The sequence below is a fragment of the Campylobacter concisus genome, from assembly GCF_015230015.1.
Taxonomy (GTDB): Bacteria; Campylobacterota; Campylobacteria; order Campylobacterales; family Campylobacteraceae; genus Campylobacter_A; species Campylobacter_A concisus_AF.
Genome location: NZ_JAAKZC010000003.1, coordinates 57,489 through 115,159, shown reverse-complemented (window position 1 = coordinate 115,159; position 57,671 = coordinate 57,489). Strand labels below are relative to the sequence as shown.

At 41.1% G+C, this 57,671-nt stretch carries 54 protein-coding genes and 1 pseudogene (1 of these 55 only partly in view); 15 read left to right on the top strand and 40 right to left on the bottom strand.

Annotated elements, in window-relative coordinates; genetic code table 11:
* Positions 1–161: 161 nt before the first annotated feature.
* The 8 genes from pyrF to G6W42_RS02750 are packed head-to-tail and all read right to left on the bottom strand — an operon-like array spanning position 162 to position 4,642.
* Positions 162–842 carry an orotidine-5'-phosphate decarboxylase gene (pyrF, locus tag G6W42_RS02785; protein ID WP_194172861.1) on the bottom strand — a complete coding sequence of 227 codons (681 nt, stop codon included), beginning with the start codon at positions 840–842 and terminating at the stop codon, positions 162–164.
* Positions 839–1,234, bottom strand: coding sequence for a transcription antitermination factor NusB (gene nusB, locus G6W42_RS02780; RefSeq protein WP_194172860.1), 396 nt, complete (start codon positions 1,232–1,234; stop codon positions 839–841). The genes pyrF and nusB overlap by 4 nt, the downstream gene beginning before the upstream one ends.
* A 1-nt stretch (position 1,235) precedes the next feature.
* A complete protein-coding gene (gene ribH / locus G6W42_RS02775) occupies positions 1,236–1,706 on the bottom strand; it encodes a 6,7-dimethyl-8-ribityllumazine synthase (RefSeq protein WP_194172859.1) in 471 nt (156 codons plus the stop codon).
* 46 nt (positions 1,707–1,752) lie between these two features.
* Positions 1,753–2,076 (bottom strand): DMT family transporter, encoded by a 324-nt coding sequence (locus tag G6W42_RS02770; RefSeq protein WP_194172858.1) that lies wholly within the window; start codon positions 2,074–2,076, stop codon positions 1,753–1,755.
* The gene (locus G6W42_RS02765; RefSeq protein WP_087581773.1) at positions 2,073–2,402 is read right to left on the bottom strand and encodes a DMT family transporter; all 330 of its coding nucleotides are present in this window, start codon (positions 2,400–2,402) and stop codon (positions 2,073–2,075) included. The genes G6W42_RS02770 and G6W42_RS02765 overlap by 4 nt, the downstream gene beginning before the upstream one ends.
* Positions 2,403–2,406: 4 nt before the next feature.
* Positions 2,407–2,925: a hypothetical protein gene (locus tag G6W42_RS02760; protein WP_194172857.1), complete on the bottom strand. Its 519-nt coding sequence runs from the start codon at positions 2,923–2,925 to the stop codon at positions 2,407–2,409.
* Positions 2,926–2,940: 15 nt separating this feature from the next.
* On the bottom strand, positions 2,941–3,741 hold the full coding sequence (gene kdsA, locus G6W42_RS02755) for a 3-deoxy-8-phosphooctulonate synthase (protein WP_194172856.1): 801 nt from the start codon (positions 3,739–3,741) through the stop codon (positions 2,941–2,943).
* 10 nt (positions 3,742–3,751) lie between these two features.
* Positions 3,752–4,642 (bottom strand): DMT family transporter, encoded by an 891-nt coding sequence (locus G6W42_RS02750; protein ID WP_021086097.1) that lies wholly within the window; start codon positions 4,640–4,642, stop codon positions 3,752–3,754.
* Between the two features lie 152 nt (positions 4,643–4,794).
* Between G6W42_RS02750 and der the strand changes: the two genes are divergently transcribed.
* From der to G6W42_RS02715, 7 genes are all read left to right on the top strand, one after another.
* Positions 4,795–6,183, top strand: a complete 1,389-nt coding sequence (gene der / locus G6W42_RS02745) for a ribosome biogenesis GTPase Der (RefSeq protein WP_021090549.1) — start codon at positions 4,795–4,797, stop codon at positions 6,181–6,183.
* Positions 6,164–6,685, top strand: a complete 522-nt coding sequence (locus tag G6W42_RS02740; RefSeq protein ID WP_194172855.1) for a shikimate kinase — start codon at positions 6,164–6,166, stop codon at positions 6,683–6,685. The genes der and G6W42_RS02740 overlap by 20 nt, the downstream gene beginning before the upstream one ends.
* A gap of 7 nt (positions 6,686–6,692) precedes the next feature.
* On the top strand, positions 6,693–6,845 hold the full coding sequence (locus tag G6W42_RS02735) for a hypothetical protein (protein ID WP_194172854.1): 153 nt from the start codon (positions 6,693–6,695) through the stop codon (positions 6,843–6,845).
* Positions 6,846–7,105: 260 nt separating this feature from the next.
* Positions 7,106–8,071, top strand: a complete 966-nt coding sequence (trpS, locus tag G6W42_RS02730; protein WP_194172853.1) for a tryptophan--tRNA ligase — start codon at positions 7,106–7,108, stop codon at positions 8,069–8,071.
* 8 nt (positions 8,072–8,079) lie between these two features.
* Positions 8,080–8,520 (top strand): copper resistance protein CopD, encoded by a 441-nt coding sequence (locus tag G6W42_RS02725; protein ID WP_194172852.1) that lies wholly within the window; start codon positions 8,080–8,082, stop codon positions 8,518–8,520.
* A 10-nt stretch (positions 8,521–8,530) separates the two neighbouring features.
* Positions 8,531–9,775, top strand: a complete 1,245-nt coding sequence (gene serS, locus G6W42_RS02720) for a serine--tRNA ligase (protein WP_194172851.1) — start codon at positions 8,531–8,533, stop codon at positions 9,773–9,775.
* A complete protein-coding gene (locus G6W42_RS02715) occupies positions 9,775–12,141 on the top strand; it encodes a tetratricopeptide repeat protein (protein WP_194172850.1) in 2,367 nt (788 codons plus the stop codon). The genes serS and G6W42_RS02715 overlap by 1 nt, the downstream gene beginning before the upstream one ends.
* Before the next feature lie 62 nt (positions 12,142–12,203).
* Here G6W42_RS02715 and G6W42_RS02710 read toward each other — a convergent pair whose 3' ends face one another.
* The 16 genes and pseudogenes from G6W42_RS02710 to selA form a co-directional block, all read right to left on the bottom strand.
* Positions 12,204–13,457, bottom strand: a complete 1,254-nt coding sequence (locus G6W42_RS02710) for a DUF2920 family protein (protein WP_194172849.1) — start codon at positions 13,455–13,457, stop codon at positions 12,204–12,206.
* A 31-nt stretch (positions 13,458–13,488) separates the two neighbouring features.
* Positions 13,489–14,070, bottom strand: coding sequence for a hypothetical protein (locus G6W42_RS02705; protein WP_103558944.1), 582 nt, complete (start codon positions 14,068–14,070; stop codon positions 13,489–13,491).
* Positions 14,071–14,079: 9 nt separating this feature from the next.
* Entirely contained in the window at positions 14,080–14,574 is a 495-nt protein-coding gene (locus G6W42_RS02700; RefSeq protein ID WP_021084538.1) for a TlpA family protein disulfide reductase, read from the bottom strand.
* Complete coding sequence (locus G6W42_RS02695; protein ID WP_009294897.1) at positions 14,564–15,253, bottom strand: ABC transporter ATP-binding protein; 690 nt, start codon at positions 15,251–15,253, stop codon at positions 14,564–14,566. Before G6W42_RS02695 ends, G6W42_RS02700 begins: the two co-directional genes overlap by 11 nt.
* A 1-nt stretch (position 15,254) precedes the next feature.
* Positions 15,255–16,397: an ABC transporter permease gene (locus G6W42_RS02690; protein ID WP_103598595.1), complete on the bottom strand. Its 1,143-nt coding sequence runs from the start codon at positions 16,395–16,397 to the stop codon at positions 15,255–15,257.
* Complete coding sequence (locus tag G6W42_RS02685; RefSeq protein WP_009294899.1) at positions 16,384–17,676, bottom strand: ABC transporter permease; 1,293 nt, start codon at positions 17,674–17,676, stop codon at positions 16,384–16,386. Before G6W42_RS02685 ends, G6W42_RS02690 begins: the two co-directional genes overlap by 14 nt.
* Positions 17,673–19,052: a Fe-S-containing protein gene (locus G6W42_RS02680; protein WP_194172848.1), complete on the bottom strand. Its 1,380-nt coding sequence runs from the start codon at positions 19,050–19,052 to the stop codon at positions 17,673–17,675. Before G6W42_RS02680 ends, G6W42_RS02685 begins: the two co-directional genes overlap by 4 nt.
* 51 nt (positions 19,053–19,103) lie before the next feature.
* Positions 19,104–19,625, bottom strand: coding sequence for an iron transporter (locus tag G6W42_RS02675; RefSeq protein ID WP_004317727.1), 522 nt, complete (start codon positions 19,623–19,625; stop codon positions 19,104–19,106).
* Positions 19,626–19,645: 20 nt separating this feature from the next.
* Positions 19,646–21,589 (bottom strand): FTR1 family iron permease, encoded by a 1,944-nt coding sequence (locus G6W42_RS02670; protein ID WP_194172847.1) that lies wholly within the window; start codon positions 21,587–21,589, stop codon positions 19,646–19,648.
* Positions 21,590–21,904: 315 nt separating this feature from the next.
* Entirely contained in the window at positions 21,905–22,465 is a 561-nt protein-coding gene (gene fdh3B, locus G6W42_RS02665; protein ID WP_012001220.1) for a formate dehydrogenase FDH3 subunit beta, read from the bottom strand.
* 10 nt (positions 22,466–22,475) lie between these two features.
* Entirely contained in the window at positions 22,476–25,142 is a 2,667-nt protein-coding gene (locus G6W42_RS02660) for a formate dehydrogenase subunit alpha (RefSeq protein ID WP_346010458.1), read from the bottom strand.
* Positions 25,143–25,190: 48 nt separating this feature from the next.
* Positions 25,191–25,385, bottom strand: a pseudogene (locus G6W42_RS10730) (hypothetical protein); the annotation flags it as partial.
* A 77-nt stretch (positions 25,386–25,462) separates the two neighbouring features.
* Positions 25,463–25,669, bottom strand: coding sequence for a twin-arginine translocation signal domain-containing protein (locus G6W42_RS02650; RefSeq protein WP_004317725.1), 207 nt, complete (start codon positions 25,667–25,669; stop codon positions 25,463–25,465).
* Between the two features lie 280 nt (positions 25,670–25,949).
* Positions 25,950–26,657 (bottom strand): thioredoxin domain-containing protein, encoded by a 708-nt coding sequence (locus G6W42_RS02645; protein WP_021089397.1) that lies wholly within the window; start codon positions 26,655–26,657, stop codon positions 25,950–25,952.
* 53 nt (positions 26,658–26,710) lie between these two features.
* On the bottom strand, positions 26,711–28,531 hold the full coding sequence (selB, locus tag G6W42_RS02640) for a selenocysteine-specific translation elongation factor (RefSeq protein ID WP_194172846.1): 1,821 nt from the start codon (positions 28,529–28,531) through the stop codon (positions 26,711–26,713).
* Positions 28,528–29,853, bottom strand: coding sequence for an L-seryl-tRNA(Sec) selenium transferase (gene selA, locus G6W42_RS02635; RefSeq protein WP_194172845.1), 1,326 nt, complete (start codon positions 29,851–29,853; stop codon positions 28,528–28,530). The genes selB and selA overlap by 4 nt, the downstream gene beginning before the upstream one ends.
* Positions 29,854–30,007: 154 nt before the next feature.
* Here selA and G6W42_RS02630 point away from each other — a divergent pair, with 154 nt between their 5' ends.
* The 3 genes from G6W42_RS02630 to G6W42_RS02620 all read left to right on the top strand — a co-directional run bounded on the left by G6W42_RS02630 (position 30,008) and on the right by G6W42_RS02620 (position 33,118).
* On the top strand, positions 30,008–31,681 hold the full coding sequence (locus G6W42_RS02630; RefSeq protein WP_194172844.1) for a 4Fe-4S binding protein: 1,674 nt from the start codon (positions 30,008–30,010) through the stop codon (positions 31,679–31,681).
* Positions 31,674–32,387: a TorD/DmsD family molecular chaperone gene (locus tag G6W42_RS02625; protein ID WP_194172843.1), complete on the top strand. Its 714-nt coding sequence runs from the start codon at positions 31,674–31,676 to the stop codon at positions 32,385–32,387. Before G6W42_RS02630 ends, G6W42_RS02625 begins: the two co-directional genes overlap by 8 nt.
* A 131-nt stretch (positions 32,388–32,518) precedes the next feature.
* Positions 32,519–33,118 carry a DUF6803 family protein gene (locus tag G6W42_RS02620; RefSeq protein ID WP_194172842.1) on the top strand — a complete coding sequence of 200 codons (600 nt, stop codon included), beginning with the start codon at positions 32,519–32,521 and terminating at the stop codon, positions 33,116–33,118.
* 17 nt (positions 33,119–33,135) lie between these two features.
* Here the strand turns inward: G6W42_RS02620 and rmuC are convergent, their stop codons facing one another.
* Together rmuC and G6W42_RS02610 are read right to left on the bottom strand one after the other, a co-directional pair.
* On the bottom strand, positions 33,136–34,668 hold the full coding sequence (gene rmuC, locus G6W42_RS02615; protein WP_194172841.1) for a DNA recombination protein RmuC: 1,533 nt from the start codon (positions 34,666–34,668) through the stop codon (positions 33,136–33,138).
* 257 nt (positions 34,669–34,925) lie between these two features.
* A complete protein-coding gene (locus tag G6W42_RS02610) occupies positions 34,926–36,137 on the bottom strand; it encodes a saccharopine dehydrogenase family protein (RefSeq protein WP_194172840.1) in 1,212 nt (403 codons plus the stop codon).
* 93 nt (positions 36,138–36,230) lie between these two features.
* Here G6W42_RS02610 and G6W42_RS02605 point away from each other — a divergent pair, with 93 nt between their 5' ends.
* A complete protein-coding gene (locus G6W42_RS02605; protein WP_194172839.1) occupies positions 36,231–36,953 on the top strand; it encodes a tetratricopeptide repeat protein in 723 nt (240 codons plus the stop codon).
* Here the strand turns inward: G6W42_RS02605 and G6W42_RS02600 are convergent.
* Complete coding sequence (locus G6W42_RS02600) at positions 36,946–37,587, bottom strand: non-canonical purine NTP pyrophosphatase (protein WP_194172838.1); 642 nt, start codon at positions 37,585–37,587, stop codon at positions 36,946–36,948. The two genes, G6W42_RS02605 and G6W42_RS02600, sit on opposite strands and share 8 nt — an antisense overlap.
* A gap of 112 nt (positions 37,588–37,699) precedes the next feature.
* On the opposite strand from G6W42_RS02600, the gene G6W42_RS02595 reads away from it, so the two are divergent.
* A complete protein-coding gene (locus G6W42_RS02595) occupies positions 37,700–39,001 on the top strand; it encodes an MFS transporter (RefSeq protein ID WP_194172837.1) in 1,302 nt (433 codons plus the stop codon).
* Positions 38,998–40,134: an NAD(P)/FAD-dependent oxidoreductase gene (locus G6W42_RS02590; RefSeq protein ID WP_194172836.1), complete on the top strand. Its 1,137-nt coding sequence runs from the start codon at positions 38,998–39,000 to the stop codon at positions 40,132–40,134. The genes G6W42_RS02595 and G6W42_RS02590 overlap by 4 nt, the downstream gene beginning before the upstream one ends.
* Before the next feature lie 55 nt (positions 40,135–40,189).
* On the opposite strand, the gene carB is transcribed toward G6W42_RS02590, so the two are convergent.
* The 12 genes from carB to G6W42_RS02530 form a co-directional block, all read right to left on the bottom strand.
* The gene (gene carB, locus G6W42_RS02585) at positions 40,190–43,450 is read right to left on the bottom strand and encodes a carbamoyl-phosphate synthase large subunit (RefSeq protein WP_194172835.1); all 3,261 of its coding nucleotides are present in this window, start codon (positions 43,448–43,450) and stop codon (positions 40,190–40,192) included.
* Positions 43,450–44,205, bottom strand: a complete 756-nt coding sequence (mreC, locus tag G6W42_RS02580) for a rod shape-determining protein MreC (protein WP_035142556.1) — start codon at positions 44,203–44,205, stop codon at positions 43,450–43,452. Before mreC ends, carB begins: the two co-directional genes overlap by 1 nt.
* Complete coding sequence (locus tag G6W42_RS02575) at positions 44,195–45,232, bottom strand: rod shape-determining protein (RefSeq protein WP_002939972.1); 1,038 nt, start codon at positions 45,230–45,232, stop codon at positions 44,195–44,197. The genes mreC and G6W42_RS02575 overlap by 11 nt, the downstream gene beginning before the upstream one ends.
* Before the next feature lie 9 nt (positions 45,233–45,241).
* On the bottom strand, positions 45,242–46,474 hold the full coding sequence (gene clpX / locus G6W42_RS02570; protein WP_021088133.1) for an ATP-dependent Clp protease ATP-binding subunit ClpX: 1,233 nt from the start codon (positions 46,472–46,474) through the stop codon (positions 45,242–45,244).
* Positions 46,474–47,262, bottom strand: coding sequence for an acyl-ACP--UDP-N-acetylglucosamine O-acyltransferase (lpxA, locus tag G6W42_RS02565; protein WP_194172834.1), 789 nt, complete (start codon positions 47,260–47,262; stop codon positions 46,474–46,476). Before lpxA ends, clpX begins: the two co-directional genes overlap by 1 nt.
* Positions 47,263–47,288: 26 nt before the next feature.
* Positions 47,289–47,735: a 3-hydroxyacyl-ACP dehydratase FabZ gene (fabZ, locus tag G6W42_RS02560; RefSeq protein WP_194172833.1), complete on the bottom strand. Its 447-nt coding sequence runs from the start codon at positions 47,733–47,735 to the stop codon at positions 47,289–47,291.
* A 110-nt stretch (positions 47,736–47,845) separates the two neighbouring features.
* Positions 47,846–48,922 (bottom strand): epoxyqueuosine reductase QueH, encoded by a 1,077-nt coding sequence (locus tag G6W42_RS02555; protein WP_194172832.1) that lies wholly within the window; start codon positions 48,920–48,922, stop codon positions 47,846–47,848.
* Positions 48,923–48,948: 26 nt separating this feature from the next.
* Positions 48,949–49,698, bottom strand: coding sequence for an ATP-binding cassette domain-containing protein (locus tag G6W42_RS02550; protein ID WP_194172831.1), 750 nt, complete (start codon positions 49,696–49,698; stop codon positions 48,949–48,951).
* Complete coding sequence (locus tag G6W42_RS02545; RefSeq protein WP_194172830.1) at positions 49,695–50,375, bottom strand: ATP-binding cassette domain-containing protein; 681 nt, start codon at positions 50,373–50,375, stop codon at positions 49,695–49,697. Before G6W42_RS02545 ends, G6W42_RS02550 begins: the two co-directional genes overlap by 4 nt.
* Positions 50,372–51,172, bottom strand: a complete 801-nt coding sequence (locus G6W42_RS02540; protein ID WP_194172829.1) for an ABC transporter permease — start codon at positions 51,170–51,172, stop codon at positions 50,372–50,374. Before G6W42_RS02540 ends, G6W42_RS02545 begins: the two co-directional genes overlap by 4 nt.
* Positions 51,169–52,107 (bottom strand): ABC transporter permease, encoded by a 939-nt coding sequence (locus G6W42_RS02535; RefSeq protein WP_103646345.1) that lies wholly within the window; start codon positions 52,105–52,107, stop codon positions 51,169–51,171. Before G6W42_RS02535 ends, G6W42_RS02540 begins: the two co-directional genes overlap by 4 nt.
* Before the next feature lie 12 nt (positions 52,108–52,119).
* Positions 52,120–53,652 carry an ABC transporter substrate-binding protein gene (locus tag G6W42_RS02530; RefSeq protein ID WP_194172828.1) on the bottom strand — a complete coding sequence of 511 codons (1,533 nt, stop codon included), beginning with the start codon at positions 53,650–53,652 and terminating at the stop codon, positions 52,120–52,122.
* Positions 53,653–53,827: 175 nt separating this feature from the next.
* On the opposite strand from G6W42_RS02530, the gene G6W42_RS02525 reads away from it, so the two are divergent.
* Positions 53,828–57,148 carry a DUF748 domain-containing protein gene (locus G6W42_RS02525; protein ID WP_194172881.1) on the top strand — a complete coding sequence of 1,107 codons (3,321 nt, stop codon included), beginning with the start codon at positions 53,828–53,830 and terminating at the stop codon, positions 57,146–57,148.
* On the opposite strand, the gene G6W42_RS02520 is transcribed toward G6W42_RS02525, so the two are convergent.
* Positions 57,145–57,549: a hypothetical protein gene (locus G6W42_RS02520; RefSeq protein ID WP_194172827.1), complete on the bottom strand. Its 405-nt coding sequence runs from the start codon at positions 57,547–57,549 to the stop codon at positions 57,145–57,147. The genes G6W42_RS02525 and G6W42_RS02520 overlap by 4 nt on opposite strands.
* 114 nt (positions 57,550–57,663) lie before the next feature.
* Between G6W42_RS02520 and G6W42_RS02515 the strand changes: the two genes are divergently transcribed.
* A protein-coding gene (locus G6W42_RS02515) for a tautomerase family protein (RefSeq protein ID WP_194172826.1) crosses the window boundary here: on the top strand, positions 57,664–57,671 show its start. It continues 196 nt past the right edge of the window; only the first 8 of its 204 coding nucleotides appear in the window; it begins with the start codon at positions 57,664–57,666; its stop codon lies off the right edge, out of view.

The following is a 57,671-nucleotide window of genomic DNA, read 5'->3' as shown; positions in this document are numbered from 1 at the left end:
TTCTTTTAAACTCCGCCAAACTTGCCGCTTTAAATGAAATTTTAAATTTCATCTTGCTACTGCGTTCAATCGCCTCACGAAATAATTTTATTAAAATTTTCTCGCACAAAAAAAACCACCCTTAAAATGATTTCGCGTCAAATTTCACGCAAACGCGGGCGCTAAATTTGCTCCAAAATGCGTTCGCAAATTTCTCTTGGATTTGCGTTTTCGTAGATCGGTCTGCCAACAACAATAAAGTCGCTGCCCTCTTGCTTTGCGCTAACTAAATTTGCAACCCTCTTTTGATCGCCCGCACTCTCGCCAAAAGGCCTAACTCCAGGGCAAAGCGTGATGAAATTTTGATTTGTCACGTCTTTTATGAGCTTGCTTTCAAAGACCGAGCAGACCATGCCGTCAAGCCCCGCTTCAAAGCTCATCTGGCTAAATTTCCTAACCGAGCGCGAAAGTGTATCGTTATAAACCGCTTCAAATTCGCTCTCGCTAAAGCTAGTTAGTGCCGATACAGCAAGTACTAAAGGGCGATTTTGTAGCGCATTAAGACGCTCCATTACAGTTTTCATTGCACGTACGCCAGCGCTTGCGTGCAAATTTATCATATCCACGCCTATCTTTGAGACGACCTCAGCGGCATCTGCCATCGTGTTTGGGATATCATAGAGCTTTAGATCAAGAAAGATTTTAAACTCCCCTGCCCCTTTTAGCTCCTCTATAAATTTAGCCCCATCACGCAGGTAGCTTCTAAGCCCCACTTTTAGCCAAAGATCAAGCCCTTTTAGCTCACGAATGAGGGCTAAATTTTCATCCTTGCTCGCCATGTCAAGAGCGACGCAGAGCTTCATAAAGCGCCCTTTATCTTATCTAGCACGCCGTTTATAAATTTTGGCGCCTGGTCACTTCCAAGCTCTTTTGCAAGCTCGATCGCCTCGTTTATGATGACGGCTTTATCTGTCTGGCTAAATTTCATCTCATAAAGCCCAAGTCTAAGAATGGCAAGCTCTGTTGCGCCAACCTTGCTAAAGTCGCCATCTTTTAGGTGTGGTTTTAAAATTTCATCTAGCTTTTCTTTGTTTGCAAGCACTGCTTTAAAGGTCTGCAAAGCCTCGTTTTTGCGCTCGTTTCTTATCTTTTTCTCTTCTAAAAATTCCTCTTCAAACTCAGAAGTTACGGGATTTATCTCGTTTGAGTAAAGTAGCGAAACGATCGCTTGTCTGACCTGATGACGTGTGGCCATTTTACGCTCCAAGCTTTTTGTATAAATTTAGCATCTCAATAACGCCTGTCATCGCTTCAAAGCCCTTGTTTCCAGCCTTGCTGCCAGCTCGCTCGATCGCTTGTTCGATGCTATCTACCGTTAGCACGCCAAATGTGACTGGTTTTGCGTATTTTAGCGTTACGTTTGCGATGCCTTTAGTGGTCTCTGCGCTTACATAGTCAAAGTGCGGCGTTGCACCTCTTATCACCGCTCCCACGCAGCAAACCGCATCAAATTTACCGCTTGCAAGCACCTTTTCGAGTGCCATAGGTATCTCAAACGCGCCAGGAACTAGCACTAATGTTAAATTTTTCTCATCGCCGCCGTGGCGTAAAAATGCGTCTTTTGCGCCCTCTACCAAGCGGTCTGTGATGATGTGGTTAAACCTTGCGTTGATGATCGCTATCTTCTCATCGCCTTTTAAAGCTAAATTTCCCTCGATTATTTTCATATTTGCTCCTTTTTTTGTGCAAGTTTAGCAAAAGCTTGTTTAATCATCAAACTATTTTTAGCATGATGACGCTAAAGATGATAAGAGTTAAAAACAAGGCTTTTTTAAAATTTATCTTTTCACCTTCAAAAACTACGCCAACCACGACTGCTCCGATCGCTCCGATACCTGTCCAGATCGCATACGCCACCGACATAGCGATAGTTTGCATCGCATAGCTAAGCAGCGTTAAAGAAAGGGCGAAATTCCCAAGCAAAAGGATGAAATTTGCCCACTTTTTTACGCCTGTGCTTTTTGAAAATTTCGTGATAAAAAAGACGCCAGAGACCTCGCAACATCCAGCTAGCAAGAGCGCTAAAAAGTGGATCATTCTTTTATGCCTTTTAGCCCAAGCACGCCTAAAATGAGCGTCGCTATGAAAAATAGCCTAATGAAATTTGGCATGATCCCACTTGCCACGTAGTCGCTAACGATCTCAGCTATGACGATAAAAACTGTCCCAAAGCCCACAAATACGGCATAAGAGATGCTTACAGGCAGATACTTTAAAGCCTTCATAAACGAGACAAAACTTATGCTTACAAGCGCAGTCGTGAGCAAAAACTCGCCTAAATTTGAAGCGTGTTTTAGCCCATACGCCCAGCCGCACTCAGCCACCGCGCCAAGAAATATCCACAAAAAGCCTCTATTTGACATAAATTTACTTCATGCCTTTTATGGTATCAACGATCTCTTTTACATTTGCGCTAATCGCCTTATTTTCAAGGCTATCATCGTTATTTTGTCCAACTATCCCCTTTAAATTTCCAAAAAATCCAGGGTCAAACCTTAGCTCGCTAGAGCAATAATGTCTCAAAACTTTGCCATTTCTAATAACTTCTACCTCGTAAGTAAGGTAGATATTGCCCATTCTGTCGCTTTTAGCAAAGGTTGCTTCGCCTATAAATTCCCTGCGGTGAGTTATCTTTATCTTTAGCTCATCGCTAGAATTTGGATCAAGCAAATTTTCTTTTGTAAGCGCCTCTGTGATTTGCTTATTGTACTTTTTCTCGACCATTTTTGGGCTTTGGTAGAGAAATTTGGTCGGCTCGTGGTGTTGCACATGAGCGTACTCTATGCCCTCAAATTTATACTTACCCGCAAGCGGCACCTTTGGTTGAGATGAGCTACAACCCACTAAAAACAGCACTCCTAAAAGTAGCGTTAAAATCCTTTTCATCACTCTCTCCTTAGTTTAAAAATTTAAAATTTCCTCTATCTTTAGCGTATCACTTACGACCTTTTCAAGCTCATCTAAATTTAGCATATTTGGCCCGTCACATAGCGCCTCACAAGGGTTTATATGTGTTTCATAGAAAAATCCATCTACCCCAACGCTAGCTGCCGCTCTTGCAAGATACGGCACAAACCTAGCGTCGCCACCGCTTTTCTCGCCTAGAGCTGATGGCATCTGCACGCTGTGAGTCGCGTCAAAAATGACTGGCGCAAATTCTCTCATCAGCACCAAATTTCGCATATCAACGACTAAATTTCCATATCCAAATGTGCTTCCACGCTCTGTTAGCCAGACACCATTTGCCTTTGCGACCTCGTATCCGTCGCCACTCACACCCCTTGTTTCAAGCACCTTTTTAACAGAGTGCTTCATAGCTGACGCTGCTAAAAACTGCCCTTTTTTGATATTTACGACCGCTTTTGTCTTTGCAGCTGCTACTAGAAGGTCTGTTTGACGGCACAAAAATGCAGGGATCTGCAGCACATCAGCCACCTCGCCAACAGGCGCCGCCTGATAGCTCTCGTGGATATCGGTTAAAATTTTAAAGCCAAATTCTTTTTTTACCTCAGCTAAAATTTCACACCCCTTTTCAAGCCCAGGCCCACGAAACGAGCTAATGCTCGTGCGATTTGCCTTGTCAAAGCTTGACTTAAAGTAAAAGTCAATTTTTGGATTTTCACTAAATTTAACTAGCCTTTTTGCCACTTCAAAAATAAGCTCCTTGCTCTCTATAACGCAAGGTCCAGCGATTAATATCATATTTTCTCCTTTATTTTTCTTTAACAACTAAAATTCCACTCACTACGACAAGTACAATACCTGCGAGTGCCAAGTGATTTGGCAACGCATCACCCATAAAATAGCCAATAATAAGCGTAAAAATGACGTCTGCGTAGCTAACAGCAGCGATGACACCAGCCTTTTTACCAACTGCAAATGCCTTTGTCATAAACGCCTGAAAATAGTAGCCACTAAGCCCCATTAGCAAGATAAAAACGACGTTGTGCCAGCTTGGCATAGTAAATTTAGAAAATAAAAAATCCAGAGGCTCGTATGTAAAAAACTCAGCCATCCCCATGCAAATAAGCGGCAAAAACGAGCCCCAAAGCATGAAGCTTAGCACGATGATATTTGTGCCGTAGCTCTTGTTTAGCTCCTTGACGCTTGTGTAGGCAATAGCCGCTCCAAGACCGCTCCAAATGCCGATGATATCGGTTTTATTTATGCCTAAATTTGGCTGAATAACAAGCAAAATTCCGCCAAATCCTAAAAAAACTGCAAACCAGCCAAGCGAGCTTAGACGCTCCTTAAAAACAATAGCTGCGAGAATGGCCGTAAATATCGGGTTTGTCTTTTGAAAGGTAAAGGCTGTGGCTAAATTTACGTGTGCGACGTTGTAAAAAAAGGCAAAAAGCGCCACCGTACCCACAAAACCGCGAAACATCAGCAAGAAAAAGTGTCCGCCAGTTTGCTTAAATGGAAATTTATAGATGGCGTAGATGACGATGAAAAGTCCTATTAAATTTCTAAAAAAAACAACTTCGATAGAAGGCATATCTTTGCTCAGATACTTTGCAAATGCGCCAGTCACGGCAAACATAAAGCAAGCAAAGAGCATGTAAAAAATGCCAAGATGTGAAATATAAAACCTTTTTAACATCGCAAAACCTCTAAATTTAAAGCACTCATTTTAATAAAAAATGGCTTAAATTTTGGTTGATTTTTTCTTTTATTTCGGCGCTTTTAAGCGTAATTTTATACTTTATATAAGAGAAAAATTTGTATAATCAGCCATCATAAAAAGGACAAAATTTGCAAAAAGTAATATTAGTAGGCAAGCCAAATGTCGGCAAAAGCTCACTTTTTAACCGCTTAGCAAGAAGACGCATCGCCATAACAAGCGACGTTAGCGGCACTACAAGAGATACAAATAAAGCTAAGATCGAAGTTGAGGGCAAAGAGTGCATATTAATCGACAGCGGCGGCCTTGATGATAGCAGCGAGCTTTTTAAAAACGTAAAAGCAAAGACTTTAGCAGAGGCTAAAAACTCAGACGTTATCCTCTACATGGTCGATGGCAAAATGATGCCAGATGACGAGGATAGAGCCATTTTTTACGAGCTTAGCAAGCTAAATTTACCAATCGCTCTAGTCATAAATAAAATCGACAGCAAAAAAGACGAGCAAAGAGAGTGGGAATTTGTAAGTTTTGGCGCAAAAAACTCATTTGGAATTTCAGTAAGCCACAACACCGGCGTCGATGAGCTTAGCATCTGGCTAGCAAAACACTTAGAAGCGAAAGTGCAGATAAAGGCCGATACGAGTGAAGATTTTGATGATTTTTTAGAAAACTATAACGACGAGGGCGAGCTAAGCGACGAGATAGACTATGAGAGCAAAAACATCAGAGTTGGCATCATAGGCCGTGTAAATGTCGGCAAAAGCTCACTTCTAAATGCTCTTGTAAAAGAGAGCCGTGCCGTTGTTAGCGACGTGGCAGGCACTACGATCGACCCGGTCAATGAAATTTACGAGCATGATGGCAGAGTTTTTGAGTTTGTCGATACTGCTGGTATCAGAAAGCGTGGCAAGATCGAGGGCATCGAGAGATACGCGCTAAATAGAACTGAGAAAATTTTAGAAGAGACAGACGTGGCGCTACTTGTGCTTGATAGCTCTGAGCCACTAACTGAGCTTGATGAGCGCATAGCCGGCATCGCTTCGAAATTTGAGCTTGGCGTCATCATCGTGCTAAACAAATGGGACAAAAGCAGCGAAGAATTTGACGAGCTTTGCAAGGAGATAAAAGATAGGTTTAAATTTCTCTCATACGCGCCGATCATCAGCGTTTCGGCACTTGGTGGCAAAAGAGTGCATAAAATTTACCCACTCATAGTTGAAATTTATAAAAACTACACCCAAAAAATCCAAACTTCAAAGCTAAATGAAGTGATCGGCGAAGCGACCAAGGCGCACCCACTGCCACGAGATAAAGGCAGGGTCGTGAAAATTTACTACGCAGTGCAGTTTAAAACCGCACCTATCATGATAGCACTCATCATGAACCGCCCAAAATGCCTGCACTTTAGCTACAAACGCTACCTGACAAATAAGCTTAGAGAGAGCTTTAGTCTAGCTGGCGTGCCTATCGTGCTAATCCCTAAAAAACGTGGAGAGAGTGATGAAGACAAAGAACAATAATATCGTTTTGATAGGGTTTATGGGCGTTGGCAAGGGCACGACTGCAAGGGCGCTAAGCAAGGCGCTAAAGACGATGAACCTTGACTGCGACGACTTGCTAGAGAGCTCACAAAATATGAAGATAAAGGCTATCTTTGATGAATTTGGCGAAGAGCATTTTAGGCAGCTTGAAAAAGATCTGGCTAAATTTCTAGCCACAAGTGTCAAAAATGCGATCATCTCGACAGGTGGGGGCTTTGCGAAAGTTAAAAATTTAAACAAAATAGGCACCGTGATCTATCTAAAAGCAAGCTTTAATGCAATCATGCAAAGGCTAAAAAATAGCAAAAATAGCGAGAAAAAGATCGCTAAACGCCCACTTTTAAGCGACTTAAAAAAGGCTGAGGCACTGCATCTGGAGCGCGAGAAGCTTTATGAGAAAAAGGCTGATTATATCGTTGAAGTGGAGGGCAAAACTCCAAAACAGATCGTAAAAGAGATAAGGATACTTTTAAAAGTTTAGTTGCAAAGTGGCGAGGGCTGCTTGCAACGATAAATTTCAAAATCAGGCTAGATGGCTGTCTGGCGTGGTGTTGGAATTTGTGATGTTTGAGCCAAATTTAGCGTTTTGTAGTGAGAAATTTTGGCGAAATTTTGAGATGAATTTTGCTTCACTTTGTTAGAGCGTTAAAGCGACAAATGTTGTGCAGTCAAATTTTATCAAGACTAGGCATTTAGCCTGCGAGATAAATTTTAACATCAAGCTAGACACACAAAGTCTAACGTGATGTTAAAATTTAAACGTTTTGGCGAAGAATTTTTTGTTTAGGCGAGGCGAAATTTTGTTTTTAAGTGAGGGCTAGACACATGGTCTGCCGAGCTTGAAAACAAAATTTCAACGAAGTATAAGCGAAAAAGTCAAAGCCAAATTTGAAAGGATAAGATGAGAGTATTAACCGGCCTCCAACCCTCCGGCAAACTACACCTTGGCAACTATTTTGCCTCGATAAAGCAGATGGTTGATATGCAAGAGCAAAATGAGATGTTTATGTTTATAGCAAACTACCATGCGATGACCAGCCTTAGCGACGGCAAAGCGCTAAAGCAAAACACTTTTGACGCTGCGTGTGCCTTTTTGGCGCTTGGGATCGACCCAAACAAGAGCATTTTCTGGGTGCAAAGTGACGTTAAAGACGTGCTTGAGCTTTACTGGGTACTAAGCCAGCATACGCCTATGGGCCTACTTGAGCGCGCGCACAGCTACAAAGACAAGGTCGCAAAGGGCCTTAGCTCGCACCACGGACTCTTTAGCTATCCGGTTTTAATGGCGGCTGATATCTTGCTTTATAACGCGCAGGTCGTGCCTGTGGGCAAAGACCAGATCCAGCATGTAGAGATTGCGCGTGATATTGCGATCAAATTTAACAACGAACATGGCGAGATTTTCACTCTGCCTGAGGCAAAGATCGATGAAAACGTCGCTACCGTGCCTGGCACAAACGGCGAAAAGATGAGCAAAAGCTACGGCAATACGATCGATATCTTCGCAGACGCCAAGACGCTTAAAAAGCAAATTTCTAGCATCGTGACTGATGGCACGCCGCTTGAAGAGCCAAAGCAGTGGCAAAACTGCAACGTCTATAATATCGCTAAACTTTTCTTGGACGAGAGCGGACAGCGCGACTTGCAGGCTAGATATGAGCGCGGTGGTGAGGGACATGGGCACTTTAAAGCCTATCTAAATGAGCTTGTTTGGGACTATTTTAAAGATGCAAGAGAGAAATTTGAGCACTATCAAAACAATCCTGACGAGGTGGCTAAAATTTTAGATCTAGGCGCTCAAAAAGCTCAAAATGTGGCTCACACAACGATAAAAAAAGTGCGTGAAGCGGTTGGAATTTACAGATAAGGAAAAATATGCAAAATTTATACCCCTACGCGCAGATAATTCACCTTTTTTGTGCGATCATTTTTGTTGGTTATCTATTTTTTGATGTGATCATCTTAAGAGCGGCGAGCAAAAAGCTACCACCAGAGCTTGCGCAAAAGGCAAAGCAAGCCATCGGCTCAGTAGCTGTTAAGATCATGCCTATTTGCGTGCTACTTTTAGTTTTAACTGGTGGCATGATGATGAGTAACTGGGTCGGCAGCAATGCTGGAGGCTACTTTGAGACAAATTTACAAGTCGCTTTTATGATCAAATTTTGCTTAGCGATGGTGATCGTAGCTGCGGTGATAGTAAATTTAAGCTGCAAATTTATATTTAAACGCCCTAGCCCACTTGGCAACATCCACCCTATCGCGCTTACGCTTGCGGTGCTAATCGTCCTACTTGCAAAAGTTATGTTTATGGTTTAAGGAGAGGATAATGATAAATTTAAAACTACTTGAGACAAACTACGATGAATTCGTAAAAAAACTAGAGGGCAAAAACGTTAAAGCCAGCTTGCTAGACGAGCTTTTGCACACTTTTAACGAGCTAAAGCAAAAGCGCAAAGCGCTTGAAAATTTCCAAGCGATCCAAAACGCAAAGAGCAAAGAGCTTGGTGTAAAAGCAAGAGCTGGCGAGGACGTAAGTGAGCTAAAAAATGAGCTAAATTTAAACAAAGCTGCCCTTGCTGACGCTGACGAGATCGTTAAACAATATGAAGAAAAGCTTGAGCAAATTTCATTTAGCGTGCCAAATATCACTGACGATGACGTGCCATTTGGCAAGGACGAGGACGATAATGTCTGCATAAAAACGGTACTTGAGCCAACTAAATTTGACTTTAAGCCAAAGGAGCACTGGGAGCTAGGCGAGAGCCTTGGCTGGCTTGACTTTGAAAGAGGCGCAAAGCTCTCAGGATCTCGCTTTACCGTGCTTCGCGGCATGGGAGCAAGGCTTAGTAGAGCGCTTGTTAATTACATGATCGACTTTAACAGCGCGCGCGGCTTTGAGCTTGTAAATGTCCCCTATCTAGTAAGCTCAAACACGCTTTTTGGTACTGGTCAGCTGCCTAAATTTGAAGAGGATCTTTATAAGGTGCGCGACGAAGACCTCTATCTCATCCCAACAAGCGAAGTGCCTGTGACAAATTTATACAACGACACCATTATTGAAGCCGAGCAGTTACCTATAAAGATGACTTGCTACTCAGCATGCTTCCGCCAAGAGGCAGGCTCAGCAGGACGTGACACGAGAGGCATGATCCGTCAGCACCAGTTTGAAAAGGTCGAGCTTGTAAGCATCACAACGCCCGATCAAAGCGAGGGCGTGCTTGCTGAAATGGTAGCGTGCGCGAGCGACCTACTAACTAGCCTTGGGCTGCCTCACCGCCACATGCTACTTTGCAGCGGCGATCTAGGCTTTAGCGCCGCAAAGACGATAGACCTTGAGGTTTGGCTACCAGGTCAGGGCAAATACCGCGAGATCAGCTCTATCTCTAATACTCGTGATTTTCAAGCAAGACGCGCAAAAATTCGCTTTAAAGATGGCAAGAAAAATATGCTTGTAAATACCCTAAATGGCTCGAGCTTGGCTGTGGGTAGGACGCTAATAGCGATAATGGAAAACTACCAAAAAGCTGACGGCACTATCGAAATTCCAGAAGTTCTTAAAAGGTATATGTAGTGGCTGATGACGAGGTTGTAGTTCTAAAACCACCTGGCGAGCAAGCAGAGCAAGCGCCTGAGGAGGCAAAAACCGAGGCGCCTGAAGAGATCGTCTCACTTGATAGCATCGCAAATGACGGCGTGCTGCAAGATGAGAGTATCCCAGAGCCAATACCAGTAAAAAAGAGCAAGAAAAAGCTCTTTATTATCATCGGTGCGGCTGCTTTGGTGCTTGTCATCTTGATCGCTGTTTTGCTAATTGTTTTGCTAAAAAAAGATAAAAAAGAGGAGATAGACACTACTGCTATCGTAAAAAATATAGAAAACAACTACCAAACGCAAAATTTTGGCGCTTCAAAGATCGATGAGATGATAAACAAGGCAAACCAGCTTTATGAGCGTGGCAATAAATTTGAAGCGTTAAAAATTTATGAAAACATAGCTGTTTATAACCAGTCACTTTCAAACTACAATCTTGGCGTTTCGCAGATGAAACAAGAAAAATGCGACGAGGCGATCATCTCGTTTAACAAGGCGATAACTGATCGTGAAAATACCGCAGTTAGCGCCATAAACGCCGCTGTTTGCTCGCTTGAGCTAAATAACACTAAAAATTTCAACTACTACATAGGGCTTGCAGACTCCTTTTTGCAGTATGAAAACAGCTCGCCGCTTTATAGCTACTACTATGCGCTGGTTAATTATTACAAGGGTAATTACTACGAGGCGTTGCAAGCTCTCTCTCACCCTAGCACAGATGACTATAAGGGCGAGTATGCCTACTTGAGCGCCAAAATTTTATCGCTTCTTGGAGATGACGAGAGAGCCATAGCTAAGCTTGAAGGGCAAAAGGCGTTTAAGGCTGACTTTACGCTAGCGCAGCTTTACGCAAGGCTTGGCAAATACGACAAGGCAAGGGACTATCTAACAAAGGCGTCTAAAAATACGCCAAATATCGACCTTATCAAGATGACTGAGGCGTTAATCGATCTAAAGACTGCCGACTACGGAGACGCAGCGGCATTTATCAAAGATGTTTATGACTACAACGCCTCGATGCCAAGCAAAATTTACAAGATAAAGACCATACTAAAGCCAGATCTCTTTGACGTCAGCCTAGCTCAGGCGCACTTTAGTGACGATATGTTTTTTGATAGAACAAGGCGCTATGAGACGCTATTTTACTTCGCGCCGTATAAGGTTTTTGACGCGAAACAGAGCATCGAGCAGATAAGAAAAGGCGGAGTTAGCGTCTTTTTAGATGATACCTCAGCGGCAAATGACTACCTTAGCCAAAGCGCCGCCGCCTCAAAGGTCAATGCAAAACTTAGTGAAGCCATCGCAAAGGCACTTAACTACCGATTAAAAGAGGCAAACAAGGACTTTGAAGAGCTTGCCAAGGCCTATCCAAACCACTCGATCTTGCAGTATAACCTGGCTCTAAGCTACGCTCAGCTTGGGAATTTTAGCCTTGCAGCAAAGCACTTTATAGCAAGCTATCATCAAGATGTAAATAACCATCTTTCAGGCATCTTTGGCGCGATCTGTATGGATATAAATAGAAATTTAAATCCAAAACTAGTTGAGGAGATCGGCGAAAATTTAGAAAACGACAAAAGCCTAAAGCCTGTAAATTTATATGCCTCGCTTTTAAGCCTAGTTAGTGGCAACCAAAGTGCGATGATAAGGTGGCTTGAAGAGCCAAAAGAGCCTACGACGCTAAATTTAGCCTTTGATATCATCACCGCTAAAATTTCAAACAACGATGAGCTAATGTCAAAAAAAGCTGATGAGCTCATGAAAATCTTGCCAAACGACATCATCGCAAATATATTAAATTTCATCTCTAAAAACAAAGATCAAAACATCAAAGAGTACGCAAAAGCGATACAAATTTACTTTAACGATAAAAATCTCGACTCAAATGCCTTTTATCACGGCGCTGATATCATTAAAAAGCAATACATCAAGCTACTTCAGATCTCAGGCTTGCTAACAAGGGAGCGCGATAAGCTAAGAGCCGAGCTAAAGAGTGCGCCAAAAAATATAAATTTGATCCAAACTCTAGCCTACGTGGATATCTTTACAAACGACTTTGACGAGAGCTATAAGCTTTATAACGAAGTCATAGACGAGTTTAAGATGAATGACGCTGGAACGCTATTTTTAGCCTCTGTGGCTGCGACTGGAGCGAACAAAATAGCAAATGCGATCGCACTTTTGGAGCTTACAAAGCTAAATGACCCAAGTGCGGTTGAAAACAGAGCCGCCCTTGGCTTTATGTATCAGCAAATCGATAACATAAAAGCAGCTCTTATACAATATAGCAAAGTAGGAAACGTAGGATATAACAACGAATTTTATGATTTTATGATAGATAACTAAAGAAATTTAAAGCTAGGAGCTTAAATTTAGCCTCTAGCTTTAGATAAAAACGGCTCTAAAATTTAAATATTAGCAACCTCAAGCCTTATCTGATCTGAGACTTCACTAAATTTATAAAGCAAATCACCGCATTTATACTCTATGCATTTTTCATTGATCTCATCTTTTTTATCCTTTTTAGACAAAATTTTCTTCACAACGCCAGGAAGCTCTCTTTGCAAAAGCAGTTTATAAGACATCCCCATGCCGTGAGTTAGAGACTTTATAAATTTGCCATCAACCTCACTCTCATCTTTTATCATATGAAGCGTCGCGTCAAATTTAAGCTTTTTAAGAGTCTCGTAAAGCTCAGTCTTATCCTTTGCGGGAGCTACATCTTTGTCATAAATGCAGTGATAGCTAACATAAACTGGTTTTTTATAGCTGCTTTGAACATTTAAATGATCTAAATTTAGGATGTTTCTTATCTCTTCTCTTGCGTCACTAAAATAATATGGTGATTTATCATTAAGAGTCCAATAGGTTTTATCGAAGAAGTAAAGATTTAAATTTTTATATAAATTTCCAGTGCCACAACCAAAAAACCTAGTAAAATCAATCTCCTTGCCAAAACCAATAAGTTTCCATAAAAATATAGCGTAAGAGCTATTATCTATCACTCCATCAACTAGCCATGGAGCGATCTTAGCGCACATATGTGCCAGATATCCACCATGTGAGCTTCCTACCATTATCACTGGCAGATGTTCAAATTTGGCACTATTTATATATTTTTTTGTATAAAGAACGGCATTTAGCACATCCATTGCCTGCATAACGCCAAAATTTTGATATTCGTTTTTTGTCGGCAGCATAGTCATACTGATATCTAAACTAAAATCGTCTGGCAAGACCCCGCTCTCTTTTCTAATAGCGATCTCCTCGTTAAGACTTTTAAGTAAAACGCGGGTTTTATCATAGTTATCAACTATTTTTAAATCAATAGGTAAAGTTATACCAATCTTTGCCAATTCTCTTATTAGTATCGCACTGTCTATATCATCAAGTCCAAATTTTGCCCCAAGCTGTGGGCGGTTGCCTATACAGTGATAATCCACACTAATACAAGCCACATCATACGCTTCTGTCATTGTCTTCATAAGATGAGTTCTATAGCTAGAGCCAGAGTCTTCTCCAAAACCAGAAATGATGACTAGAAGTGCTTTTGCCTCCTTGACATCGTCATAACAGGTATAAAAAGACAAAGCAGAGCTTCTTTTTATGCCAAGCTCCACATCATCACAAGATAAAATTTCGTAGCTTCCATCAACTAGCATCTTAACTCCTTTTAAATTTTGCTAAATTCCTCTACCTTTGTGAGACGTTATAAAAAAAGCTAACGATCTGTTTTGCTAGGCGCTCTTTGAAAAATGGCCAGATATAGCTTGGCGAATAGACATTGCCAGCTTGCATAAGCGAGATATTTGTCGCTTTCTCGCCACCATCTTTTGGGCGCACTAGCACGCTTACTTGCATGTAGTAAGCATAGCTATTTGTGCTAAAGTCGTCATCATAATCATCATAACCAAATGGGAAAAACATCGAGTAGCCAAAGCCAAAACTTGGTCTGCCAAAGCCATATCCCATGCCCATTGAAAATCTAGGATCTCTTTTGGTTGTCCTAGAAAAGCTTTGCACGTCGCCAAGGATGATGAAGTCAGCATTTTTGATATTTGGCTCATTTCTAAAGCCAGCCTTTGCAAATTCGCTTAAAATTTCAGCATTTACATCTTGTCCAGTCGCGCTATTTTTAAAATTTACATAGACGCTTTTGTTTGCTTCACCAAGCGTAAAAAAGATCGGATCGCTCGTTTTTACCGAGATATTTGGCGTGCTACTAGCACATCCGACAAAAAATAACGCTAGGACAAATAAAAATAAATTTCTCATCTTTCACTCCTATAAGAGCGATCTTATAGCACCTTCAAGCACACTTTTTGGTGTAAGACCGATAAATTTTGATCGCATCTTACCATCTTTATCAAAAAAATAGATAACTGGCACGCCCATAACGCCACCAACTGCCTTGCTGAAATAATCCACCGAGACCTTGTCGCTTGTAGTTTTAAAGGTGATGTTGTGTTCTTTTAAAAGCTCTATATCCTTATCAAAGCCCTTGCTAGGTCCTAAAATGCCAATAAACTGAACCTCTTTGCCATACTCTTTTTCAAGTGCGTTTAGATCAGGGATCGCAGCCTTGCACACTCCGCAGTCCGTGCCAAAGAAAAAGAGCATATATGGCTTGTCACCTATCTTTAGGCGCTTTTCGGTCGGGAAGAACTGCGTGTCGATGCCACTTGAGTCATTTAGCGTGATGTGGTGCTTCTCATACTGCTTGACGCAGCCCAAAACTAGGGCTGAGACTAGACATAAAAGTAAAATTTTATATCGCATTTGGCACCTTTGGATTTTCTATAGTGCGGATATTCTCTAGCTTGCCATGTCTTAGATAGACGATCTTATCGCCATACTCGCCTAGATCTGGATTGTGAGTGACTAGAAGTATCGTTTTGCCCTCTTTTCTTAGCTTGCAAAAAAGATCAAGTATGATCCTCTCATTTGCCTCATCAAGGTTACCAGTTGGCTCATCTGCTATTAAAATTTCAGGGTCATTTATGAGCGAGCGCGCGATACAAAGGCGTTGCTGCTCGCCGCCACTTAGTTGGCTTGGTCTGTGTGTGAGTCTGTGAGACAGTCCAACTGCCTCAAGTGCCTTTTTAGCATCCTCTTCATCAACTGAACTATGATAATACTGCGCTATCATCACGTTTTCAAGCGCGCTAAGATATGGCACTAGGTGAAACTGCTGAAAGACAAGTCCGATCTTTTCACGTCTAAATTTAAGCGTATCATCGGCATTTAGATTGCTCGCATCATCGCCGCCAAGCATATATACGCCGCTACTTGGAGTATCCATTAGAGAAAGGATATTTACAAGCGTACTCTTACCACTACCACTTGGCCCCATGACGCTGACCCACTCGCCCTTTTTAACCTCAAAACTTATATCATCAAGTGCTTTTACATCGCCAAAAATTTTACAAATATTTTTAAGTTCTAGTGCATTTTGCATATCATTCTCCTCTTAGTGTATCTGCCATTTTGTTATTAAGTGCCCGCTTAATCGGGTAAAACGCTGCGATCGCTGCAAAAAGAAGTGATATGACCACAGCTACTGGGATGCTTAGAATTCTAAAATCAATACTAGAATCAAATATCGCATAACCTAAAATTTGAGCTAGTAGATAACCTAAAAACGCTCCAACTAACGCTGAAATAAGCGCTGTCACAAATGTCTCAAAGCCAAATAACCTCAATACATCTTTTTTGCTTGCACCTATAGCTCTAAGAAGTGCAATCTCACGTGATCGAGAGAGCAAGATAGCACTAAGCGTTGTATTTACGCACATTGAAGTAATGAGTAAGATGACAAGGCTCACAAGAGCCATTAGAAGTTTGATCTTCTCTAAGATGTAGCCCTCAGACTTTGAAACCTTTGCCACTGGTTTTGCGACTATTTCGTCGTTGCTTATAGTCTTTGCAAGCGATGTTATCTCGTCAAAATTTCCAAGCACAACAGCTTCAGCATAGTTTATCTTGCCAGCTTTGTTTGAAATTTTCTGAGCCAAAGATAGCGACGTGATCAAAAGGGCGTCTTCTTTGTCGCCACTTGCCACTACGCCTTTTATCTTTACATTTATGCTCTCATTTGAGCCAATGGCGCGAATTTCTATATCATCGCCTGCTTTAAAGCCAGCTTGACGAGCAAGATCGACGCCTATTAGCACGTTTTTATCGTCAAAATCGACATTTATCATAGTTCCATCTCTAACATCTAAAAATGGCTTAACTTTTTTTAGATTGCTAAATTTTGTCCCCATGACGATGGCATTAGTTGGACCGATATTTGCCTGAGCAAAGAGATAACCGCTCTCGCCAAGAAGCTTGTCTTTTGGCACTTTAGCGATCATTTCATTATAAGTTTTTTCACTCATATCATCACTTGTCGCCATATCTTTTGGAGCAAAGATCATGTTCGCTCCATAAGTTTTTAGCTCGCGTGAGACCTTTGAGTCGATGTCAAGATAGACATTGACAAATGCCGCACACACGCATGCTCCAAGCAAGATCGAGATGACGATGACCATAACCCTTGATGAGCCATTTTTTAGGCTTTTGTAGATTAGATTGTAAAAGAATTTGCTATTTGCGGTCATATAGCACCTCCGCAGGTAGTAAATTTATGACGTTTCTCATTGGCATTAGCGAGCCAACAACTGAGATGAGCAAGGCAAATGCCACGCTAATTGGCAGCACGATCCATGCTATGCCTATGCCGTGAGAGAAGATGATGTAAGACATCACGTAGCTTAGCGCGTATCCTAAAAACGCCCCCGTAATGCCTGCGAAAAAGGCAACCACAAGGCTCTCGCTAGCAAAAAGGGCGTAAATTTCAAAGTTACTTGCGCCTATGGCTTTTAAAAGGCCGATCTCCTTTTTGCGGCGGTAAATTTCACTTGTCATTAGCGACGTTATGCCGATGGCTGAGACCACAAGAGCGATGATACTAACGATGCCCATTAGGCTTTGAATTTTCTTTACGATATTACTCTCAGCATCACTTACTTGAAGGCTTGCTTTTGCGCTAACGTTTGGTAAATTTTCTTCTATCTGAAATGCGATCGATCCCGCATAAGCTGAGCAGTACCATTTATCGTACTCTGCGCTATCAAGATTGTCTAAATTTCTTCTTGCTTTTAGTGATAGGTCGTTTTCTGGGATCGTCATGGCTGAGACCTCAGCTTTTGTGTATGAGCCAGCGTGTCCTGAGAGATCGCCAGCAAGTTTGAGCGAGCCTATTAGCTTATGTGCCTCATCGCTTGCCCCTTTTAAGATGCCAACCACGCTAACCTCTTTTGTGCCGTTTTTGCCCACAAGGCTAAGCTTGTCGCCAACTTTTAAATTTTTAGCCTTTGCAAGCTCATCTCCTACTAAAATTTCATCCATGCTCTCATCTTTTGGCCAAGCGCCCTCAACACCCCAAAATCCATACAAGCTCTTAACACCTGTGCTAAATTCTGGCTCATCTTTTAGTCCGATATTTTTATCAAAATATGTCCCCTCAAAGCTAAACTCATCGCCCTTAGCGTCTTTCACCTTTGTCTCTAAAAACGGAGCAAAAGCAACGATATTATTTCTCCAAAAGATCTCTTTTATCTTGTAGATATCAGCCTCTGGGAGTAAATTTTGTGATTTTAGTGGGGTGAAATTTTTACCCTCGATCTCGATGCTTAGGCTCTCACCGCGTGGCAAAACGACGATATTTGAGCCATATCCTCTAAGCTCGCTTGCCACTTGATCGCCGATTTTTAGCGTGATATTTAGCATGCAAGCTATCAAAAGAGCAGCTAGCAAGATGGTGATAAACGCCATCGTCTTTTGCACCTTTGAGCCAGTGATCGAGCTTTTTATCATTCTTAGTTGCATATTTTTCATTTTAACGTTCCATTTGTTTCTACATATTTTTCTGGATTTGCTTCAAATTTCGCCTGAGTTTCGTTGCTCTCAAAGAAATATGTGCGTCCGTAGTATAAATATGATCTTGAATCAAGATTGCTCACCTTTTTGTGGCTTACAGGATCAAGCACCATCTTTTCGACAACCTTACTAAAGTAGTTTGCCCCTGCGACGATCGTTTTATAATCAACTATGATATTTTTACCATCAAAGGTAAATGCCATAGGGATCGGGTTACAACCACCCTCTTTACCAACTGACGGCAAGAAAATTCTAACATTACAAGAGATACAAATAAGATCATTTCCTCTTTTTATGTAGCCCATATCGCCGCATATCATACATGAGTCAAAGACGATGACAGGAGATGGGCGGTCGCTAAAGCGGTTTAGCAAGAAAAATCTTATCTGCTTGCCCTCATCTGTGATGTAGGCAAATCTGTGAAGTTCATTATCTTTTAACATATCAACATCAAATATAAATTTATCTCCCACTGGCTCAACCAATATTGGCTCTGAAATTTGAGGTGGGCGAGATGCGTAAAGATCATAATAAAGTGAAAAGCCAAGCGCTATTAAAACGCTGCAAAATGCAAATTTTGCATTGTCAAAGACATTTTCTCTAATGGCTTTTGTAAAGCGGTATTTGATAGAGCCAAATGCGTTTTTATCGATACTTTTTGGCATAAAGCAAAGTGCTATTATGCATAAAAGTAGGATCACTACTATGTAAAAATAGGCACTAAATTCTGTGACATAGATGCCTTTTGCGCTGATAGATAAAATTTGAGAATTTAGCTCGCTACTTATCTTTAAAGCGCCTGCACGTAAAAGCTCGAGTGCAGTTTGCGAGCTTCTATCAACTAGTAAAAATATTAATGTGATAAGAGCTAAAATTTTAGCTACTAATGATGGGATACTAGCTTTTAAATTTGAAATAAAGAAAAATAAAAATAGTATCAAGATCATCGCAAAGATCATCAAAAAGAAGCTAATGACCGAAAGCGTGTCAAGCAGCTCGCCACCAAAAAGTGGGAACAAGGCGCTACTTGAGCTATAACCAAAACCAAAGCCGATGCCTAAAATAAAAAATGTTACGATTTTTGCTATCTTAAGCTCGAAAAATATCCATAAAATGCTAATTAGTAGAAAAACCAGTGTCACTGAATCGATGAAAATTTTAAACTGGTCATCAACAAGCGCATGACGAGCAGCTTTAAAGATAAGCACACCGGCAACAACGCCAAGAAATGATGGTAAAAAGATCGTTTTTAAACTTTTGCCATTGTTATTTAAGGCAGCAAAAAGCGTAAATCCAAGGAGGGCTAAAAAGACCTGATAGAAGTAAATTGACATAACTAAACCCTATGAGAATTTTTAAAAAGGGGCGAAAACGCCCCAAAGTGATTATTTAACAGGACCACCTGTCCATTGAAATTTATAAGTTGTTGTGAAAGGCTCAAACCATTTACCAACACCAGTCTCTTTGTCAGCGTGGCGACCAAAGCCTTGTTTTTCTGGATTGTCGATGTGGAATTTAAGCTCATAGTTACCAACACCTGTATCCATTTTTACGTTAGCACCGTAGTGTGGGCCATCGCTTGCAACCATAGGCATAAATGTACCTTTTTTAGTTTTACCATTATCAAGGTTTTTTAGCTCATAGTTGATCTTTAGATATGGGATCCACTCGCCTTCGCCAAAGCCGTTTTTGTTGCCTTTTATAGCGTGGATGTCAGCTTCTAAGTGAAGATCAGCCAAGCTTGGAGCTAGATCAACGCCTTTTGGCTCCATGTCGATTGGCTCAAGATAAACTGCAGCTATCTCCATGCCATTAGCCTCTACAGGCTCGCCGATTGGGTGCTCTCCAGCAAGTGCAAAACCAGCTGCTAAGCTAAGTGCTAGAGCTGAACTAAGAATTTTATTCATATCCTCTCCTTTATATAAGATTAGTTTTTATTTTGTTTTGATTTCATGATAACGATGCCTATAATTAGGGCAAGCACCATAATGATCTGAGGCACTAAGCTCTCGTAATATGGCATAAGTCCTAGCCAGTCTCTCATCCAGTCAGGAAAATTTAGTCCTTTTATGATAGTTGGGATGAAAATTTTGCCCTCAACTAGCTCGCCAACGCCCTTGCCAACAAAGACGATCGACATATAAAAGATGATCGCTGATGTAAATATAAAAAATGGCTTAATAGGAATTTTAACAGCGAAAATTTTAAATAAGAAATAGACTATTAAAAGAACTATAAGACCTACGACAAAGCCAGCTGCGATCATTGAGTAGCCAGCAGAGTCTTTTGCGTCAAAGATAAGTGCTTGATAAAATAGCACTGTCTCAGCGCCCTCTCTAAATACCGCTAAAAATACAGTCCACCAAAGCGCTGTGCTTGAGCCACTTGAGATAGACTCAGATACGTGTGATTTGATGTAGTCGTTCCATTTTTTAGCGCCAGCATTTGAAAGAAGCCAGAAGCCAACGTAAAATAGAAGTCCCACTGCAACAAGCATCGTGATGCCTTCCATAAGCTCTCTTTTTTGACCTGCTGCCTCACCAAAGATGATGTTCATTATCCAAGCCATAACAAAGCTTAAGATGACAGCCACGCCAACTGAGCTATATACGACTTTGCCCATAGATTTTGCATTGCCAGTTTTTACAAGATATGCAACAACGGCTGCAACGATGATAAGAGCTTCAAAGCCCTCTCTTAAGATGATAGTTAGCGCCCAGATAAATAGTGTCCAAGGTGAGCTTGAACCGCTAGTTTTCTCAAGTGCCGCTGCTAGCTGAGATGACATCTTGCTAGCGCTTTCTTCAAGCGTTTTTTCGTCTGCGCCTGATTTCATAAGGGCTACAAGGTTACCAAATGTAGCTTCGATAGCTGTTTTTAAATTTACATCTATCGCACCTACTTTGTTCTCCATGCCGCTACCTTCAAACTCATCAAAGTAGATATCTTGGATATCGCCCATAGCTTTAGCGCTATTGCCGCCTTTGTAAAGCGCGATGGCTGCTTGAATTTTGTCATTTATGTTTTTAACAGTTTGAGTGTAGTCTGTGCCACTATCTTCGCTGCTATCGCTAGATGCTGCACTACTCATATCAACTTTTGCTAGTTTTACTGTTTCAGCTGGAAGTTTAGCGATAGCGTCATACGCTAGCTTTTTGATCTCTTCTAGTTTTGTTTTAAAATCATCTTTTGTTATGCCATTTGTGATGCCGCTTATTGCTTCGCCCATCTTTCTTTGGATGTCAGCATCTATGCTTTTACCATTTTCTATATATTGGCGAACGGCGATTTCAAGTTGGGTGTTTCTATAATCATTAAATTTAGCATCTTGGATAGAATTTTTAGCATCATCTTGTTTGTCACCCTCGTAGCTTGCTATAGCTTTATCAAGAGTTGCTGATAAATTTTCAAATGCCACCTTCCACTCAGGGATAAATTTAGAAGTATCATAGCCACTTGCAGCAGCTTGTGCTGGGCTGTCTGAGTACTCACCAACAAGCTTATGTCCATTTAAAATAACTGGCAGAACTTCAGCGATTTCGCTATTTATCTGATCTATTCTTTTTTGCACGTCATCTGGTGCTTCGCCAGCTTTTATCGCCTTTCTGATCTCGCCAAACTGCTTCTCCATTGAGTAAGCTTTTTTCTGACCTAAATTTATTCTGATGCCAGCTTCGACATCTTCAAACAGACCAAAATAAGCATTTTGAGTATCGCTAACTGCTTGCTCGACGTTGCCAGCTCTATACTCTGTTATTACTTTTTGTAATGACTCTTTTATCTGAGCTGCGACTTGTGTGTAGTCGTCATTTTTTGCCACAAGCCAGATAGGCAGTAGCATGATAAGCATAAATTTAAAAAATTTATTCATTAATTAAACCACCTGTGAGATTATTTTAAAGCGAAATATTACCAAGGCTTTACTTTGATTAAAATAAAAACGATTATCATAAAAGAATGTAAATTGAAAGCACAAATAATATTTTTTACAATCTAATAATCAACTTTACGTAAATTTAGGGCTTTAGAGGGTTAGGGTTAAATTTCATATCAAGATAAAAAAGTTATATATTTTTGATAATTTTAATAGATAAGAAAAATTATTGATGAAATTTTAGATTATAAAAATCATAAAGATAATTTAAATTTTATAAATTTAAAAGGAGAGCAAGCGCCCTCCTTAGTGTTATACGTTTAGTCCTGTATTTCTTAGCATAACGCGTTTGCGATATACATTTGAAACCTCAGCAGCGTCGCCAACTAAAAGCGCGTTTGTAGCACAGATAGCCGCGCACATAGGCACTTTGCCCTCAGCCATTCTATTTTGGCCGTAAAGCTCTCTCTCCTCGTGTGAGTTAGTTGGCTCTGGACCGCCTGCACACATAGTACATTTATCCATTACGCCTTTTACGCCAAATGCCCCGTCTTTAGGGAACTGCGGCGCACCAAATGGACAAGCATATAAGCAGTATCCACAGCCTATGCACTTGTTTTTATCGTGAAGCACGATGCCATCAGCTCTAATGTAGAAGCAATCAACCGGACAAACTTGCTCGCAAGGTGCGTCGGTGCAGTGCTGGCACGCGATAGTAGTTGAAACCTCTTTACCCTCTATGCCATCGTGAAGCGTGATAACCTTTCTTCTATAAATTCCAACTGGAAGCTCGTGAGCAGAAGAGCAGGCGACTTGACATCCAAAGCAGCTGATACATCTATTAGTATCTACAAAAAATTTCATTCTTGCCATTTTTCTCTCCTTACTCTTTACCTAGGGCGTCTCTCTCGCCATACTCGTGAAAAAACGACGTTTTAAAGGTATTCTCTTCAGCTTTTTCTATACGGCAAAGACCTGCGTTAAATTCTGAAATTTGAGTAACAGGGTCAAATCCGTAGTTAGTAACTGTGTTAAAGCTCTCGCCGATAACATAAGGCTTAGTGCCCTCTGGGTAGCGAGCTGAGAGATCGACACCTTGCATAACGCCAGCGAAGTTATAAGGCATACAAATTCTATCTGGAGTTACCATATAGCTGTGGTAGCATCTTACTTTGATCTTCGTGCCTTGTGGGCTGTGGATCCACATCATATCGCGATCTTTTATGCCGTATTTTAAAGCAAGCTCAGGATGGACGTTAGCAAACATCTCAGGTGTGATAGCTGAGAGGTATTTACTTGTTCTTTCGATCATTCCCGCACCACTTAAATTTACGACGCGTTGCGTGCTAAATACGATAGGGAATTCTTTTGACCAGTCTTTTGCTTGTTGCTCTGACTTAAATTTAGTAGAAACACGGAAATTTCTAGCTTGATCATCAAATGTCGGATACTTTTGGACAAGATCCCAGCGTGGTGAGTGGATAGGCTCTCTATGTTTTGGGATAGGGTCAAGAAACTCCCAAACGATAGCTCTAGCCCTTGCGTTACCATACGGCACTACGCCTTTTTCACGGCATTTTTCTAAGATGATACCGCTGTAGTCCATACTCCAGCTAGCTCCTATCTTAGCTCTCTCTTCTTCAGTTAGAGTGATGCCTAGGACTTTTTCTATATTATCTTTAGTTATTTGTGGGTAGCCACCTTTTATAGCTGAGCCAACAAGTGTGCTCTCTTCGCTAGCTAGCTGGCTAACGCCGTTATGCTCTAAGCCAAAGCGGTTTCTAAAGCCAGAGCCGCCCTCTGCATAAGGCTTGCTCATATCGTAAAGTATCGGTGTGCCAGGGTGTTTTTCATCCCATGCTGGCCATGGCTTGCCGTAGTACTCGCCTTTTACCTCGCCACCAAGACCTATTAGCGTATCTGGGTCAAATTTATCCCAGTTTGCTTGGTGACATCTAAACATCTCAGCAGTTCTGCCGCCAAGACCTATAGAATTTCCAACCCTTGCTATCTCATTTGTCGCATCATCTGGCCATACAAAGTCATCTTTAACTTGTTTTAGCTCTCTATCTACAACAGCCATCTTCATGCCTTTTACGTATTCATCGTAAAAGCCAAATTTCTTAGCAAATGCAAACATTACTTCGTGATCGCCCTTGCTCTCATAAAGTGGATCAACGACTTTTGTTCTCCACTGACCTGAGCGGTTTGTAGCGTTTAGGTGACCTTCGTTTTCAAAGGCAGTTGCCACTGGCAAGATATAAACGCCATCTTTTCTATCTGAAAGGATAGAAATTTCATTTACAAATGGCTCAGCAACTACGATCATATCTAGTTTTGAAGCCGCTTCTTGAATTTTAGCTAGGTGCGCCATAGATGTAAGGCCAGTTCCTTGAACCCAAAGAACTCTTAACGCACCACTGCTAAAGGTATTTTCCTCTTTTAAGACGCCTTGCCACCATTTTGAAAGTGACCAGCCTTTTTCATTTCTCCAGTTTCTATCCTCTGGGTTTTTAGGATCGTGGTAGTAATACTCTTCAAAAACAGTATTTTTAACTGGCGTACCGCCTTGTTTTGGTTCTTTGGTTGAGACTGCAAAGCGTTTGATAAATTCGTCATAATCAACGCCCCAGCCTTGGCAGTAATACTTCCAAGCCGCGTCAGTTAGTCCGTAGTACATCGGCAAGCTATCTGAGAGGTTACACATATCGGTTGAGCCTTGAACGTTGTCGTGACCACGGATGATGTTACAGCCGCCGCCTGGTTTGCCCATGTTGCCTAGGATTAGTTGCAAGATAGGTAAAATTCTAGTATTTGAGCTACCAACTGAGTGCTGAGTGATACCAAGCGCCCAAACCACAGTGCCTGGTTTTGTGTGAGCTAGGATATTTGCAGCCTCTATCAGCTTATCAACTGGCACGCCTGTAACGTCAGATGTGACCTCTGGTGTCCAGTGCTCAGCCTCTTTTGCTATCTCGTCGATACCGTAAGTTCTATTTTTTATAAATTCTTTATCTTCCCAGCCATTTTTTAAGATGATATGGATAAGTCCATAAACAAGCGCTATATCAGTACCTGATCTTTGTCTTAGGTATAGATCAGCATGAGCGGCTGATTTTGTAAAATTTGGATCAGCTACGATCACTTTTGCGTTGTTTCTATCTTTTGCTTGTAAAGTATGCTTCATACCGCCAACTGGATTTGCCACAGCTGGATTTGCACCTATTATAAATATACATTTTGAATTTGCAGCCATATCTCCAAAGTGATTTGTCATCGCGCCATAACCCCAAGTATTCGCCACACCGGCGACTGTTGCGCTATGTCAAATTCTTGCTACGTGGTCGTTGCTGTTTGTGCCCCAAAACGCAGCAAATTTTCTAAAGTAATATGCTTGCTCGTTGTTAAATTTCGCAGATCCTAAGAATATAACGCTATCAGGACCATCTTCTTTGCGGATCTGAAGCATCTTATCACCGATCTCATTTACAGCTTGATCCCATGAAATTCTCTGCCATTTGCCATCAACTTTTTTCATAGGATATTTGATGCGCTGTTTGCTATGCGTAAGGTCGATCTGATCGATACCTTTTGAGCAGTGTGAGCCTTGAGATATCGGGTGAAACATCGCCATATCTTGACGAACCCAAACACCATCTTGTACCTCAGCTTCGATACCACAGCCTGCTGAGCATATAGAACAAATAGTTCTAACCTTTTTTGAGCCAGGGAAAGGATCTTTTATCTCCTCTGCGCTAGCGTGTCTTATCGTATCATTTTGTCCAAAAGCCATTGTAGTGCCTGCACCTAGTGCGGCTAGCTTTAAAAATGAACGTCTTCCTATACGTGCATCACTCATGGTTATCTCCCTTAGTATGCGATTTTATAGTAGGTTTCCCAGTTCTTGCTTTTTTTATAAAGCACCTCTTTTTTGTTAGACTTGCCTACGACAACGCCATTGTCATCAGGAGCCAAGTCATCGCTAGTCACTTTTGCTACGGCTGAGACTGCGAGTACTCCGCTGGCAGCACCGACTTTTAGAGATTTTTTAAGAAAATCTCTTCTTGATCCTTGCATTTTTTCTCCTTATGCCTCAAAAATTTTTGAGAAATTTGGTTCATTAATATGTAAAATTTGCATATTTAGAATTTCTAAAATATCGCAAATAGCCCATTTTAGGGCATTTTAGTACCCTAAAGTTAAACTATGTAAATTTAGCATATTTATAAGTTAAGCAAAGTAAATATAAAAGTTTAATTACGAATGTTAAGTATTTATTAAAAATATAGTTAAATATACTTTAAATTTATGAAATTTATTTGTAGTAGAAATTCTAGGGAGAGCTCCCTAGAAAATATTATTTTAGATCGCTTTTATTTACGATAAATGGTACTGATCTAACGCCAGCTGCAAAGTATTTTTTGCGGAGATTATCGATCTTTGCGACATCTTCTTTGCTAACGCTCTTATCATCTACGTTGTAGTCTTCAGCGTAGTATTTTCTTAAAATTTTAACCTTATCGCTGTCACTCTTAGCAGCTTTTGCATCTTTGTAGATTAGTGAGCTTTTTTGAAGTGATGAGATGTCATGCACTGGAGTTAGGACGATCTCAACGTTGCTATCTTTTAGTGTTGTCTCGATCTTTGCTAGCTCAGCTCTGCAGTATGGGCACTCAGGGTCTGAAAACATTATGATAGTTGGCTTTTTAGGATCGCTACCAAGAACGATGATGTTTGCCTTGTCCTCATCTTTATAAATTTTAGAAATTCCCTTTGCGATGACCTCTTTTTTCACTTCAGCTAGGTATGATTTTTGCTCTTTTAGATCGATCACGTCTGGGAAGATGAAGTCGCCTTTTGTAAATACTATCTCATCTTGCGAGTTGCCATCTTTGCTTAACTTCACAACGACAGCTTCGATGTCGCCTGCCACTTTGTGACGGTCAGCTACCTTTACTTTTACGCTGCTATCAACCATTTGAGAGTAGAACTCCTCTATTTGCTTATCGCTTGCTGCCATTAGGCTAGTTGCCGCGATGATTGAGGCTAAGATCACTTTTTTCATTTTTATCCTTTTTAAAAATTTGGCGGATTATATTTGCTTTTTGTAAATGAATACTAACTGCGAAAAACCCTATCATTTCCCTGCTTCATTATGTCACTCTCAAGATCGAGCTGCTCAAGGTAGGCGATTATATATTTTCTACTTAAATTTAGCGCATCCTTGGCGTTTGTGACATTTACAAAGCCTTGATTTTTTATGATCTCTCTTAGCTTATCAAGTGCCATTTTTAGCGAATTTCTAGTTATAAAAAGGTTATGCTCTAGCCTTATGACCCTACCCATTGCGGTTAGTTTTTTTAGCGCATTATCGCCACTAACTCTATCGATCTCAAGATCATCATATATGTTATATGGCGCTGCTGGAGCGAGCTTACCACTTTCTAAAATTTCATAAATTTTCTCTTCAAGCCTTACTTTTAGTTTGCTAAGATCAACACCTTTTTTGGTATAAACGCCACTATCTTTTGAGATCAAATTTATACTTTCAAGCTCATCAAGCGCTTTTTGGGCTAAATTTAAGCTAGCCCAAGTAAGTTTTAGGCTGATGCTTTGAGCTGAAAATACAGCAAATTCATTCTTTTCTATCATAAATTTAATGGCTGATTTTATCCGCTCAACCGCGCTTAGATCGTAGATGTTTAAAGCCTTTTCATCGACAAAAACGTTTGATACTTTTTTGGCGATAGCCACGGCCTCTTCGTGATTTAGACCAAATCTTTGATAAGAAGAGATGATGCCAAAGCCATTTTTGTGAGCCTCTTTTAAGATAGAAAATGCCTCAACAAAATCATGCTTTAAAAGTGCAGCTAAAAAGAGAATTTTGCCAGCTTTTTTTAGTGGCTCAAGCACAGGGTTTAGCACCCTACCACCGCCTATCACGCGCGCATCTGAGATGAGCACAAAGGCCTCGTCAAATTTCAAAAACATATCGCTTTGAAATTTAAAGCTCACGAAGTAGCTATCATCTTTTTGACTAAGGATTAGCACCTTTGCAGGCACGTTTTTAGCGCCCACACAAAAAGTTACACTTTGAGAGTGGATGAGATTTTTAGCAGTTACGACCGCATCAACCTCTCTAAATCCCCTAAAAAAGCCCTTTTTGCTAAGTAGCTGACCCTTTTTTAGCTCACTAAGCTCTATGCCAGTTAGATTAAGCGCCACGCGGCTGCTTACCCCTGCGCTATCAACGAATTTATCGTGGCTTTGCACGCTTCTTACTAGCACCTCCTTGCCAGCGTCGTAGTTAAAAAGCTTCTCATTTTTACTAACGCTTCCCTCTATCACGGTGCCAGTTACGACATTTCCGATACCTTTTAGGCTAAAAACCCTATCGATGTAGTATCTAAAAACGCCCTCCTCATCGCGCTTTTTGGCTCTTAGCGTAAAGAGGTAGTTTCTAAGCTCATCGATGCTTGCCTTATCCTTTATACTAACGGCGAAAATTTCTAAAATTTGCAGGTTTTTAAATTTAGAAATTTCATCTCTTATCTCTTTTTTTCTTAAATTTATGGTGGCCTCATCGACCAGATCACACTTTGTAAGCGCAACGATTATAGATTTCACGCCAAGGAGATTTAAAATTTCAAGATGCTCCAAGCTTTGAGGCATAAGCCCGTCATTTGCCGCCACCACAAACAAGCACGCGTCAAAGCCATACGCGCCACTTATCATCGTTTTTATGAGATTTTCATGCCCTGGCACGTCGATAAATGCGATATTTTCGCTATTTTTACTTAAATTTGAAAAGCTTAGATCGATCGTTATGCCACGCTTTTTCTCCTCTTCAAGATTGTCCCCCTCAAAGCCGTTTAGCTCCTTTATAAGCGCGGTTTTTCCGTGGTCGATATGCCCTGCTGTTCCTATTATTAAACTCATTTTTCTTCCGTTTCATTTATTATTTTTATTAGCGTCTCTACGTCATCATCAAGAAGCGATCTAAGATCTAGCATAAATTTGTCATTTTCTATGCGTCCGATCACCTTTTTTTGCCTAAATTTTAGCTCGTTTAAATTTGCGTCGCCACCAAATGCCAAAGCCACACTTGGGATCTTTTTATTTGGCATCGCCCCACCTCCTACAAAGGTTTGTGTGCGCACTATCTCAAGCGGAGTTTTTAGGCTTTTATTTATAAAATTTGCTAAGCCTTCAAGCTCTTTTACGCTTTTATGAAGTAGTTTTTGCGTTGTTATTAGCTCAAATTCTTTATTTAGATAGGCTTTTATGCTCTCAGCCAAAAGGGAGATGATCACTTTATCTACGCGAAGCATCCTTAAAAGCTGGTTTTTTCTAAGCTTTGCGATGAGCTCTTTTTTGCCAACGATGATACCACACTGCACCGCACCAAGCAGCTTATCACCGCTAAAACTAACTAGCGAAACATCTTTTAAATTTTTTAGATCTGGCTCGTTTTTGTCAAGATTAAAAGGCAAATTTCCGTAAAATCCACTGCCAAGATCAAAATAATCTATCAAATTTTTCCTGCTTGCTAGCTCGCTTAGCTCATTTGCCGTGGTCTCTTCGCTAAAGCCAACGATGTCAAAATTTGATCTATGAACCTTTACAAGCATCGCCGTTTCGTCACTGATCGCCTCTTCGTAGTCTCTTAGCCTAGTTTTGTTCGTAGTGCCGACCTCTTTTAAGATACAACCTGCATTTGCCATCACCTCAGGCACTCTAAAACTGCCGCCGATCTCGACTAGCTCGCCTCTGCTAACGACCACCTCCCTGCCCTTTGCAAAGGTGTTTAGCACCAAAAATACAGCGCTTGCGTTGTTATTTACAACGATGGCGTCTTCAAAGCCAAAGGCCCTTGCTATTAGCGAGCCAACGTAGTCATATCTGTTGCCACGGCTGCCTGTTTTTAAGTTGTACTCAATGTTTGAGTATCCTGTGATAACAGGTGTTGCTCGCTTTAAAATTTCTTTATCGATAACGCTTCTAGCGAGGTTTGTATGTATGGTGACACCGGTTAAATTTAGCACTCTTTGAAGGCTAGCTTCATTAAATTTATAGTACTCATCTAGGATTAAATTTATTATCTCTTCGCTCTCAAAGCTTGCATTTTCATTTAAAATTTTAGCTCTAACTTCATCTAAAATTTGCCTTGCAAGCATAGTGACTAAACTCGTATCAAGCCCCGAAAATGCTTCGTTTTTTATGATCTTATCAACTTGTGGGATATTTCTTAAATCGTTCAATTTGCGCTCCTAGTAAGTTAGTTTTACCAAGCCGTGATTTTAACATAAAAATATTATAAATTAAAACTTAGAGCAAAAAAAGAGCATATAAATTTCAGAGTCTATTAATCCCATTAATATTAGAATAAGCCCGTTTTTGATAATAGGAGAAACAATGAAAGAATTTGGCTTTTATAACGATTTTGACGATGCTTTAATGCTAAACGAGCAGATAGAGATCAACAACGAAAATGGCGACTATCTAGTCTCAAACTCTCCAAAGCTAAAAGCAAATGTCATCGCCCCTGAGATAAATTTCTACCTTAAAAATACCACCGCAAGCGTCTTAGAAAAAGCCAAAAACACACTTTTACTCTACGAGGCAAGAGCTAGCGCCTTTGATATGGCAAAAGATGTGGATTACGAAAAAGAGGTCGGCAAAAATGTTGTCATAGTAAGCAACTCAGGCCGCGAAGAGCTAGCAAATTTACTAAAAGAAAATGGCTACAAAGTGATCGAGCTTACGCACTTTGAGGTTAAATTTATATATGGCGCTGCTGGTGAGCTAAGCGTTTTAGTGCTTAGAGCAAATGATGAATTTGAGGTTGATTGTGACTTTTTCTTGGTTGAAAACGCAAGGGATTATATGCTAAAGCAAAGCGGCTGCTATGAAATTTCAGGGCTAAAAGATGAAAAAGTGCTTGAAATTTTAAACGCAAAAAGTCCAAAATTTAGATACAAAAGCTTTACGCAATACGACTCATCAATCTGCCAGTATCACGAGCGCAGGACTGAAATTTGCGGACGTTGCGCCGAGGTTTGCCCAACGGTTGCCATCCTAAAAGAGGATGCGACAAAGCACCTTGTCTTTTCACAGATAGATTGCACAAACTGCGGAAACTGCATCAGCGTCTGCCCTAGTGGCTCGCTAGACTCTACTTTGATGCCGCAAAGCTCGTTTGCCGCGGTTGCCAAGCTTTATAAAGGAAAGACTGCGCTTATCGTGCCTGAGGAGATAAATTTAGAAGATCTTAGCGTGAGCCTGCCAGAAAATGTCCTGCCTTTTGCCATCTCGGCCGCTCATTTTTTAAGCCAAACGCACTTTTTGACACTTCTTCAAGAGAGTGGCTCGAGTGTCATTTTATATAGCAAGAGCCTTGGCAAGGGCGAAAAAGACGCCATTAGCATCTTAAATCAAATTTATGAGCTTAAATTTAAAGAGAGCGCGATATACCATGCAAAAGATAAGGCTGAGCTTGAAAATGCGCTAAAAAAGGCTAAACTAATAGACGGCTCTCAGCACTCAATCAACGAATATGCGTTACCAAAGAGAGAAATTTTTGCCAAAAGGCTTGAATTTATCGTAGGTAGCGATGATCTTGGCGTGGTAAAAAGCGGCGAGATGATAAGATATGGCGAGGTCAAGATAAACGCTGATACCTGTACGCTCTGCCTTAGCTGTGTTGGAGCTTGTAACGTAAGCGCCTTGGTGGCTGATAAGAAGACAAATTCTATTTTATTTAACCCAAGCGTTTGCACCGCCTGCGGCTACTGCGAGCTAAGCTGCGCTGAGAAAAACACCATCTCGCTTGAGGTCGGCAAGATCGCTCTTAAGCCTGAGTTTTTCGTTTATAGCGAGCTTGCGCATGACGAGCTATTTGCCTGCGTAGAGTGCGGAAAAGAGTTTGCGACTAAAAAGGCGGTAGAGAAGATCGCATCGATCATGCAACCACGCTTTGGCAACGACAGAGCCAAGATCAAGTCACTTTACTGTTGCGCTGACTGCAAGGCAAAGATCATGGTGCAAGCCCAACTAAACGCGATGAAAGAGGATTTATTAAATGGATAAAAACATCACAAAAGCAAGGTCATATTTTTACGAATTTTTGGCGTATCCACTCTTTTTTCACACCAGTGATGATGGGTTTGCTAGGTGGAAAGAGCAGCTTAGCTACCTAGCGCAAAATCCTTTGAGCGAGCAAAGTGCAGAGGCGTTTGCAAATTTAGATAAATTTAGCTTTGACGAGCTTGTAAATGAGCAAAATGACGTTCTTTTTGGCTTTACAAATATCCCTTTAAGCGCCTCATTTTATGAAGAGGGTAGAGATAACGGCGCGGCTAGACTTAGGGTGATACACTGCCTAAACCTTAGCCCATATAGGCGTGATAAAGAGCTTTGCAAGGATAGTGAGGACTATGTTGGATTTATATTTTTAGCGATGGCAACATTTTTAAATGACGAATTTAATGGCGCGAAAAATATCAGCGACAAGCTCTTTGGCGAGACTTTAAATTTATTTGTAGATGAGTTTGGCTCGCTACTTTTAGCTCATAAAAATGCAAATTTCTTCCGCTCCTATGCGCTCATTTTAAAAGATTTTATCGAGCTTGAAAGAGCCGTTTTAAGCCTAGAAGCACCAGCCAAGCCACAAGGCGATAGTGTCGCTATGGCAGCGCTTAAAAAAGAGCCTTATCAAAGCAAGATGCCAACTTTTAAAACCAAACTTCACTGGGAGGAATTCTCTCCAGTTATCTCACACGAGTTTAAAGACTAGCTTAAATTTACTCTTAGCCTAGCTAGGAGTAAATTTAATGTCCGCTTAAATCCCGCAACTATTCTTGATATTTTTTAACTATCTTAGTCCTTTGGTAGTAAATTTCTTTAAATTTTTACAAAGGATTTACAATGGTAATGACACACTACATGGAGCTTTTATCGCTCGATCAACCTTACAATCTAATCCTCTACATGGTGATACCTATGGGGCTTGCGGAGCTTTTAGTGGCGATGGAGTTTTTTACGATGTATCACATGGATAGCGGCAAAAATGCTGGCTTTAAAGCTATTAGTAAATTTGTTGGCATAGTGCTTGGGGTCTATTTTACAGCTCTTGTGATCTATTTTATGGCAAAAATTTATCCATCCATAAAATGGCGTGGATATGCCGATTTCATCGCTATCTACTCATATCTCATCGGCGTCATACCACTTCTTGGCATCGCGCTTTTAGAGCTAAATTTGATCTACAAAAACGCAAGCGAAAAGGCAAAGCTAAAGCTTCACTTTTGCCTGCTCATCTTCTTCTTGATCGTCGGACACATCGCGATGATATTTGGCATGGTTGATCCTACCATAACTGGCTACAAGGCTGAAAACGGTGAGATGGATATGCATATGAATATGCCGATGAACATGCCAGCAGATATGCCAATGCATGATCACCACAAGATGATGATGCAAAATATGAGTGAAGATAACTCAACTAATATGCACATGCATCACTAAATTTAAAAGCTCCAGATTTACTCTTTAGAGCTAGCTAGCAAGATCTCTCTAGGTCTTGCTTCAAGCTCCTTTACCTGCGTATCTTTGGGATTTATAGCGATCTTTTTAAATTTCTCCAGCCTGCTATCAAGCCCGCCTTGACCGCTCACGCTCTTCACGACCTCGTTGAAGTTATCATTTACCGATCTCACCGAGTTTCCAAGCCTATTTAGCTTCTCAGCGACGGTGCAAAATTTCTCATAAATTTCATTTGCACTCTTTAAAATTTCCTTCGCCTCTTTGTTGCCATTTTCCATACGCCATAAATTTGCCACCACGCGAAGTAGCGGCATGAGCGTCGTGTGCGAGACTAGCACCACTTTTTTCTCATAGCCGTAGTTAAACAAATTTGGATCAAATTTCAAAGCCTCCAAAAATGCCGGCTCAACTGGCACAAACATCAGCACAAAATCAGGGCTTTTCACAAGCGCTGAGTAGTCTTTTTTAGCTAGCTCATCGATGTGCTTTTTTATTGAGGCGATATGCTCGCCAAGAGCTAGTTTGCTCTGCGCCGGGTCAGCCGCCGCGACTGCTTTTTCGTAGGCATGCAGTGAGACTTTGCTGTCTATTATCATCTGTTTGTCGTCTGGGAAATTTATGACAAAGTCAGGTATGAGCTTTTTGCCACTCACATCAAAACTCTCTTGTGTTGCGTAGTGCGTGCCCTTTTCTAGCCCCGCAGCCTCTAGTGTGCGCTCAAGCTGCATCTCGCCCCAGTTGCCAAGGACCTTGTTGCTGCCTTTTAGCGCCGTGCTTAGCGAGTTTGCCTCTTTTGACATATTTTTGCCAAGCTCGACTACCTCTTTTAGCTGCGCACTAAGCTCGCCTGCGCTCTTTTGCGAGTCGCTGTGGGCGTCATTTACCCTCTTTTCAAAGCTTACTATCTTCTCCCCAAGTGGCGTTAGCAAGAGCTCAAGCGACTCTTTGCTATTTTTTGAGAAATTTGCGCTTTTTTCTTCAAATATCTTATTTGCAAGGTTTGCAAACTCTAAATTTAGCTCGTTTTTTACCTTTTTTAAATTCTCTTCTTGCGATTTTAAGATATTTTCTTTTGCCTCGATCTCGCTTTTTAATGCGACGATAGCGCGTTTTAGCTCGTTTTCACTCTCGTTTGATCTTTTTAGCTCGTCCTCTTTTTGCGTAAGCTCATTTTGTAAATTTATAGAGAGCGCTTTAGAGTTTTCAGCCGCCTTTGTCTGGCTGCCAAGCTCCTCTTTTGCCGCTCTAAGCTCGACTTCTAGCCTATCTTCTTTTTCATCTTTTTGTCTGAGCGAAATTTTATACTCGTCTAAATTTTTAGCTAGCTCATTTATCTTGTCGCTGCTTGCTTCAAGTTTTGCCCTTTGCTCGATATTTAGACGCTCGCTATCTTTTAGCTCATCTATTAAATTTTTTAAAATTTCTCTTTGCCTTGTTTTTTGCAAATTTGAACTTATCAAAAAAGCTGCCAAGATCACGCAAAGAAGCGCAAGGGCCGCTATCAAAATATATAAATTTTCTATCGTTAGCACTGAAATTTCCTTTTAAATTTTTGGCTTTATTATATTTGAAAATTTGTAAAAGAGTTGTGAAATAAAGGAGCGAATTCTTAAGACTGGATAGGCAGTTTGTTGCATAACTAAATTTAATAAATTTAGGCGAAGTATTTTTCGCTTAGACAAGGCGGTTTTAAATTTTGTGACGAGAGTTACCGACTGGGTAATGACCGAGCAAAATTTAAAACCAACGAAGTATAAGTAGAAAAAGAGAAGCCTAATAAGTCTAAAATTTAAACTTCGTATCTCTCTCCTGGCTTCATTTCAATCATCTCCCACGGCAGCCCCTGCTTATTTAGCTCGTCCATGAAAGGTTTTGCGTCGAAGTTTTCCATATTAAAGACGCCTTTTCCGCTCCAGATGCCTTTTGCCACCATTAGTGAGCCTATCATCGCTGGTACGCCCGTGGTGTAGCTAACAGCCTGCGCGCCTGTCTCAGCGTAGCAAGCCTCGTGGTCGCAGACGTTGTAGATGTAGACTTGGCGCTCTTTGCCATCTTTGAGCCCTCTTATCACGCAGCCGATGTTTGTTTTACCTTTTGTGCGTGGGCCAAGGCTTGCAGGGTCAGGCAGCAAGGTCTTTAAAAACTGGATCGGCACGATTTTCACGCCGTTATGCTCGACCTCGTCTATGCGGAGCATGCCGACGTTTTCTAGGCACTTCATGTGGGTTAGGTAGCTTTGTCCAAAGGTCATGAAAAAGCGAATTCTCTTTAGCCCTTTGATGTTTTTAACTAAGCTTTCTAGCTCCTCGTGATAGAGCAGGTAGCTGTCCTTGACGCCTACTTTTGGGTAGTCCCACTTAAACATTATCTGCATCGGCTTTGTCTCGATCCATTTGCCAGCCTCCCAGTAGCGGCCATTTGCGCTAACTTCGCGTAAATTTATCTCTGGGTTGAAATTTGTCGCGAACGGATATCCATGATCACCTGCGTTGCAGTCAAGGATGTCGATCTCGTGGATCTCGTCAAATAAATTTTGCTGAGCGTAGGCGCAAAATACATTTGTCACGCCCGGGTCAAATCCAGAGCCAAGAAGCGCCATCGTGCCAGCCTTTTTAAAGTCACCATCCTTCGCCCACTGAAGCTTGTACTCAAATTTTGCGGTGTCTGGGTGCTCGTAGTTTGCGGTGTCGATATAAGGTATGCCAGCCTTTACGCAAGCGTCCATAAGGGTTAGGTCTTGATATGGTAGCGCGACGTTTAGAAGCAAATCGGCCTTTGTTTGTTTGATAAGCTCCACCACAGCTGCTGTGTCGTCAGCGTCGATTTGTGCGGTTTTTATCTCTACGCCAAGGCGATCTTTTATAAATTTAGCGATCGCATCGCACTTGCTTTTTGTGCGGCTTGCAAGGGTGATAGATGTAAAAACGTCCGAGTTCATCGCACATTTTACGGTTGCGACTTGGCTAACGCCGCCTGCACCGATGATTAAGATATTTGACATTTTTGGCTCCTTAAAATTTTAGTGATTTTAGCAAAGTTAATATAAATTTCTAGCTTCAAAAGGTAAAATGAGCCAAATTTTAAAGGTAAAAAGATGAAGAAAATTTTGCCATTTTTAGTGCCTATTTGCCTCTTTGCAAGTAGCTGCGACGAGCTGGTGCAAGATAGCGTAAATGAGTTTTATAAAAGTGATAGAAATTTAGCTCGCGCTATAAATTTAGCCAAGCAAGCGACTGATGTCTGCTTAAAAGAGAGCAACACCGAGCAGGCGATCACTTCGCTCGTAAATAGCGGTAGCCTTTACATGGTAAATGGCGAGCCACAAAAGGCACTAGAGCTCTCACAAAAAGCCCTAGAGCTCGCGGCAAACGTTAGTGACAAACTGCTGCTAGCGCGCTCTTATCAAAACATAGGCGCAGCAAAAAAGGCGCTAGGCAAATATGACGAGGCGCTTGCTAATTTTCAAGAAGCTCAAAAAATTTATGACGTCACGCCAAATACCCCAATGCGCGACGAGCTGCTTTGCATAAAGTCCATCGGCAGCACCTACTACATGAAAAATGACTTTGCAAAAGCCTACGACAAGCACATTTTAGCGTTAAATTTACTTGATATCACGCCAGAGCTAAGTGGCAACGAGCTTGTTCGATCAGAGCTGTTAATAGAAGTCGCTAACGACCTAGCAAAGCTTGAGCAAAAGGACGAAGCTGCCAAAAACTACAAAGAAGTGCTTGAAATTTTAAAAGGCAAGGAGCAAAACCCTCGCGCGCTTGGTCTTTTGGAGCGAGCTAGCAAGGGATTAAAAGAGCTTAACTAAAGTTTTTCTTTAGACTTTTTAGCACAAAATTTGCAAGTTCGAGCCCCTTTGAGCGGTGAGAAATTTTAAGCTTTGTCTCGTTATCTAGCTCGCCAAGCGTCTTTGTAAAGCCATCTGGGATAAAGAGTGCGTCGTAGCCAAAGCCGTTTGTGCCACGCTCCTCATCTATCGCCTCACCATACATAAAGCCATGCGTCGTATAGTCTCCAAATTTTGAGCTAATGGCGATACAAGCGGTGTAGTGAGCTGGTGAGCTCTTTAAATTTAACGCCTTTAGCTTGCTAATTAGCTTTGCTCTATTGTTTGCGTCATTCGCGTTTTTGCCGCACACTTTGCCATTTTCATCAAGGTCAAAGTAGCGCGCTGAGTAGATCCCTGGCTCGCCACCAAGCGCATCCACGCTGATACCACTATCATCGCTAAGTGCGATAAACTCACTATCAAGTCTCTGCTCTTTAAGCTTTGCAAAAACAGCTTTTGACTTTATGAGCGCATTTTGCTGAAAAGTGCTACCATCTTCAACGATCTCAAATGGCTTCACAACCTCGCTTAGTGCGTAAATTTCATAGCCTTTTAAAAACTCTTTTATCTCTTTTACTTTGTCTAAATTTGATGTCGCAAGCACGATTTTCATCGCAAAACTCCTTGATTTTTGGGCGTATTTTACAAAAAAGTAGATTAAATTTTTAAATTTAAATTAGTATTAAAATGATAAACTTAGTCCTTTTAAAAATAAGGGAAAATTTATGTTAAAAAGCGTTTTGCCACTATCTTTTATCGTAGCTAGCAGATTTTTTGGACTTTTTATAGTCCTACCGGTGCTTAGCCTTTATGCCCTAAATTTAGAGGGCGCAAACGAATTTTTAGTTGGGCTAATAGTAGGCGTCTATGCGATCTCACAGATGATATTTCAAGTGCCTTTTGGCGCTCTTTCAGATAAGATCGGCCGCAAAAAAGCGCTAACCATCGGGCTTTTAATCTTTGTGGTTGGCTCTATCGTCTGCGCTCTAGCAAGTGAAATTTACACGATGCTTTTTGGCAGGTTTTTACAAGGTGTGGGGGCTGTAGGAGCAGTGGCAACAGCGATGATAAGCGACTTTGTGGCTGAAGAAAATCGCTCAAAAGCCATGGCGATAATGGGCGCTTTTATAGGGCTTAGCTTCACGCTTTCGATGGTGCTTGGACCGCTACTTGCTAGAAGCTACGGCCTATCAAGTCTCTTTTATCTAAGCGCTGCTCTTAGCCTACTTTGCGTCGTCCTGCTCTACACCGTCGTGCCAAAAGAGATAAAAGTGAGCGCAAAGGCCCAGAAGGTGCCATTTGGCAAGCTCTTTTTACAAAAAGACTACATGATTATAAATTTCACCTCTTTTATGCAAAAGATGCTCACAAGCATCGCATTTTTGGTGATACCGATCATCTTAGTAAAAGAGTATGGCTTTGAGAGTGGCGAGCTTTACAAGGTCTATACGCTTGGCGCCGTGCTTGGCTTTTTGGCTATGGGGCTAGCTGGCGCTTTGGGCGATGGCAAGGGGCTTAGCAAGGTCATCTTGATAGCTGGCACGATACTTTTTGGGCTAACTTACGCCATTTTTGCCTTTAGCTTTACGCTATTTGTCTTTGTGGTTGGCATAGCGATATTTTTTGTAGGTTTTAACCTTCACGAGCCAATCATGCAATCAACCGCGACAAAATTTGTAAAATCCTCACAAAAAGGCACCGCTCTTGGCATCTTTAACTCATTTGGCTACTTTGGCAGCTTTGTTGGGGGCGCTGTTGGCGGATATATCATGCACACCTTTAACTTCAAAGTGCTTGCCATCGTCTGCGTGGTGCTTTGCGTGATCTGGCTTGTTTTGCTCTTTAGCCTAAGCGATCCAAGAATTTTTAAAAATATCTACCTAAGCCCAGAAGCGAGCTTAAATTTAGAGCTTTTAAACAGCCAAAAAGGCGTGGTGGATTATTACAAAAACGAGAAACATCAAGTGATCAAATTTGACTCTCGCATAACAAGCGAGGCGGCTTTAAAAGAGAGCTTGAAATTTTGATCTACGATGTCATCATCGTTGGTGCTGGCGCTAGCGGGCTCTTTTTAGGGGCAAATTTAAAAGGCAAAAAGGTCGCTATCTTAGAGAAAAACAGCAGCGCTGGCAAAAAAATCTTAGCAAGCGGTGGTGGCAGATGCAATATCACAAACCGCTTCGTAAGCGCCAAAAACTACCTTGGCGAGCAAAAAATTATAGAGCAAATTTTAAAAGTACTAAACCCTGATCAAGTTTTGAAATTTTTTAACGAGCTTAAATTTAGCGAGCAAAAGCAAAATCAATTTTTCTGTGATAACGGCGCAAAGAGTGTTTTGAGCCTGCTTTTAAAAAGGCAAAATGCAGATATTTTTTATAACAAAGAGGTCGTTGGCGCTAAAAAAGTAGATGAAATTTTTGAAATTTCAACGCTAAATGAGAAATTTAGAGCTAGAAATTTAGTCATCGCAAGTGGCGGACTAAGCTACAAAGCCCTTGGCGCAAGCGATGTTGGCTACAAGATAGCAAGTGAGTTTGGACTTGAGCTCTCACCTCTTGCGCCTGCTCTTGTTGGCTTTAGCGTGCAAAAAGATGAGTTTTGGTTTAAAGAACTTAGCGGCGTTAGCCTAAGCGCAGCTGTAGTGATAAATGGCAAAAACGAGAGCTGTAAATTTAGTGGTGATGTGCTTTTTACGCACAGGGGCATAAGTGGCCCAGCGATACTAAATGCTTCACTCTTTTGGCAAAAGGGTCGAATTTGCATAAATTTTTTGCCTAAATTTAGTGAGAAAAATTTAGTAAATGGTAAAAAACAGCTTAGCTCGGTTTTGCCATTGCCAAAGAGATTTGTGCTGGAGTTTTTAAGAAATTTTGGCTTAAAAGATAGGGCGTTTTATGAATTTAGTGATGGTGAAAAGAGCATCATAAAAAGGCTTTTTGCCTATGAGTTTGCCCCGGCTGGGACATTTGGCTTTGAAAGGGCTGAAGTTACAAAAGGCGGTGTAAAAACAGAGTTTTTAGATGACAATTTAGAGAGTAAAAACGTAAAGGGGCTTTATTTTATAGGTGAAGTCTTAGATATTACCGGTATGCTTGGTGGATACAACTTACATTTTGCATTTGCAAGCGCTCTAAAGGTGGCTAGCGCTTTAAAAAAATAGCTAATCAAATTCAGAGGAATTTAGCTAGTGGCAGCCAAAACTGCCACTAAATTTATTATTTCTCGTTTAGATACTCTTGCAAGCTTTTTACTTCAAGCGCCTTACCAGTTTGAACTGTGCCTAGCGACTTAGCAGCTGCGAGTGCTGCACGGATCGTTGTAAAATATGGAATTTTAAATCTAAGCACATTTTGGCGGATTTTTTTACCATCATCGACGCTTGATTTGGTATCGCTTGTATTTATAACAAGTGCTATATCGCCGTTTTTAAGTCTATCTTCGACGTTTGGTCTGCCCTCACTTATCTTATAAACAAACTCAGCCTCCACGCCAGCTTCGATTAAAATTTTATGCGTACCGCCAGTTGCGACGATGCTAAAACCAAGCGCTATTAGCTCTTTTGCAAGATCAGGCGCGTAAGATTTATCAGCGTCAGCTAGCGTTAAAAATACCCTGCCCTTGCTTGGCAAAGTGTTGCTAGCAGCGATCTGGCTCTTTGCAAATGAGCTTGCAAAGTCGTGGCTTATGCCCATGACCTCGCCCGTGCTCTTCATCTCAGGGCCAAGGATGAGATCAGCTCCACTTAGCTTGTTAAATGGCAGCACGCACTCTTTTACACAAACGTGCGAACTTACGCGAGGTTTTAAGATGTCGCCATCTTCATAAACAACCTTGTAATCATCATAAAATTTAAGTGCCTCACGTAAATTTCCCTGCCACATAACTCTTGTAGCCACCTTTGCCATAGGCACGCCAGTAGCTTTGCTCACAAACGGCACAGTCCTGCTCGCGCGAGGATTTACCTCGATCATATAAAGCTCGTTTTCATAGATAGCAAACTGGATATTCATAAGGCCGACAACGCCTAAATTTAGCGCGATATCTCTGGTTTGCTTCTCCACTTTTTTTATCATCTCATCGCTTAAACTCATCGGTGGCAATATGCAAGCTGAGTCTCCAGAGTGAATTCCAGCCTCCTCGATGTGCTCCATTATCGCACCTATATAGACCTCTTTGCCGTCACATATCGCATCTACGTCGAGCTCTTTTGCGTCTTGTAAAAATTTATCAAGTAGCACTGGCGAGTGGTTGCTAACCTTTACCGCCTCGCTCATATACTCTTTTAGCTCGCTCTCGTTATGCACCCTTCTCATCGCCCTGCCGCCTAAGACGTAGCTTGGGCGAACAAGCACTGGATAGCCGATAGTAGCGGCCTTTTGTAAGGCTTCTTCTAGGCTAGTAGCGGTGTCATTTTTAGGCTGAAGGACGCCTATTTTATTTATAAATTCACTAAATTTCTTTCTATCCTCGGCCACGTCGATCACTCTTGCAGTTGTGCCGATGATCTTAGCGCCGATCACGCTTAGGCGCTTTGCAAATTTAAGCGGAGTTTGGCCGCCAAAATGCACGATCACGCCGTCTGGCTTTTCGCGCTCGATGACTGATCTAACGTGCTCAAAATCGATCGGCTCAAAATACAAAATATCGCTCGTGTCGTAGTCGGTTGAGACGGTTTCTGGGTTGCAGTTGTACATTATCGTCTTTACACCAAGGTCTCTTAGGGCGTAGCTTGCATGCACGCAGCAGTAGTCAAACTCTATGCCTTGGCCGATCCTGTTTGGACCGCCGCCTATTATCATCACCTTTTTAGCGTCTTTTACAGGCTCTTTTTTAGGAAATTTAGTGATATTTGTAGATGAGTAGAGATACGGCGTTAGCGCCTTAAATTCGCCCGCGCAAGTATCGACCTCGTTGTATTCAAGCTCGATGCCAAGTTTTTGCCTAGCAAAATAGATATCATTTTGGCTAAGCTCAAGATCGTCTTTTTCATTTATAAGCACAGCTATCATCTTGTCTGAAAAGCCCATACTTTTGGCCTCTCGCAGTAGCTCTTCGTTGTTTAAGATATCCATGTCGATCTTATCTTCAAATTTAACTATCTCGTAAATTTGCTCCAAAAACCAAGGATCGATCTTGCTAAATTCATGCACTTCAGCCACGCTAAAGCCATCTCTAAAGGCTTGCGCTAGATATAAAATTCTTCTCTCATTTGCATTTCTGATGCCATAAATCAAAGCGTTTTTCTCTAGGCTAAGACTGTTAAATCCGCAAAGATCACGCTCTAGGCTACAAAGCGCCTTTTGGATACTCTCTTTAAATGTCCTACCTATCGCCATGACCTCGCCAACTGACTTCATCGCAGTGCCTAGATATGGGTTTGATCCCGGAAATTTCTCAAATGTAAAGCGTGGAATTTTTGTCACGATGTAGTCGATCACCGGCTCAAAGCTAGCAGGCGTGCCTGTGATGTCATTTTTTATCTCATCTAGGCTAAAACCAACTGCAAGCAGTGTCGCAACCTTTGCGATCGGATAGCCAGTAGCCTTACTAGCAAGCGCCGAGCTTCGGCTAACGCGTGGGTTCATCTCGATAACGATCATACGGCCAGTTTTTGGGTCTATGGCAAACTGCACGTTGCTGCCGCCAGTATCAACGCCGATCTCGCGAAGTATGGCAAAGCTAGCGTCACGCATAGCCTGATACTCTTTATCTGTGAGCGTTAAAGCTGGCGCAACCGTGATACTATCGCCTGTATGCACGCCCATTGGGTCAAAATTTTCGATCGAGCAGACGATGATGCAGTTGTCATTTCTATCTCTAATGACCTCCATCTCGTACTCTTTCCAGCCAAGCAAGCTCTCTTCTATCAAAATTTCATGTATCGGGCTTGCGTCAAGGCCAGTGTTGGCTAGCTCTTTAAATTCGTCCATATTATAAGCCACGCCGCTTCCTGCGCCACCAAGTGTGTAGCTTGCTCTTATAATGAGTGGAAATCCTATCTCATTTGCCGCATTTAGCGCGTCGTCCATGTTATAAGCATATCTACTCTCAGGCAGGTCCATGCCGATCTTTTGCATGGTCGCTTTAAAAATTTGTCTATCTTCGCCCTTTTTTATCGCTTCTGGGTTTGCACCAAGAAATTTAACATCCTTTAAAAGGCCACTCTCAAAGACCTCCATAGCGGCATTTAGCGCCACTTGACCGCCCATCGTTGGCAAGATAGCATCAATATTTTCTTTTTCAATGATCCTTAAAATGCTATCTTTTGTGATCGGCTCTATATACGTTGCGTCGGCGAAATTTGGGTCAGTCATGATGGTGGCTGGGTTTGAGTTGATAAGCACTACGCGGTATCCAAGCTCTTTTAGTGTCTTGGCTGCTTGCGTGCCTGAGTAGTCAAATTCGCAGGCTTGACCGATGACGATAGGGCCTGAGCCGATTAGCAAAATGGTATTTATATCTGTTCTTTTTGGCATCATTTTTCCTTTGTTACAACGTATAGGTAGTTTGGTATGTTTAGCTTTGCATAGGGCTCAACTATCACGCTTTGATAGGAGCTCTCTTTTAAAATTTTACTCACGCGCCCTACTGGCACCCCACTAAAAAATATCCCGTCAAGCCCGCTCGTAAAGACCTCGTCGCCCTCTTTTGGGCTGAGCCATTGCGGGATAAATTTCACCATTATTTGGCCTTGATTTCCATGCGCGACGCCTGGAATTTTCTCATTTCCTATATAGACTGCAAATATACTTTTTGGGTCATTTTGCAAGTATGCTAGCGGCTTGCCGTCTTTTGCGATGACGATGCCAGCGCTGCTTCCTTGATATATGAGCCCATAAATTTTATTTGGGTCGTATCCTTCAAACTCGCTTATCCAAATTTTATTATAATCCCCGATATGCACGTAGCTAAGCCCTTTTACTAGCTTTACGGCTGGGGCGTAGGCAGTTGAGTTTTTATCTTTTAAAATTTGATTTAGCTCGTTTGCAAAAGTAGATAGAAGCGTGGCTGAGCGCTCTAGCTCTTTGTTTTGCGCTCTTAGTTTTTCTATCTCGCTAGCCTGCCTAAAATATTCGTTTATATAGTCTTTTACGCTTTTAGCAAAATTGTCGTATGAATTTATAGCGTAGTTGCTAAATTTGATAGATATGTTGCTTAAAATTTCGCCCTTAAACATCGAGGCGCCAGCAAGCAACGCTATAAAAACAAAAAGAACAATCTTACTCTTCATTTGTTAGCTGTTGTAAAAGTCCGATCTCTTGAAGTGCCTTGCCTGTGCCTCTAGCAACAGCAAGAAGCGGCTCATCAGCTACAAATACTGGAAGTTTAACGATATCAGACAAGAACTTATCAAGCCCTCTAATAAGCGCTCCACCGCCAGTTAGCACGATACCAGTCTCGACGATATCGCCAGCAAGATCAGGCGGCATCATCTCAAGCACGGTTTTTAGAGCATCTGCGATCTCTTTTAGTGGCTCTCTCATCGCCTCTCTCACATCCTCGCTTGTCAGCTCAACCCTGCTTAAAAGACCGCTCACTTGGTCGCGTCCTTTTACCACTACGCTTAGCTCTTTTTCAAGCTGCACAGCAGAGCCCACAGCGATCTTTATCTCCTCGCCTGTTCTCTCGCCTATTAGTAAGTTGTATTTTTCTTTTATGTAATTAACTATACTGCTATCTATCTTGTCGCCAGCTGTGCGGATAGATTTTGAGATGACTAAACCGCCAAGTGAGACGACACCGATCTCAGTCGTACCACCACCGATATCAACTACAAGGTTGCCTTGTGGCTCGCGAACTGGTAAATTTGCTCCGATAGCCGCTGCCATAGGCTCTTCTATCAAAAATACCTCTCTTGCACCAGCACTTAGCGCACTCTCTCTAACAGCCTTTCTCTCAACCTGAGTAAGTCCGTAAGGAACTGAGATGATGATCCTTGGGCGTAAGAAATTTTTCCTTCTATGGGTCTTTTCTATAAAGTAGCGTATCATCCTCTCTGTCATGTCAAAGTCCGCGATAACGCCATCTCTCATCGGTCTTATAGCCTCGATGTCGCCAGGAGTTTTTCCCACCATCTCTTTTGCAGCGTGGCCGACTGCTAGAATTTTTTGTTTTCCATATTTTTCACGTCTTACTGCAACAACTGATGGTTCATTTATGATTATTCCCTTATCTTTTACCAAAACCAAAGTGTTTGCCGTACCTAAATCTATACCCATATCACTTGAGAAAAAACCTATAACCTGATCTAAAAACATCTATTTCCTTTACGCTGTTAATTTATTGTGCTTTACCAAAATCGGCTTTGCCTTATCTTTTACCGTCTCTTTTGAGATCACGATATCGTAGTCTTTTAGCTCTGGCAGATCATACATTATATCTGTCATGAGCTCTTCCATTATGCTTCTAAGCCCTCTTGCTCCAGTCTTTCGCTCGATAGCAAGGCTCGCTATCTCTTCAAGCGCCTCATCATCAAATTTAAGCGTAGCGCCGTCAATCGCACAGAGCTTTTGATATTGTTTTAATATCGCATTTTTTGGCTCGGTCAAAATTTTAACCATATCCTCTTTTGTTATCTCATTTAAAGTAGCAACCACGTGAAGTCTGCCGATTAGCTCTGGGATGAGGCCGTACTTTACAAGATCGTCTGGCTCAAGCAGGCTTAGCAAATTTTCTTTTTCATTTTTGCCACGTTTTTCTTGGTTAAAGCCAAGTACGTTTTTACCAACTCTGCGCTCGATGATGTCAAGAAGTCCGTCAAATGCACCGCCGCAAACAAATAAGATATTTGTCGTATCTATCTGTATGAAGTCTTGGTTTGGATGCTTTCTGCCGCCTTTTGGTGGGATATTTACGACGCTGCCTTCGATGATCTTTAAAAGCGCTTGCTGCACGCCCTCACCTGAAACGTCTCTTGTGATGCTTCTGTTTTCGCTCATTCTAGCGATCTTATCGATCTCATCGACAAAGACTATACCCTGCTCCGCCTTTTTCACGTCGCCATTTGCAGCTTGCAAGAGCCTTGTAAGGATGTTTTCAACGTCCTCGCCGACATATCCAGCCTCAGTTAGGCTTGTCGCATCGCAAATCGCGATAGGCACATCAAGAAATCTCGCTAAAGTCTGAGCCATCAACGTCTTGCCGCTTCCAGTTGGGCCAACAAGCAAGATGTTTGATTTTGAAATTTCAGTGTCGTCTTTGATGTCGCTTTGTTTAAAAATTCTCTTATAGTGGTTATATACGCCGACGCTAAAGACCTTTTTAGCCCTATCTTGACCGATCACGTAGTTATCAAGTACCGCTTTTAGCTCCTTTGGTGTGAGCTTTTGATACTCTATCGCCTCATCATTTTTACTCTCTTCTACACTCGTATCACCATGTATCATATCGTATGCTGCTGCTATGCAATACTCGCATATATAGGCGTTTCCTTCGATGTCTGCTAATAACCTTCTCTCAGCAGACTCGGCCTCGCCACAAAAATTACACTTTCTAGCCATTAATCTCTTCCTTTTGCAAGCGGAATTCCTCTTGTAGTTTCTAATATAAATTTACACATTTTTTTAACATTTTCGTCGCTAGTTTTTACGATCAGCTCGTTTGCTTGATCTTTTAGGCTGATGCCTTGATTAAACAAAAATTTATAAGCGCGAACAAGCTCTTCAACCTGCTCTTTGTCAAATCTACGCCTAATGCCAACTAAATTTAAGCTTCTTATATAGGCTCTGTTGCCCTCAGCTAGGCAAAATGGCACTACATCTTGACTGAGCGCACTTGCCCCTGCGACCATGCAGCTTTCCCCAACTCTTACAAACTGATGAATAGGCGTAAGACCGCCCACAACAGCGTAGTCGCCAAGCTCTACGTGGCCTGCTAGAGTTGCGTTGTTTGCCAAAATGACGTTACTACCGATGATGCAGTCATGTGCGATGTGAGAATATGCCATGATAAAGGCGTTATCTCCGATCCTTGTTATGCCATCGCCCTTGTGCGTGCCTGAGTTTATCGTGCAAAACTCACGTATAGTTGCGTGCTCGCCGATAATGACGCCAGTATCAACCTCATCTTTATAGCTGATATCCTGCGGGATGTCGCCTACGATCGCATAGCTAAAAATGCGAGAGTTATCGCCGATCTTGGTCTTGCCAAGCACCCTAGCACCTTGCTTTATCGTGACGTTGTTGCCAAGGACCGCATCTTTGCTCACAAATGCGTAAGCCTCGATATTTGCGTCATCTCCAATGATCGCTCCATCTTCTATAACGGCTGTTTGGTGGATATTTTTCATTTTTTCTCTTTTTCTTAAGCAAAAGCCTATTTATCGACTATCATCGCTTTAAGTTCAACCTCGGCGCATAGCACATCATCGACATATGCTTTGCCCTCAAGCACCCAAATATTTCCCTTGTGTTTTAGCACGTTTAATCTATACTCTAGCCTATCTCCAGGGCGGACTGGATGGCGAAATTTCGCTCCGTCTATGCTCATAAAATAGACCACTTTGTTCTCGATGCCAGCTTGGTGCTCGTCACTCATACTCTTAAACGCTAGCACGCCGCCAGCTTGCGCCATACCCTCAATGATCATCACGCCAGGATAGATCGGGTGACCCGGGAAGTGCCCCTGAAATATCGGCTCGCCAATGGTTACATTTTTATAAGCGACGATGTTTTTTGCAGGATCAAGCTCGACAACTCTATCGATAAGCAAAAATGGAAATCTATGTGGGAGAATTTTTTGAATTTCTACGACGTCTATCACGTTTTAGCCTTAGTAATGTAAATTTTGGCAGATTGTAACAAATTTATACTAAGAAAAAAATTATTAACCTCTTTTAAAATCTCTGAAATTTAGCATTAATAGGTCTAAATTTAGCCCTCTAAAACCAAAATTTCTTCGCTGTCGTTATAAAAAGCAGCCTTTGCGTAAATTTCGTAGCTGCCCTTTTTGACCTCGTCTAGGATGATGATAGGATTTTGTGAAAACTCCCCGCTTATATCACGGCGAAATTTCATCTCAGCGCCAAGTTCAAGCGGCCTTTTACAAAGCTCATCAACGCTTTTAAATTTGCTATTTGTAAATTTATTAAAGCGCTCTATGCTCATAAAAACTACGCCCTCTTTTAGCTCATCGTCCATTTCGCAGTCACGCTCCACATTTAGCTTTAAGCTCTCTCTTTTAAAGCCAGAGTAGAGCACAAAGTAGCTTGGCACCACAACTGCTTCAAATTTCACACTAGCGCGCAAGAGTCTGTAGTTTAAAAACCTTCTTCTAAAAAGGTGAAATTTCTCTCTTCTCGCTTCGCACTCGCGCACATTTTTGTAAAGCTCAAGTCTCGCTTCTATGCTTCCATAAAGTGCCCTTGCGCGAACATCGCTCATTAGCTCACTTTGGGGCAAATTTTGCGAGTCACGCTGCTTTTTTAGCGCAAAGACGCAGCCGCAGTAGTTTTGGTGATAGAGTTTGTCTTTTTTAGCGAGGATAAACTGCTCGCTTGTGCCGCCATTTTTTCTATAATCAACCGCAACCGCTTCTAAATTTGAGCCAGCCACTGCCTCATCAAGCGCCCTTTTAAGCTGAGAAAAGTCTTTTTTGGGGCTCATCAAAAGCGTCGTCGTGATCTTATTTAGACCAAGCTCAAGCGCCTTTTTGGCGGAGTCTGCCATGCGAAAATGAAAGCAGTACTCGCACCTTTTGCCCTTTTCTGGCTCATCTTCAAGCCCCTTTGTGCCACCAAGCCACGCTTCGTAGTCGTATTCGCCACATATTAGCTCGATGCCTAGCTTCTCGCAGCTTCGCTTCACGTCCTCAAAACGCAGTAAAAACTCACTATATGGATGTATGTTTGGATCGTAAAAATAGCCTACTATTCGTTCATTTGGATAATCTTTTCGTAGGCGCTGTAAAAAGTAGTGGCTATCGACCGAGCAGCAGATATGAACTAGCAAATTTGACCTTTTTTGCTTGCATTATATCAAAGTTTGCCCTCATAAAATTTAGCTGCGTCGAGGTATTTTTTAAGGACATTTTGGCTTGATAGATCATCAAATTTACCAAAAGCCACTTGATTGCCAGATTCGATTATTAGCACCTTTTTGGCTATCTTCATCGCACTTAGGATATCGTGCGTGATGAAAATTATGCTGATATTTTCATCCAAGCTTAAAAGCAAATTTATGATCTTTTGCTTTGTCTCATTGTCAAGTCCGCTTGTTATCTCGTCGCAGATTAAAATTTTTGGTTTTGAAAGAAGCGCTAGCAAGATCCCGACCCTTGTCGCCTCGCCGCCACTTAGCTGAGAGGGAAATTTCTCTAAAATTTCATCTTTTAAATTTAAATTTACCATTAGCTCCTTAAGCTCATTTTCGCTAAAACTAAGCTTTAGATACGATCTCACGTGGGCGATGGCTGTTTTTACTTTTAGCGCTGGATTTAGGGCTTGTTTTTGGTTTTGCAAGATATATCTGATATCTTTTTTGAGCTCATTTTTGTCCGTGATCTCTTCATCGTTTATATAAATTTTGCCCCCACTTTTTTGCTCGCTAAATGATATAAGCTTTGCAAGCGTGCTTTTACCACTGCCACTTTGACCCAAAATGGCTAAATTTTCGCCATCATCAAGCTCGAAATTTATCCCCTCTAAAAGGTGCAACACTTCAGCCTTAGCGTTAAAATGTTCCTTAAAACTTAAACTTTTTGAGACGTTTTTGAGCCTTATTTTCACGCATTTTCCTTTAAATTTAGCCGCCCATCTCTCATCTGCCAAATTTCATCACTAAGATAGTTCGTTAGCGCCTCATCGTGCGAGATAAAGATGACGCTCATCTTGCCCTTTAGACTCTCCAAGATGCCTGCCACGTGGCTACCGCTAATGCTATCAAGCCCGCTTGTTATCTCGTCGCAGACTAAAATTTTTGGCTTTAAACAAAGCGCCAGAGCTATCTGCACACGGCTCGCCTCACCGCCACTTAGCTCGTATGAGTATTTGTGCCAGATGAGATTTGCATTATCTAGCCCAAACTCCCTAAAATAAGCAAACGCAAGCTCTTTATTCGCCCTTTTGTCGCCATCAAGATAGGCATTAAAGTGATCGCCCACGTTTAAGAGCGGATGAAGGCTGGCAATAGAGTTTTGAAAAACAAGCGCAGCGACCTTTCGTCGGTGCTCTTTTAGCTCGTTTTGGCTTAAATTTAAGATATCTCGCCCAGCTATCTTAAATTTATCCGCCCTCACTCTAAATTCATCATCAAAAAGCCTTATTAAGCTCTTTGCAAAGAGCGATTTGCCACTGCCACTTGCACCCGTGATACCTATAAATTTACCCTCGCTCATGTCAAAATCAAGCTCACGCAAAAGCTGCCTATCTTTATAAAAAACGTTTAAATTTTTAATCTCTATCATATTTTTATATTGCCATTTTTTAAATTTGAGGTGATGATCGAGGTTGCAAGGATGAGCAAAAATAGCGTCACGCCAGGGAAAAGCACCATCCACCAAGAGCCAAGAAAAAGCGCTTCTTTGCTCTCATTTAGCATGATGCCAAGGCTTATTTTGTTTGCATCACTTCCCACACCAAAAAAACCAAGCGTGGCCTCCATGACGACCGCATTTATCGCGTTTATGCCAAAGATGCTAACTACAAGATGCTTTAAATTTGGCAAAATTTCAAAGCAGATAAGGCTAAATTTACCAGCGCCATTTATCACAGCTTGCTCGGCGTAGTCGCACTTTTTATTAAGCCTTAAATTTTGCATAAAGACTTTTGCACCCTGCATAAAGGAGCAAATGGCGATGATAAAAGATGTTATAAAGATATCTCCGCTACTAAATGAGCTAAAAAGCATGATAAAAACGATGTTTGGTATGCTCAAAAAGGCATCAAGCCCCTTATCAAAAAGGCTCTCGCAAACACTGCTCTTGCTCGTGCCAAAATATGCGTAGATGAGCGAAAAAAGCGTCGTTAAAAAGCCAGCTAAAAGCAAGACAAGAAGCGAGTTTTTAAGCGCATAGGCAACTCTTATGAGATTGTCCCTGCCTAGGATGTCAGTGCCAAAGATATGCTCGCTACTTGGGGCTAAATTTACCGCCATAAAGTCAGTGAAATTTGGCTCAAATTTAGAAAAAAACGGCGTCACAAAGGCAAATAAAATAAGTGCCAAAAAGACAAAACAGGCTAGAAAAAATATGACTTTTCTCATAAATTTCTCTTATCTGCTAATATTGCAAAAATTTTAGCTAGCAAATTTGCAAAAACGACAAAAACAGCCGTTAGCAAAATGGTCGCAAGTGCGACTGGGTAGTCCTTGGCAATGACTGCATCAAGGCTAAGCTTGCCTATGCCCGGAAATGAAAAAATGCTCTCAATCACGTATGAGCCAGTAAAAACGCCAGCCACAAGGGTTGCAAAATAATAGACTATATCGGTGCTTGCGTGCTTTATGGCAAAGAGATAAATTTTGCCCCGCCCCAAGCCTCTTGCGTGAGCCGTCTGGATAAAGTCGGCGTTTAGGCTTTGATTTAGCGTGTCTCTTACAAATTTCACGTTTGCGCCAAGGTGTGGCAAGATGATGGCAAGCGTTGGCAAGATGATAAATTTAGCTCCTACACCGCTATATCCTAGCTCGTTTGCGCCAGAGCTTGGCAGCACGTTTAGATAGACGCTAAAGATCGCTATTAGCACGAGTGCGATATAAAAATGCGGCAATGAAGCCAGCAAAAAGGAGCTAAAATTTATAAAGATGTCGGCAAATTTATTCTTATAAATGGCACTTAAAAGCCCCAAGAAAAAGGACAAAAAAACTATCAGAAAAAATGAGGCAAAAAATAAGATAAGCGAGTTTAAAAGCCTCTCTTTAATGAGTAAAAAAACGCTTGCTCCACTTACAAAACTAGTGCCAAAGTCCCCCATGACAAAGTGAGCTAGCCATCTAAAATACTGCACAAAAAAGCCATCTTTTAGCCCCAAATTTTCTAAAATTTGCTCTTTTATAGCCACGCTCACCGCCTCACTTCGCAAAAACATCGCATCAGTGACGTTTCCTGGCAAAAAATATATGAGCAAAAATAGAAAAAATGAGATAAAAAACAGCAACCCAAGGCTTGAGATCGCTGTTTTTAAAATGGCTCTAAACAAAGTTTTTATCCACTATTTTACTTGCCACTCTCTTATATTCCATAAAAATCCAGCCCCGTGATGTCCCAAAATTTGCGTCTTGATGCCTGAAATTTTGTTGTTAAAAACGAGCGGATAGTCAAGATAGGCTATAAAAATGTAAGGTGGGTTTTCATGAAGCGCTTTTAGAAATTCTTTGTAGTGCTTTTTCCTAAGCTCCACGTCCTTTGTATATCTAGCGTTTTTTAAGGCAAGATCGACGTTTGCGTCCTTGTAGTGGCTAAAGTTCCAGCCATTTTCATTTACGCTCACATCGGCAAATCCGCCAAAAATTCTATACGTATGAAAGTCTGGATCAAACGGGCTTCCCCAGCCGATCACAAAGCTATCAACCTTACTTATGCTAAAGGCTGTTCTTGGCTTTGCGTAGGCTTTGGCTTTTACGCCAAATTTATTTAGCTCGCTGCTTAAAATTTTGGCTAGATTGACCCTTAAGATGTCGTTATTAAAGGCGTAGATGTCAAAGCCAAGCTCCTTGCCATCCTTTTCAAAAAAGCCAGCCTTATTTTTCTTAAAGCCGCTCTTTTCAAGTAACTCTTTAGCCTTTGCAGGATCGTAACTAAATTTAAACTCCTCATCATTTGCAAAGCTTTTTTCTATCGGATTATTCGCTACGCTTGCATATCCGTGAAATAAATTTTTAACGATCTCATCTTTATTTACAGCGTAGTTTAGGGCTATCCTTACATTTTTATCTTGAAAAAGAGGATCTTCAAAGTTAAACATCAAAGCCCTATAGTCCGCACTTTTAAACTTAAGCAAGCTTAATTTTTTATCATCTTTTATGAAATTTACACCAGTTGGAGAAATGAGCGCAACGTCGATCTCACCGCTTTTAAGCCCAACGAGCCTTAAATTTTCATCACCAACTATCTTTAAAAATAGCCTTTTTATCTTTGGCTCGCCTTTATAGAATTTCTCATTTGCCACAAACTCCAAACTCTCATCTTTTTTCCATTTTACAAGCTTGTATGCGCCAGTTCCTACTGGGGCGTCATTAAATTTATCAGTTGCGATATCTTTGCCCTTTAAAATGTGCTCAGGCAAAACGCCAAAGCTAAGTGCGTCAAGAAACGGTGGAAACGGCTCACTAAGCGTGATCTTTACTTTATAATCTCCTAAAATTTCAACGCTTTTTACCACCTCGTAGTTTGAGATAGCAGGCGCGTTTAGCTTCTTATCTTGAGCCGCTTCGATGGTAAATTTAACGTCCTTTGCGCTAAATTTCACCCCGTCATGCCAAAAAGCATCATCTCTTAGCTCAAAAATATACTCCAGCCCGTCATCACTCACCTGCCAAGACTTGGCAAGCTCAGGCACGACGTGGCTATTTTCATCGTGGCTAGTAAGTCCAGAAAAAACCAGCGAAAGCGTAGGATCGTGATCCTCGTCATAGAGTGGATTTATACGAGGTGTTTGCTCCTCGATAGCGACCACAACGGCATTTTCATTTGCATAAGCAAAGGCAGAAAACAACAAAAACAATAAAGCCAAAAATCTCTTCATCACTCGCTCCTTTGTTTAAAAAATATTTGACAAATAGTAATACGAAATGCATAAAAGTATTATTAAGATAAGTATAAATTTAATGTATAGAAAATTTGAAATTTCTAACTATCTTTTAACCTTTTTTAAAGTAAAATCAGGGCTCATTTTAGCTGACAAAAAGGTAAATTTCACAATGGATAAAAAGAAAAAAATAGCCCTAATCACCGGCATCTGCGTAGTCTCACTTTTGCTTATCTACACGCTTCTTGGCTTTTTTGGTCTGCCTTATGCTATCAAAAATATCGCGCCAAAATACCTAAAAGACTACAACGCAACGCTTTTTGTAAGTGATGCTAAATTTAACCCATTTACCTTCGAGCTAAACGCTACAAATGCCGAGCTAAACACCACTTCTCCGCTTTTTAGCACGAAGCAGATCGACCTTAAGCTAAAGCCATTTTCTATCTTTAAAAAGCTAGTTGAGATAGACATTTTTAGGCTACATGAGCCAAAAGTAAAGATCGTAAGAGATAAAAAAGCAAATTTTAACTTTAGCAATTTTATAAGCGATGATAACGCAACTAGCGAAGATAACAGCACTAGCTCGATAAATTTCGCGCTAAATAACGCAAAAATCATCAAAGGCTCATTTTCATATAGCGACCAAAATTTAACAAAGCCATTTAATGTAAGCTTTGATGATATAAACTACGAGCTAAGCTCGCTAAATACGAAGAAAAATAGCGCTGGCAGTCACATCTTTGACTCAAACTCAAGCCTAGCGCACAAGATCGATCTAAATGGCGATATCAAGCTAAATCCACTAAAAATAGAGGGCAACGTCAGCATAAAAGACTTTAGCATAAAGCCAGTCGCGATAAGTTTTATCGATAATGACACGTTAAATCTAAAAAATGCCATCATAAACTTAAAGATAAACTACGCTTTAAAAGCCGATGAGAACGCAACTGGGATAAATTTAAAAGATGGCTTTTTAAGTGTAAAAGGACTAAGTTTAGATGAAGGCGCAAATGAGCTTAGCCTTGGCGAACTTGAGCTTCCAAAATTTGATCTTGATAGTAAGATAGCTGATAAAACGGAGGCTGCGCTAAATTTAAGTGCTATAAATTTAAATGATATCTCTTTTAAAAATGCTACCTCTGCAAGCGTAAAATCACTAAATTTAAGTGATATTTCGCTTCTTGCAAATTTAAATGAAAAAAGCGAGCTAAACGCCACAGCCAAGCTAAAAAGCATAGGTGCAAACGCTCTTAAAATAGATGAAGCAGATAGAAATTTAGCAAATTTAAAAGATATAAATGCTTCAAATTTAAATCTAAATTTAGCAAATAACAAAACCGCTCTAACGCTTGAAAAAATAGCACTTAATGGCATCAATGCGCCACTTAGCAAAAGCGCAAGTGCAAATGTAGCAAGTGCTGGCGTGACAAATACAAGCTTCACAATGGATGGTAACAAAAGCCTTGCTAGCCTTGATGAGCTAAACGTAAAAAACATAGAGCTTAAAGCAAAAAATAAAGATATAGCAAGCGTCGCTGATGTGGGGGTAAAGAGCATAAGCTTTGATCTTTTAAAAATGGTTCTAAATATCGCTAGTGTCGATGTTAATAAGCCTAAATTTACTTCAGAACTAAACGACAATGGTCTAAGCGCTGTAAATGAGCTAGGATTTGGCGAGCAGAGCGCAAAACCTGCAAAAGCGGCAAAACACACCAAAAAAGTAGAGAAAAAGACTGAAAATAAAAGTGCTTCAAAAAGCAAAGAAAATGAGTTTAAATTTGATATAAAAAATATAAGCGTAAATAACGCTGACATCGCTTTGACACACCTTTTTGAAGGCGAGAAGATCGCTCATAAATTTGATAATCTTTTTGTAAAAGTAGCAAATTTAAGTAGTGATTTTAGCAAGCCATTTGACGCAAAAGTGGCTATGAAAAGCTCACAAAAGCTAAATTTGGATGTTGATTCAAAGATAAAGATCGAGCCACTTGACGTGAGCGCAAAAATCAAGCTAAATGATACAAATTTACCAAAGTATTTTGCCTACGCAAAGCCCTTTTTAGAGGCCGATCTAGCTAGCGGACAGCTCGAAAGTAGCGCTGAGATAAGCTACGCAAAAGATATCAAAGCAGACGCAAAAGTTAGCATTAAAGATATAAGATTAAACGGCAAAAAAGCTGAAAAACTAATCGCCTTTAAAAGCCTTGATCTTGAAAAAATTTCATTTGCCAAAAACGACCTTGCTATAAGCGGAGTGAGCTTAAATTCTCCATTTATCAAGGCTCATCTAAGCAAAGAGCGTAAATTTAACCTATCTCAGATCGTAAAAGAGGATAAAAATAAGGCTAAAACCGAGGCAAAACCTGAGAGCAAAAAAGTAGCTAGCAAAAAAGAGGACGAGCTAAAATTTAGCGTTAAAAACTTCTCTTTAAAAAATGGCGAGGTTGATTTCTCGGACGCATCGCTATTTATGCCATTTGCCACAACGATCTCAAAGCTAAATGGCAAGCTCACTGACATCGATAAAAAGCACCCAAGCTCAGGCGAGTTTCAAGGTGTGGTTGGCAAAAATGGCTTTGCGCAGATCACTGCAAAACTTTTTCCATTTGAGCTAAAGCAAAATACCGACATAAAGCTTGACTTTAAAGATATCGATCTAACTGATATAACGCCATATAGTGGGCAATTTGTGGGCTATAAGATCAAAAAAGGCAAGCTAAATTTAAATCTAAACTATAGCGTCACCGACTCAAAACTAAATGGCTCAAATTTTATAAATTTTGACTCTCTTACACTTGGAGAAAAAGTCGAGTCAAAAGATGCTGTAAATTTACCGCTATCCCTTGCTATATCGATACTTAGCGATCAAAATAATCAAATAAACATCGATCTGCCAGTTGAGGGAAATTTAGACGATCCTGACTTTAAATATGGCGGCGTCATCTGGGCTGCAGTGAAAAAGCTCTTTGCCGACATCACGCTAGCTCCATTTAGATTTTTAGGCAACGCCTTAGGACTTGGCAGCAAAGATCTTAGCTCTATTGATTTTCTTGCAGGAAGTAGCGAGCTTATAAGCTCAGAAGCGCCTAAGATAGCTGATTTTATAAAGCTAACTGGCTCAAAACCTAAAATGAAGCTTAGCATAACGCCAACATACTCAAAACTCGATGAGAGCTTTTATAAAAACAAAAAACTAGATCAAAAGATCAATCAAATCATCGCTTCAAGCGGCAAAGACTACATCGCGGTTTTAAATGAGCTTGCGCCAAATTTAAAAGATAGAAGCGAAAAAGCCTTAAGAGAAGAGGCGCTAAAAGGCATCGAAGTGGGTAAAGAAAAGCTTGTAGAGCTTGCAAATGAGCGTGCAAATGCGGTAAAAGAGGCACTTATAAAAGCTGGGCTTGAGGCTGGCCGCATAGATATGAACGATGCAACAAGCTCAGAGCCTAAGCAAAACACCTACACAAGCGTGCTAATGGGAGTGGCGAACTAAATTTCATTTATTTCGCTGCTTCTTGCATTATAGACAAACCAGCTAAGAAGCATAAGCATCATAAATGCGCCAAAAATAAGGCTTGCATAAAAATATAATTTAAAATCAGCTCCGAGCAAATTTGCGTTGTGAAGGGCGATCATGACGCCAGCTAAAGCGATTAAATAGCCAATTAACTTGATGATGAAAATTTTTGGATTTACAATGATCAGCAAAAGGCCGCAAAGTATGATGCCAAGGGCTATTTGTAAATTTGAAACGTCAGCTTGAGCGTTTGAGCTAAGTGTTAAAAAGCCAGCTAAAAGCGCCATTAGTATCATTAAAACTGCATAAACCACCCTGCTTCGTCCAAAGCCATACATAAAGCAAACAAAGCCCTTATTTTGCCTGTTATAATCCATTTTTCGCTCCTTTTGGAAGTTTGCTTATTTTAATGCCAAATTCTTAAATAACGGCTTTAATCTGAAATTTCACTCATTTTGGCTAATATTTTGCATCTTAAAAAAGGAGCAAAAATGCCTTA

Excerpts from the sequence above, each read along its gene's own strand:
- trpS (WP_194172853.1), top strand. The coding sequence starts at position 7,106 with ATGAGAGTATTAACCGGCCTCCAACCCTCCGGCAAACTACACCTTGGC.
- G6W42_RS02695 (WP_009294897.1), bottom strand. The coding sequence starts at position 15,253 with ATGCAAAATGCACTAGAACTTAAAAATATTTGTAAAATTTTTGGCGAT.
- G6W42_RS02675 (WP_004317727.1), bottom strand. The coding sequence starts at position 19,625 with ATGAATAAAATTCTTAGTTCAGCTCTAGCACTTAGCTTAGCAGCTGGT.
- G6W42_RS02765 (WP_087581773.1), bottom strand. The coding sequence starts at position 2,402 with ATGTCAAATAGAGGCTTTTTGTGGATATTTCTTGGCGCGGTGGCTGAG.
- G6W42_RS02530 (WP_194172828.1), bottom strand. The coding sequence starts at position 53,652 with ATGAAGAGATTTTTGGCTTTATTGTTTTTGTTGTTTTCTGCCTTTGCT.
- kdsA (WP_194172856.1), bottom strand. The coding sequence starts at position 3,741 with ATGATATTAATCGCTGGACCTTGCGTTATAGAGAGCAAGGAGCTTATT.
- mreC (WP_035142556.1), bottom strand. The coding sequence starts at position 44,205 with ATGAAGAGTAAGATTGTTCTTTTTGTTTTTATAGCGTTGCTTGCTGGC.
- clpX (WP_021088133.1), bottom strand. The coding sequence starts at position 46,474 with ATGGCTAGAAAGTGTAATTTTTGTGGCGAGGCCGAGTCTGCTGAGAGA.
- G6W42_RS02685 (WP_009294899.1), bottom strand. The coding sequence starts at position 17,676 with ATGAAAAATATGCAACTAAGAATGATAAAAAGCTCGATCACTGGCTCA.
- G6W42_RS02545 (WP_194172830.1), bottom strand. The coding sequence starts at position 50,375 with ATGATAGAGATTAAAAATTTAAACGTTTTTTATAAAGATAGGCAGCTT.
- G6W42_RS02680 (WP_194172848.1), bottom strand. The coding sequence starts at position 19,052 with ATGTCAATTTACTTCTATCAGGTCTTTTTAGCCCTCCTTGGATTTACG.
- G6W42_RS02690 (WP_103598595.1), bottom strand. The coding sequence starts at position 16,397 with ATGACCGCAAATAGCAAATTCTTTTACAATCTAATCTACAAAAGCCTA.
- G6W42_RS02605 (WP_194172839.1), top strand. The coding sequence starts at position 36,231 with ATGAAGAAAATTTTGCCATTTTTAGTGCCTATTTGCCTCTTTGCAAGT.
- G6W42_RS02710 (WP_194172849.1), bottom strand. The coding sequence starts at position 13,457 with ATGCTAGTTGATGGAAGCTACGAAATTTTATCTTGTGATGATGTGGAG.
- G6W42_RS02670 (WP_194172847.1), bottom strand. The coding sequence starts at position 21,589 with ATGAATAAATTTTTTAAATTTATGCTTATCATGCTACTGCCTATCTGG.
- carB (WP_194172835.1), bottom strand. The coding sequence starts at position 43,450 with ATGCCAAAAAGAACAGATATAAATACCATTTTGCTAATCGGCTCAGGC.
- G6W42_RS02725 (WP_194172852.1), top strand. The coding sequence starts at position 8,080 with ATGCAAAATTTATACCCCTACGCGCAGATAATTCACCTTTTTTGTGCG.
- G6W42_RS02750 (WP_021086097.1), bottom strand. The coding sequence starts at position 4,642 with ATGTTAAAAAGGTTTTATATTTCACATCTTGGCATTTTTTACATGCTC.
- G6W42_RS02760 (WP_194172857.1), bottom strand. The coding sequence starts at position 2,925 with ATGAAAAGGATTTTAACGCTACTTTTAGGAGTGCTGTTTTTAGTGGGT.
- G6W42_RS02700 (WP_021084538.1), bottom strand. The coding sequence starts at position 14,574 with ATGCGATATAAAATTTTACTTTTATGTCTAGTCTCAGCCCTAGTTTTG.
- G6W42_RS02610 (WP_194172840.1), bottom strand. The coding sequence starts at position 36,137 with ATGTCAAATATCTTAATCATCGGTGCAGGCGGCGTTAGCCAAGTCGCA.
- lpxA (WP_194172834.1), bottom strand. The coding sequence starts at position 47,262 with ATGAAAAATATCCACCAAACAGCCGTTATAGAAGATGGAGCGATCATT.
- serS (WP_194172851.1), top strand. The coding sequence starts at position 8,531 with ATGATAAATTTAAAACTACTTGAGACAAACTACGATGAATTCGTAAAA.
- G6W42_RS02645 (WP_021089397.1), bottom strand. The coding sequence starts at position 26,657 with ATGAAAAAAGTGATCTTAGCCTCAATCATCGCGGCAACTAGCCTAATG.
- G6W42_RS02600 (WP_194172838.1), bottom strand. The coding sequence starts at position 37,587 with ATGAAAATCGTGCTTGCGACATCAAATTTAGACAAAGTAAAAGAGATA.
- G6W42_RS02740 (WP_194172855.1), top strand. The coding sequence starts at position 6,164 with ATGAAGACAAAGAACAATAATATCGTTTTGATAGGGTTTATGGGCGTT.
- G6W42_RS02705 (WP_103558944.1), bottom strand. The coding sequence starts at position 14,070 with ATGAGAAATTTATTTTTATTTGTCCTAGCGTTATTTTTTGTCGGATGT.
- G6W42_RS02770 (WP_194172858.1), bottom strand. The coding sequence starts at position 2,076 with ATGATCCACTTTTTAGCGCTCTTGCTAGCTGGATGTTGCGAGGTCTCT.
- selB (WP_194172846.1), bottom strand. The coding sequence starts at position 28,531 with ATGAGTTTAATAATAGGAACAGCAGGGCATATCGACCACGGAAAAACC.
- nusB (WP_194172860.1), bottom strand. The coding sequence starts at position 1,234 with ATGGCCACACGTCATCAGGTCAGACAAGCGATCGTTTCGCTACTTTAC.
- G6W42_RS02650 (WP_004317725.1), bottom strand. The coding sequence starts at position 25,669 with ATGCAAGGATCAAGAAGAGATTTTCTTAAAAAATCTCTAAAAGTCGGT.
- G6W42_RS02595 (WP_194172837.1), top strand. The coding sequence starts at position 37,700 with ATGTTAAAAAGCGTTTTGCCACTATCTTTTATCGTAGCTAGCAGATTT.
- pyrF (WP_194172861.1), bottom strand. The coding sequence starts at position 842 with ATGAAGCTCTGCGTCGCTCTTGACATGGCGAGCAAGGATGAAAATTTA.
- ribH (WP_194172859.1), bottom strand. The coding sequence starts at position 1,706 with ATGAAAATAATCGAGGGAAATTTAGCTTTAAAAGGCGATGAGAAGATA.
- fdh3B (WP_012001220.1), bottom strand. The coding sequence starts at position 22,465 with ATGGCAAGAATGAAATTTTTTGTAGATACTAATAGATGTATCAGCTGC.
- G6W42_RS02520 (WP_194172827.1), bottom strand. The coding sequence starts at position 57,549 with ATGGATTATAACAGGCAAAATAAGGGCTTTGTTTGCTTTATGTATGGC.
- G6W42_RS02630 (WP_194172844.1), top strand. The coding sequence starts at position 30,008 with ATGAAAGAATTTGGCTTTTATAACGATTTTGACGATGCTTTAATGCTA.
- G6W42_RS02625 (WP_194172843.1), top strand. The coding sequence starts at position 31,674 with ATGGATAAAAACATCACAAAAGCAAGGTCATATTTTTACGAATTTTTG.
- G6W42_RS02575 (WP_002939972.1), bottom strand. The coding sequence starts at position 45,232 with ATGTTTTTAGATCAGGTTATAGGTTTTTTCTCAAGTGATATGGGTATA.
- G6W42_RS02620 (WP_194172842.1), top strand. The coding sequence starts at position 32,519 with ATGGTAATGACACACTACATGGAGCTTTTATCGCTCGATCAACCTTAC.
- G6W42_RS02525 (WP_194172881.1), top strand. The coding sequence starts at position 53,828 with ATGGATAAAAAGAAAAAAATAGCCCTAATCACCGGCATCTGCGTAGTC.
- G6W42_RS02540 (WP_194172829.1), bottom strand. The coding sequence starts at position 51,172 with ATGAGAAAAGTCATATTTTTTCTAGCCTGTTTTGTCTTTTTGGCACTT.